At 65.8% G+C, this 57,671-nt stretch carries 42 protein-coding genes, 1 other RNA gene and 1 pseudogene (1 of these 44 running past the window's edge); 14 read left to right on the top strand and 30 right to left on the bottom strand.

Annotated elements, in window-relative coordinates:
- The 3 genes in view from ftsL to mraZ are tightly spaced (at most 12 nt apart) and all read right to left on the bottom strand, a layout consistent with a single transcriptional unit that may run on beyond the window.
- A protein-coding gene (ftsL, locus tag CEJ42_RS22040) for a cell division protein FtsL (RefSeq protein ID WP_079217120.1) crosses the window boundary here: on the bottom strand, positions 1 to 79 show its start. Its footprint begins 194 nt before the window's first position; the window shows 79 of its 273 coding nt (coding positions 1-79); the start codon lies at positions 77 to 79; its stop codon lies off the left edge, out of view.
- Positions 76 to 1,041: a 16S rRNA (cytosine(1402)-N(4))-methyltransferase RsmH gene (gene rsmH / locus CEJ42_RS22035; RefSeq protein ID WP_079217121.1), complete on the bottom strand. Its 966-nt coding sequence runs from the start codon at positions 1,039 to 1,041 to the stop codon at positions 76 to 78. Before rsmH ends, ftsL begins: the two co-directional genes overlap by 4 nt.
- A gap of 12 nt (positions 1,042 to 1,053) precedes the next feature.
- Positions 1,054 to 1,482, bottom strand: a complete 429-nt coding sequence (gene mraZ / locus CEJ42_RS22030) for a division/cell wall cluster transcriptional repressor MraZ (protein ID WP_079217122.1) — start codon at positions 1,480 to 1,482, stop codon at positions 1,054 to 1,056.
- A gap of 702 nt (positions 1,483 to 2,184) precedes the next feature.
- On the opposite strand from mraZ, the gene CEJ42_RS22025 reads away from it, so the two are divergent.
- A complete protein-coding gene (locus tag CEJ42_RS22025; RefSeq protein WP_006465510.1) occupies positions 2,185 to 2,469 on the top strand; it encodes an HU family DNA-binding protein in 285 nt (94 codons plus the stop codon).
- A gap of 147 nt (positions 2,470 to 2,616) precedes the next feature.
- On the opposite strand, the gene CEJ42_RS22020 is transcribed toward CEJ42_RS22025, so the two are convergent.
- Entirely contained in the window at positions 2,617 to 3,387 is a 771-nt protein-coding gene (locus CEJ42_RS22020; protein WP_129587820.1) for a DUF1120 domain-containing protein, read from the bottom strand.
- A gap of 8 nt (positions 3,388 to 3,395) precedes the next feature.
- Positions 3,396 to 4,067, bottom strand: a complete 672-nt coding sequence (locus tag CEJ42_RS22015; RefSeq protein ID WP_129587819.1) for a DUF1120 domain-containing protein — start codon at positions 4,065 to 4,067, stop codon at positions 3,396 to 3,398.
- A 450-nt stretch (positions 4,068 to 4,517) separates the two neighbouring features.
- On the opposite strand from CEJ42_RS22015, the gene CEJ42_RS22010 reads away from it, so the two are divergent.
- Together CEJ42_RS22010 and CEJ42_RS22005 are read left to right on the top strand one after the other, a co-directional pair.
- Entirely contained in the window at positions 4,518 to 4,997 is a 480-nt protein-coding gene (locus CEJ42_RS22010) for a nuclear transport factor 2 family protein (protein WP_079217125.1), read from the top strand.
- Positions 4,997 to 5,584 carry a TetR/AcrR family transcriptional regulator gene (locus CEJ42_RS22005; RefSeq protein ID WP_088752562.1) on the top strand — a complete coding sequence of 196 codons (588 nt, stop codon included), beginning with the start codon at positions 4,997 to 4,999 and terminating at the stop codon, positions 5,582 to 5,584. Before CEJ42_RS22010 ends, CEJ42_RS22005 begins: the two co-directional genes overlap by 1 nt.
- A gap of 81 nt (positions 5,585 to 5,665) precedes the next feature.
- On the opposite strand, the gene CEJ42_RS22000 is transcribed toward CEJ42_RS22005, so the two are convergent.
- A complete protein-coding gene (locus CEJ42_RS22000; protein WP_088752561.1) occupies positions 5,666 to 6,817 on the bottom strand; it encodes an enoyl-CoA hydratase/isomerase family protein in 1,152 nt (383 codons plus the stop codon).
- A gap of 113 nt (positions 6,818 to 6,930) precedes the next feature.
- An RNA gene (gene rnpB / locus CEJ42_RS21995) (RNase P RNA component class A) lies at positions 6,931 to 7,264 on the bottom strand.
- A 234-nt stretch (positions 7,265 to 7,498) separates the two neighbouring features.
- Here rnpB and CEJ42_RS21990 point away from each other — a divergent pair.
- From CEJ42_RS21990 to CEJ42_RS21970, 5 genes are all read left to right on the top strand, one after another.
- Entirely contained in the window at positions 7,499 to 8,653 is a 1,155-nt protein-coding gene (locus CEJ42_RS21990; RefSeq protein ID WP_243397926.1) for a branched-chain amino acid ABC transporter substrate-binding protein, read from the top strand.
- Positions 8,654 to 8,739: 86 nt separating this feature from the next.
- On the top strand, positions 8,740 to 9,903 hold the full coding sequence (locus CEJ42_RS21985; protein WP_088752560.1) for a branched-chain amino acid ABC transporter substrate-binding protein: 1,164 nt from the start codon (positions 8,740 to 8,742) through the stop codon (positions 9,901 to 9,903).
- Between the two features lie 140 nt (positions 9,904 to 10,043).
- Complete coding sequence (locus CEJ42_RS21980; protein WP_088752559.1) at positions 10,044 to 11,309, top strand: D-amino acid dehydrogenase; 1,266 nt, start codon at positions 10,044 to 10,046, stop codon at positions 11,307 to 11,309.
- Positions 11,310 to 11,481: 172 nt separating this feature from the next.
- Entirely contained in the window at positions 11,482 to 12,234 is a 753-nt protein-coding gene (locus CEJ42_RS21975; RefSeq protein ID WP_079217129.1) for an HpcH/HpaI aldolase family protein, read from the top strand.
- A 229-nt stretch (positions 12,235 to 12,463) separates the two neighbouring features.
- On the top strand, positions 12,464 to 13,138 hold the full coding sequence (locus CEJ42_RS21970; RefSeq protein ID WP_088752558.1) for a hypothetical protein: 675 nt from the start codon (positions 12,464 to 12,466) through the stop codon (positions 13,136 to 13,138).
- A 72-nt stretch (positions 13,139 to 13,210) separates the two neighbouring features.
- Here CEJ42_RS21970 and CEJ42_RS21965 read toward each other — a convergent pair whose 3' ends face one another.
- From CEJ42_RS21965 to CEJ42_RS21955, 3 genes are all read right to left on the bottom strand, one after another.
- Complete coding sequence (locus tag CEJ42_RS21965; RefSeq protein WP_088752557.1) at positions 13,211 to 14,218, bottom strand: aldo/keto reductase; 1,008 nt, start codon at positions 14,216 to 14,218, stop codon at positions 13,211 to 13,213.
- 82 nt (positions 14,219 to 14,300) lie between these two features.
- The gene (locus CEJ42_RS21960; protein ID WP_079217132.1) at positions 14,301 to 15,311 is read right to left on the bottom strand and encodes an AraC family transcriptional regulator; all 1,011 of its coding nucleotides are present in this window, start codon (positions 15,309 to 15,311) and stop codon (positions 14,301 to 14,303) included.
- 624 nt (positions 15,312 to 15,935) lie between these two features.
- Complete coding sequence (locus tag CEJ42_RS21955; protein WP_079217133.1) at positions 15,936 to 16,955, bottom strand: LysR family transcriptional regulator; 1,020 nt, start codon at positions 16,953 to 16,955, stop codon at positions 15,936 to 15,938.
- Positions 16,956 to 17,360: 405 nt separating this feature from the next.
- Between CEJ42_RS21955 and CEJ42_RS21950 the strand changes: the two genes are divergently transcribed.
- The 5 genes from CEJ42_RS21950 to CEJ42_RS21930 all read left to right on the top strand — a co-directional run bounded on the left by CEJ42_RS21950 (position 17,361) and on the right by CEJ42_RS21930 (position 24,969).
- The gene (locus CEJ42_RS21950; protein ID WP_243397925.1) at positions 17,361 to 18,230 is read left to right on the top strand and encodes an alpha/beta hydrolase; all 870 of its coding nucleotides are present in this window, start codon (positions 17,361 to 17,363) and stop codon (positions 18,228 to 18,230) included.
- A gap of 10 nt (positions 18,231 to 18,240) precedes the next feature.
- Positions 18,241 to 19,452 carry an efflux RND transporter periplasmic adaptor subunit gene (locus CEJ42_RS21945; protein ID WP_088752555.1) on the top strand — a complete coding sequence of 404 codons (1,212 nt, stop codon included), beginning with the start codon at positions 18,241 to 18,243 and terminating at the stop codon, positions 19,450 to 19,452.
- 93 nt (positions 19,453 to 19,545) lie between these two features.
- The gene (locus CEJ42_RS21940) at positions 19,546 to 22,761 is read left to right on the top strand and encodes an efflux RND transporter permease subunit (protein WP_088752554.1); all 3,216 of its coding nucleotides are present in this window, start codon (positions 19,546 to 19,548) and stop codon (positions 22,759 to 22,761) included.
- Positions 22,762 to 22,792: 31 nt separating this feature from the next.
- Positions 22,793 to 24,310, top strand: a complete 1,518-nt coding sequence (locus CEJ42_RS21935; protein ID WP_088752553.1) for an efflux transporter outer membrane subunit — start codon at positions 22,793 to 22,795, stop codon at positions 24,308 to 24,310.
- A gap of 155 nt (positions 24,311 to 24,465) precedes the next feature.
- Complete coding sequence (locus tag CEJ42_RS21930) at positions 24,466 to 24,969, top strand: DUF1993 domain-containing protein (RefSeq protein WP_088752552.1); 504 nt, start codon at positions 24,466 to 24,468, stop codon at positions 24,967 to 24,969.
- 119 nt (positions 24,970 to 25,088) lie between these two features.
- Here CEJ42_RS21930 and CEJ42_RS21925 read toward each other — a convergent pair whose 3' ends face one another.
- The 8 genes from CEJ42_RS21925 to tssJ all read right to left on the bottom strand — a co-directional run bounded on the left by CEJ42_RS21925 (position 25,089) and on the right by tssJ (position 38,912).
- Positions 25,089 to 26,594, bottom strand: a complete 1,506-nt coding sequence (locus CEJ42_RS21925; RefSeq protein ID WP_088752551.1) for a SulP family inorganic anion transporter — start codon at positions 26,592 to 26,594, stop codon at positions 25,089 to 25,091.
- 1,027 nt (positions 26,595 to 27,621) lie between these two features.
- The gene (gene tssA / locus CEJ42_RS21920) at positions 27,622 to 29,220 is read right to left on the bottom strand and encodes a type VI secretion system protein TssA (protein ID WP_243397924.1); all 1,599 of its coding nucleotides are present in this window, start codon (positions 29,218 to 29,220) and stop codon (positions 27,622 to 27,624) included.
- Between the two features lie 37 nt (positions 29,221 to 29,257).
- Positions 29,258 to 29,992, bottom strand: a complete 735-nt coding sequence (locus tag CEJ42_RS21915; RefSeq protein WP_088752550.1) for a response regulator transcription factor — start codon at positions 29,990 to 29,992, stop codon at positions 29,258 to 29,260.
- Positions 29,992 to 32,118 (bottom strand): ATP-binding protein, encoded by a 2,127-nt coding sequence (locus CEJ42_RS21910; RefSeq protein WP_088752549.1) that lies wholly within the window; start codon positions 32,116 to 32,118, stop codon positions 29,992 to 29,994. The genes CEJ42_RS21915 and CEJ42_RS21910 overlap by 1 nt, the downstream gene beginning before the upstream one ends.
- A 15-nt stretch (positions 32,119 to 32,133) precedes the next feature.
- The gene (locus CEJ42_RS21905; RefSeq protein ID WP_088752548.1) at positions 32,134 to 36,063 is read right to left on the bottom strand and encodes a type VI secretion protein IcmF/TssM N-terminal domain-containing protein; all 3,930 of its coding nucleotides are present in this window, start codon (positions 36,061 to 36,063) and stop codon (positions 32,134 to 32,136) included.
- A complete protein-coding gene (locus CEJ42_RS21900; RefSeq protein ID WP_088752547.1) occupies positions 36,060 to 36,749 on the bottom strand; it encodes a DotU family type IV/VI secretion system protein in 690 nt (229 codons plus the stop codon). The genes CEJ42_RS21905 and CEJ42_RS21900 overlap by 4 nt, the downstream gene beginning before the upstream one ends.
- Positions 36,749 to 38,137, bottom strand: coding sequence for a type VI secretion system baseplate subunit TssK (gene tssK, locus CEJ42_RS21895; RefSeq protein WP_079217144.1), 1,389 nt, complete (start codon positions 38,135 to 38,137; stop codon positions 36,749 to 36,751). The genes CEJ42_RS21900 and tssK overlap by 1 nt, the downstream gene beginning before the upstream one ends.
- A 7-nt stretch (positions 38,138 to 38,144) precedes the next feature.
- Complete coding sequence (gene tssJ / locus CEJ42_RS21890; protein ID WP_129587818.1) at positions 38,145 to 38,912, bottom strand: type VI secretion system lipoprotein TssJ; 768 nt, start codon at positions 38,910 to 38,912, stop codon at positions 38,145 to 38,147.
- A 251-nt stretch (positions 38,913 to 39,163) separates the two neighbouring features.
- On the opposite strand from tssJ, the gene CEJ42_RS21885 reads away from it, so the two are divergent.
- A complete protein-coding gene (locus tag CEJ42_RS21885) occupies positions 39,164 to 39,991 on the top strand; it encodes a hypothetical protein (protein ID WP_129587817.1) in 828 nt (275 codons plus the stop codon).
- A gap of 18 nt (positions 39,992 to 40,009) precedes the next feature.
- On the opposite strand, the gene CEJ42_RS21880 is transcribed toward CEJ42_RS21885, so the two are convergent.
- From CEJ42_RS21880 to CEJ42_RS25325, 12 genes and pseudogenes are all read right to left on the bottom strand, one after another.
- Positions 40,010 to 40,789 (bottom strand): hypothetical protein, encoded by a 780-nt coding sequence (locus CEJ42_RS21880; protein ID WP_088752544.1) that lies wholly within the window; start codon positions 40,787 to 40,789, stop codon positions 40,010 to 40,012.
- A gap of 22 nt (positions 40,790 to 40,811) precedes the next feature.
- Positions 40,812 to 43,652, bottom strand: a complete 2,841-nt coding sequence (locus CEJ42_RS21875) for a type VI secretion system Vgr family protein (RefSeq protein ID WP_129587816.1) — start codon at positions 43,650 to 43,652, stop codon at positions 40,812 to 40,814.
- Between the two features lie 7 nt (positions 43,653 to 43,659).
- A complete protein-coding gene (locus tag CEJ42_RS21870) occupies positions 43,660 to 44,055 on the bottom strand; it encodes a DUF4150 domain-containing protein (protein ID WP_088752542.1) in 396 nt (131 codons plus the stop codon).
- Positions 44,056 to 44,097: 42 nt separating this feature from the next.
- Complete coding sequence (locus tag CEJ42_RS21865; protein WP_088752600.1) at positions 44,098 to 44,757, bottom strand: DUF3540 domain-containing protein; 660 nt, start codon at positions 44,755 to 44,757, stop codon at positions 44,098 to 44,100.
- A gap of 28 nt (positions 44,758 to 44,785) precedes the next feature.
- Positions 44,786 to 45,847 (bottom strand): pentapeptide repeat-containing protein, encoded by a 1,062-nt coding sequence (locus CEJ42_RS21860; protein ID WP_088752541.1) that lies wholly within the window; start codon positions 45,845 to 45,847, stop codon positions 44,786 to 44,788.
- A gap of 13 nt (positions 45,848 to 45,860) precedes the next feature.
- A complete protein-coding gene (locus CEJ42_RS21855) occupies positions 45,861 to 48,551 on the bottom strand; it encodes a DUF2169 family type VI secretion system accessory protein (protein ID WP_088752540.1) in 2,691 nt (896 codons plus the stop codon).
- 16 nt (positions 48,552 to 48,567) lie between these two features.
- Positions 48,568 to 51,474 carry a type VI secretion system Vgr family protein gene (locus CEJ42_RS21850; RefSeq protein WP_088752539.1) on the bottom strand — a complete coding sequence of 969 codons (2,907 nt, stop codon included), beginning with the start codon at positions 51,472 to 51,474 and terminating at the stop codon, positions 48,568 to 48,570.
- 135 nt (positions 51,475 to 51,609) lie between these two features.
- Positions 51,610 to 54,249 (bottom strand): type VI secretion system ATPase TssH, encoded by a 2,640-nt coding sequence (gene tssH / locus CEJ42_RS21845; RefSeq protein WP_088752538.1) that lies wholly within the window; start codon positions 54,247 to 54,249, stop codon positions 51,610 to 51,612.
- Positions 54,250 to 54,325: 76 nt separating this feature from the next.
- Positions 54,326 to 55,312 carry a type VI secretion system baseplate subunit TssG gene (gene tssG / locus CEJ42_RS21840; RefSeq protein ID WP_088752537.1) on the bottom strand — a complete coding sequence of 329 codons (987 nt, stop codon included), beginning with the start codon at positions 55,310 to 55,312 and terminating at the stop codon, positions 54,326 to 54,328.
- Positions 55,276 to 57,000, bottom strand: a complete 1,725-nt coding sequence (gene tssF, locus CEJ42_RS21835) for a type VI secretion system baseplate subunit TssF (RefSeq protein WP_088752536.1) — start codon at positions 56,998 to 57,000, stop codon at positions 55,276 to 55,278. The genes tssG and tssF overlap by 37 nt, the downstream gene beginning before the upstream one ends.
- Before the next feature lie 115 nt (positions 57,001 to 57,115).
- A complete protein-coding gene (gene tssE / locus CEJ42_RS21830; protein ID WP_079217156.1) occupies positions 57,116 to 57,532 on the bottom strand; it encodes a type VI secretion system baseplate subunit TssE in 417 nt (138 codons plus the stop codon).
- Between the two features lie 20 nt (positions 57,533 to 57,552).
- Positions 57,553 to 57,671: pseudogene (locus CEJ42_RS25325) on the bottom strand (type VI secretion system tube protein Hcp); the annotation flags it as partial.

The following is a 57,671-nucleotide window of genomic DNA, read 5'->3' as shown; positions in this document are numbered from 1 at the left end:
CCCGGTACTGGGCGCTCACCACCGACAGGGCACAGCCCACCAGCACGGCGGTCAGGAAGATGCACAGGCGGCCGGTCACGAAGAGGCTCCCATGGCGGCCGTACGCTCGAGGCCGCGCATCACCGCCGAGCGCGCGCGCGGGTTGGCGCTGACTTCTTCGTCGCTGGGCATGACCCGCGAGAGCAGGCGAGCGGGAGCGCGCGGCAGGTCGGCCGCACGAATCGGCAGGCGGCGGTCAGGCTGCGGCGCATGGGCTTTGGATGCCATGAACTGCTTGACGATGCGGTCTTCCAGCGAGTGAAAGCTGATCACCACCAATCTCCCGTGCTGCGCCATCTGCCGAAACGCTTTCTCCAGTCCTACTTCGAGTTCTTCAAGCTCTTGATTGACGAAAATCCGTACAGCCTGAAATGTACGAGTGGCCGGGTCTTTGCCTTTCTCGCGGGTTTTGACGGCTTGTGCCACGAGCGCGGCAAGCTGTCGTGTGCTTGAAATTGGCTCGATTGCCCGGCCAGCAACAATCTTCTTTGCAATCTGAAGAGCAAACCGTTCTTCCCCATAATCACGTATCACCTTTGCAATCGTCTGTTCGTCCGCCGTTGCCAGCCAATCCGCTGCCGACACGCCGCGCGTGGTATCCATGCGCATGTCCAGCGGGCCATCCAAGCGAAAACTGAAGCCGCGCGCGGCGTCATCCACCTGCGGCGACGAAATGCCCAAATCCATCAATACCCCGTCGACCTGGTCGATGCCGCGAGCGGCAAGCGCCTCGTCCAGCGTGGCGAAGCTGTCGTGCACGATCTCGAACCGTGCATCGTCGATCTTCTCCGCCGTGGCGATGGCCAACGGGTCCTTGTCAAATGCGATCAGCCTGCCGCGCGGTCCCAGCTTGGCCAGGATGGCGCGGCTGTGGCCGCCGCGTCCGAACGTACCGTCCAGATACACACCGTCGGCACGCAGGCCTTCGATGGCCAGCATGTCCACGGCTTCTTCCAACAGCACGGTGCGGTGCTGCAGCTCGGGCACCGGTTGCAGATTCATCTCGTCGCGCCGTCAGAAGGAAAAATTGCTCAACACATCGGGCATGCCGCCCGCCACAGCCTCGGCCTCGCTTTCGGCCAGCTTGGCGGCATCCCAGATTTCGAAATGGCTGCCCATGCCCAGCAGCATCACGTCGCGCTGCAGGCCGACGGCCGCGCGCAGCTCGGGCGCGACCAGGATGCGGCCGGCGCTGTCGAGCTCGACGTCCTGGGCGTTGCCCAGGAAGATGCGCTGCCAGGCGCGGGCCGACATCGGCCATGCGGCGATCTGCTCGCGATGCGTCTCCCAGGTCGGGCGGGGAAAGAACAGCAGGCAGCCATGCGGGTGGCGCGTCAGCGTGGCGCGCCCTTCGCACTGCACAATCAGGGCGTCACGATGCTTGGCCGGAATGGTCATCCGTCCTTTGGCATCGAGATTGAGTGCTGACGCGCCCTGAAACACTGTGTTTTTCCTTCGCTCGCGGCGAGTGAGATTGCTGTTCATCGGTTTTCTGCGGCGGCGGAATGCAAATGAATTTGCAAAATGCCCCACAAAAAAACACTTTTTGACACTGCCGCCCACTTTAGAGGATGCACTAATACAGGTCAAGCGGTATACGTGAGGAAAAACCGGGATTTTGCCAATAAAGTCAAAGACTTAGCGCACATCCTTAAAACGCCGTCAGAGACAGTTTTTCGAGGAAAATGAAGGACTTAGGATTTACATTGAAGGTGCAACCTGAGATATACACATGTGTTTATCGACGAGATTGCTTAACGGCGCGGCTTTGCGCGCGATGCCGGGGCCGCTTCGGCTTCGATCGGGACGACTTTGGCGCACCATGTCGGGATGCGTATGTCCGGATGGATTTTGCGAGTGCGAAGAGAAATCGGAATTGATTTTGCGCCGCAACTTTGGTTCGAAGAATTCTGTAACCAACGCGTTTTTATTTTGACTTAATCGCCGACCTACTTTTACTATCCGATGTTTTGGAAATATCGAGAAAAAATGGGGCGCTTAAAAAAGCCGCTCAATCGCATCGATATTTTTCAATCGAGGCAGGATCCGATCATGCCAATCGGCTGAAAACGCAGATAGGGCTTGCGGATCCGCCGCATTCCAGTGCTAAAATCTCGGCACCTTAACAGTGAAAGGAATTTAAAAGTGAACAAATCTGAATTGGTTGACGTTATCGCCGCCGACACCGAGATCTCCAAGGCTGCAGCCCAGCGCGCGCTGGACTCCGTCATCGAGAACATCATCAAGGCCGTGACCAAGGGCGATACCGTGCAATTGGTTGGCTTCGGTTCCTTCTCGACCGGCAAGCGCGCTGCCCGCACCGGCCGTAACCCGCAAACCGGCGAAGAAATCAAGATCGCCGCTGCTACCACCGTGAAGTTCTCGGCTGGCAAGGCTTTCAAGGAAGCCGTGAACAAGAAGAAGAAATAATTCCCGAATTTGAATGCCATGAACCAGGTTCATGGCATTCAAATGGCAGCGGTTCCCTGCCGCCCCGTTCTTCCTGCTCCTTCCTGTTTTTGCCTGCACTACCCCCTCCGCATTACCCATCCCGCGCCCACGCGCAGTCCGTTTCACTCAGAGATAAGCCAGTTCCAGCGTCAGCGATCCATCGAGATTGGCGTCCTGCTTGAGCTCGCCCATGGCGTTGACCACCGGGCTGATGCGCAGCATGCCGCTGATGTCGGCAAACTCGCCCGGCGCCTGGCTGCCCCGGGCGGCCCAGCTGTTGGTCACGCCGTGGCGGATCTGGCCGCCGTGGCGCCTGATCCATCCGCTGCGCTCGCTGGACGCGGCGATGGTGTCCACCTCCTTGCCGTCGGCCGTGAAGCTTCCGGGCACGAAGCGCGCCTCATAACCGCCCAGGTCGCGCCCGAGGTCGCTGCCCAGACCGAAGATATCCTCGCGGCTGGCGGAACCGCCATCCGTCAATTCATCGCTGACGCCGCGGTCGGCGCTGTGCGCCTGGTTGTCGTGCGGCGTGACGCCGACCCGCATGCGCACATCGCAGGTGATGCTGAAGCGGAATTGCTGCGCCGGCAGGCTGAGGCGACGCCTGTTCTTGAAGGCGGCCGAGGAGATGCTCCCGAAATGGACGTGCGCGGCATGACCGAAGGATGGCAGGCAGGCCCCGGGCCGGATAGTGCCCGCCACCTTGAGCTCGGTCGGCGGAGAAGCGAGCGCTGCGGTACTGACAAGTGCAAAAAGAAAGACGACGACGGGCTGCCAGGAATGCATGTGAGACTCCGGAATGTTGATCGATGATGGATTGCTCGCCGGATCCTGCCGGCGAGCCGTGGAGATGTCCGGGCCGGCCGCAACGATCGGCCGGCGCTGCGGCGTGCGCAAGACCGTACTCAGAGGTATTGCACCTCCAGGGTCAGGGAGCCGTCCAGCGCCATGTCCTCGACGACCGCCAGCTGGTCCCGGTGCGCCAGCACCGCGCGCACGCGCAAGATGCCGGTAATGGAGGAATAGGCGCCCGGCACCAGGCTGCCCTGCGGCGCCCAGGCGCTGACCACGCCGTTGCGGATCTGGCCCGCGCCGCGCTTGCTCCAATTGTTGAGGGCGCCGCCGGCGGAAATGGTATCGACCTGCTGGCCGTCGGCCACGAAACTGCCCGGCACGAAGCTGGCCTCGTAGCCGCCCAGGCGTTTCTTGCCGACCGCGCCCAGGCCGAACAGGTCGGCTTCCGAGGTCCCTGCGCCCAAGCGCCTGGCAGCGTGCTGCAGCAAGCCGGGCGCGACCGAGCTGGCGCTGTTGTCCACCGGCTTCAGGCCGACCCGCACCGGCGCCTCGCAGCGGATGGAGATGGTGATGTCCTTGTCTTCCAGGCTGCCATGCTCGTCCAGTTGAGAAGATTTCACCGTTCCGAAATCCAGCTTGCCGCCGCCGGTGAGCTGCGGGTTGCAGGCGACCGGCTTGATGACGCCCGCGACCTTGAGCTCGGCGCTGGGTCCGGCGTGGGCAAGCTGGGCAATCGGGACACAGGCCGGAACGGCCAGGACGAGCAATGACGACTTTCTCATGAAAATGCCTCGCAGAAGGGAGTTGAGGATGCCGGCGCGCCGTTCGGGATCGCCGCCCGGCGTGCTGTGCTGCAACTCGGATTCTGGAGAATCAGGCCACGAACTTATATAAGAAAATTCTCAAAATCCCACCATCCCAGAGAAGGAAAATATCGAGATCAGCCAGACAAACTTGTCCATCTATCATCTTTCCCCGTCATTGCCGCCGCCATTTCAGCCGACGTCGCACGCCGTACCAACGTCGACCGCGGCAAAACCAGCACAGTTGTCTCACGCGCCCGCGGATACAGCCGCAAAGCGGCATTGCCGGCGCATTGAAGGTTTGCGTCCGGCCGCACGGCTCACTAGAATCGTTTTTGTACCAATTGGTACAAGTTAAAAAGAAGCGATCGAACCCGGCATCCGCCACCCATCCAACCGCCGGCCAGCCCGGCATGCACAGGAGCCACCATGAGCACTCCCGCACAACGCCCGCCGCTGCCCCCGTTCACCCGTGAAACCGCGATCCAGAAGGCGCGCGCCGCCGAAGACGCCTGGAATTCCTGCGACCCGCAGCGCGTCTCGCTGGCCTATACCGAAGACAGCCGCTGGCGCAATCGCGCCGACTTCGTCACCGGCCGCGCCGAGATCGTCGAATTCCTGACCCGCAAATGGAAGCGCGAGCAGGACTATCGCCTGATCAAGGAGATCTGGGCGTTCGAAGGCAACCGCATCGCGGTGCGCTTCGCTTACGAATGGCACGACGATTCCGGCAACTGGTTCCGCTCCTACGGCAACGAAAACTGGGAGTTCGACGAGAACGGCCTGATGCGCCTGCGGCATGCTTCGATCAACGACCTGCCCATCGCCGAATCCGAGCGCAAGTTCCATTGGGACCGCAAGGCCCCGCGTCCGGCCGACCATCCCGGCCTGTCCGACCTGGGACTCTGATGGCGGCGGCGGCATCGCCCAGGCCGGCGGGCAAGACCGCGGCCGAGCGCGCCGCGCTGGTGCCGGTGCTGGCCGAGGTGTTTCGCGCGCACGGCTACGAAGGCGCCAGCCTGGCGCGCATCACCGAGGGCACCGGCCTGGGCAAGGGCAGCCTTTACCACTACTTCCCAGCCGGCAAGGAAGAAATGGCGCAAGCGGTGCTGGCGCACATCGACCGCTGGTTCGAGCACAACGTGTTCGCGCCGCTGCGTGACGAGCACGATGCGGCCGCGGGCGTGGCGCGCATGTTCGACGAGTGCGCCAACTACTTCCTCTCGGGCCGCAAGGTCTGCATCGTCGGCGTGTTCGCCCTGTCGTCCACGCGCGACCGCTTTGCGCTGGCGGTGAAGAATTACTTCACCGCCTGGGCCGGCGCGCTGCACGGTGCGCTGCTGCGCGCCGGCCATGCCGAGCTGCCGGCGGCGGAACTGGCTGAAGACATCGTCGGCGCCATCCAGGGCGCGCTGGTGTTGGCGCGCGCGGTGGACGACCCGCAGGTCTTCACGCGCACGCTGGACCGGCTGCGCGCGCGGGCCTTGCGCAGCTGAGCCGGCCGCAATGCAAAACGCCGCCGCGCCGGATATCCGGCGCGGCGGCGTTTCATCTTGGGTCCGCTGCGTTACCCGGGTTCAGGCGCCCAGGTCGGCCAGCGGATGCTCTTCCCTCTTCCATGGATCGTCGAAGAAACCCTCCACCCACTCGGGCGCGGCCTCGGCCAGCGTGGCGTGCTGCCATTTCGGCTTCTGGTCCTTCTCGATGATCAGGGCGCGCACACCCTCCACGAAGTCCGCGCGCGCGGCGCAATGCAGCGACACCACGAACTCCAGCCGGAACACCTCGGCCAGCGACATGTGGCGCACGCGCTTTTGCAGCGCGTAACCCAGCCAGGCCGAGCCGGGCGAACCGGCGCGCAGGGTGCCGGCGGCCTTGAGCAGCCAGGCGTCTTCGGTCTGCAGCGAGAGGATGCCGTCGACGATCTCGGGCAGCGTCGGCTTGCGGCACAGCGCCTCGATCTGGTCGTAGTGGGAAATCAGGTTGGACGGCGCAAACGCGGTCACGCCGTCGTTGAGCGATGCGCTCTGGGCATCGGCCAGCACACGCTCGAGCAGCTCGGCGTCGTTGCCGCGCCCCCAGTCCTGCGCCAGCAGCGCATCGAACACCGATTGCTTGGACGCATGCGCCACGCGATAGTCGGCCAGCCCGGCGAACACCGCATCGGCCGAATTGAGCAAGGCGCCGGTCAGCGCCAGGAACACGCCGGTCTTGCCCGGCATGCGCGAGAGGAACCAGCTGCCGCCCACGTCCGGATACAGCCCGATGGTGATTTCCGGCATCGCCAGGCGCGACTTCTCGGTCACCACGCGATGGCTGCAGCCGGCCATGAGGCCGATGCCGCCGCCCATCACGATACCGTGGCCCCAGCACAGGATGGGCTTGCCGAAGGTGTGGATAAGATAATCCAGCCGGTATTCATGCTCGAAGAATTCGGCCGCGTAGCGGTTGCCGCGGATGTCGCCGCGTTCGGGCGAGGCGTGGTGCTCGCGCATGGTGCGGTACAGCTGCTGCAGGTCGCCGCCGGCGCAGAAGGCCTTCTCGCCCTGTGCCTGCAGGATCACCAGCGCCACCTCGGGATCGGCCTGCCACTTGCGCAGCTGCGGCGTGAGCAGGTCGACCATCTCCAGGGAGATGGCGTTGAGGGTCTTTTCGGAAGCGAGGGTGGCGACGCCGATGCGCAGGCCGTTTCTGGCGGCCAGCTCTTCAAACAAAACCGGTTGGTTCATGGTGCTCCTGACGTGTCTCTTGCGAAACCCGCAGTCGCCCGCGGGCCGCAGTATTGTTATGGAAGTGTGATGACCGCATGCCTCCGGCGTGGCGCCGGAAGCACGGGGAAATTCAATGAAGCAGGCCGGTAGGCCGGATTCTGTTACGGCGGTTGCCCGCTATGACAGCCATTCCTCTAGGCGCCGGATTGCCCCGGCGCTCAAGCTTTCTACCCGCACGCTCCGCGAGCAACATCATCGCGTGCCTATTTGAAATTGCTCCGGGTGGAGGTTACCGCGTTTCACCGTAACTAAATACGCTCGTCTCTGTGGCCCTATTCCTCGCCTTATGCCGGCTTGCACCGGTTTTCGGCGGACGGCCGTTAACCGTCACCCTGCTCTGTGGAGTCCGGACCTTCCTCCCGCCGCATCCTTGCGGATACGGCCAGCGGCTGTCTGGCCTGCATCAGCCGCTATTTTAACGCAGCACGGGCGTGCGCCTCCGAATTGCCTTCGCAAAACGGTTTTGCACAGGCGCACAAACGCTGCCCGAGGGCAATTCCGGGGCGCGAAAAAACGCATCGCCCGCTCAAGTCGTCCATGCGCGCGGCCGTTAAACCTCTTTACGAAAAGACATCGCCGGTGGGATCATCGACCGACGCCCGGCGCATCGACCGGGCCATGCATGGCGGCGAAAGGGGCATGATGCGCAAACGCCGGACACTACAGGGACTCGCCGCGCTGGGCCTGGCCGCGCTGGCCTCGCCGCGCGTACTTGCGCAGCAGGATGACGCGGTCGCCATCGGCTACGCAGGGCCGATCTCGGGCAGTTCCGGCAAGGTCGGCAAGAGCCAGCAGCATGCGGTCGAGCTGGCGCTGCAGGAGATCAACGCGCGCGGCCTGAAGATCGGCGGGCGCAAGATCGCCTTCAAGCTCGTCACCGGCGACGATCGCGGCGACGCCCGCACCGCCACGCTGATCGCCGACTACCTGGTGCGCTCGCGCGTGGCGGCCGTGATCGGCCACTGGAACACCGCCGCCAGCATGGCCGCCGCGCCCATCTACGCCGCCGCCGGCATCCCGCAGATTTCGCCCGGCTCCTCGGCCCGCCAGTTCACCGCCGAAGGGCGCCCCGGCGTGTTCCGCATCATCGGCCACGACGACGACGGCGGCGCCCACGCCGGCTCCTATGCGGCGCGCACGCTGGAGTCCAAGCGCATCGCGGTGATCGACGACGACTCCTCGTTCGGTCGCAACCTGGCGGCCACCTTCATCCGCAGCCTGCACGACAACGGCATGGACGCGGTCGCGCAGGAAAGCGTCAACGCCAAGACCTCGGATTTCAACCAGCAGCTCGGCCGCATCCGCACCAAAAATCCCGACCTGGTGTTCTTCGCCGGGCTCGGCGCGCAGGCCGCGATCCTGGCGCGCAACATGCGCCGCATGCACATCGACGCCACGCTGATGGCCGCCGACGGCACCGCCGGGCCACTGTTCATCGAACTGGCCGGCTCCGACGGCGTGGGCACGCTGGCGCTCGCACCCGGTCCCGCGGAAGAAAAAATGCCCGGCTGGAAAGCCTTCGAAAAGAAGTACAAGGCCCAGTTCGATGAAGACATCGAGCGCTTCGCGCCCTTCGCCTACGACGCCGCCCATGTGCTGGCCGCCGCCGCGCAGGAGGCCAACTCGACCGACGGCGCCCGGCTGACCGCGGCGCTGCACGCGATCCGCTACAACGGCCTGACTGGCAGCATCGCCTTCGACCGCGAAGGCAACCTGCGCAATGCCGGCTACACGATGTATGTGCTGCTGCAGGGCAAGTGGATGCCGGTGCGCGGCTTCGGCGGCGCGCGCTAGCGCCTGGCACGCTTTCTGCACCGGTACGGGAGCGCCGCCTGCGACAACGCGGGCACGCAGTGGGGAACATAAAGGGGGGGAAACGCATGAAACCGACACTCAGACGCGCCCTGTGCGCACTTTGCGCCTGCGCGGCGGCCCTGTGCGCGATGCCGCAAACCCATGCGGCGGGCGCCGGGGAAAAGGTGCCGATCGGACTTGCCGCGCCGCTGTCGGGGATTTCGGCGCTGTTCGGCCAGAGCTTTTCCATCGCCGCCCAGGTGGCCGTCGACCAGGCCAACCAGGCCGGCCTGACGATAGGCGGGCGCCGCGTCACGCTGGAGCTGGTGACGGCCGACGACCGCGGCGACGCGCGCTCGTCGGCGCTGGCGGCGCAGTACCTGATCAGGAGGAACGTGATCGGCGTGGTCGGCCACGGCATCACCGCCGCCAGCATGGCCGCCGCGCCGCTCTACAGCGAGGCCGGCGTGCCCATGATCACCGGCTCCTCCAGCAGCAAGGAGCTGACCGAACAAGGCTATCGCACGGTGTTTCGCACCATCGGCCACGACGATGCCGCCGCCGCGCAGGCGGCCCATTACATGTGGACCACGCTCAAGGCGCGGCGGGTAATCACGGTGGACGACGGCAGCGCCTTCGGCGTGCGGCTGGCGCGCCAGTTCGCGCAGGCCTTCGGCGCCGCCGGCGGCGTGGTGACCGCGCGGCGCACCGTCAACGACAAGACCTCCGACTTCAACGACCTGCTGTACGTGCTCAAGGCCCAGCAGGCCGACGCCGTCTTCTTCGGCGGCAGCGTGCGCCAGGCCGCCGAGCTGATGCGGGGAATGCGCCGCACCGGCGTCAACTCGCGCCTGATGACAGGATCCAACGGCGCCGCCGACCGGCAGTTCCTCGACATCACCGGCCCGGCCGGCGAAGGCGCGCTGAGCATCGAACCCGGCGTGCCGGCCGAGCGCATGCCCGGCTGGAAACAGTTCGCCGAAGCCTACGCCAGGCGCGGCGACACGCCGATGTCGACCTTCTCGCCCTTCGTCTACGACGCCACCCAGGCGCTGATCGCGGCCATGAAGCTGGCCGACTCGACCGATCCGGCCAGGGTCACGCAGGCGCTGCACAAGTTGCGCCTGCCGGGCCTGACCGGGCGCATCGCCTTCGACGAGCACGGCGACCTGTTAGATCCGTCCTATACGATCTATGAAGTCAGGCAGATGCGCTGGACGGCGCAGCGGCCGGCCGAACCGGCGAAGTGACATCATGCCGATTCAGCATGAGACACCCTGAGGCATTCTTCGTATAGTGGCCCGACGGGAAAGAAGCCTGCGCCGCGCGTTGCCGGCGATGCCGCACAGGCAGGGCTTCGCAGTGATCCACATCGAATCAACAAGACACCATGCATATCTGTGTATTGGGCGCCGGCGTGATCGGCGTCACCACCGCCTGGCGGCTGCTGCAGGATGGCCATCAGGTCACCCTGATCGACGGCCGCGACCAGGCCGGCGCCGGCACCAGCCTGGGCAACGGCGCGCAGCTGAGCTATTCCTACGTCGCACCGCTGGCCGATCCCTCGGTGTGGTCCAAGTGGGCCTATTACATGTTCGACAGCGAATCGCCGCTGACCATGAAGCCCACGCTCGACCCCGCCCAATACCGCTGGCTGTTCGAGTTCCTGCGCTGCTGCAATGCCGAGCGCGTGCGCCGCACCACCATCGACCTGTTGCAGCTGGCCTTCCTGAGCCGCGGCGAACTCACGCAATGGAGCGCCCAGCTGGGCCTGCAATACGACCACCAGACCTCGGGCAAGCTGGTGATGTACACCGACCCCGCCGCACTGGAAGGCGCGCGCAAGCAGGTGCAGTTCCAGTCGCAATACGGCTGCCAGCAGCAGGTGCTGGACGCCGCCGCCTGCATCGCCATCGAACCGGCGCTGGGCAAGTCGCAGCGCAACTGGGCCGGCGGCGTCCACACCCCGAGCGAAGAAGCCGGCGACTGTCCGCAGTTCTGCCGCGGCCTGGTCGACGCCATGCAGGGCCAACCGGGATTTCGTTTCATCACCGGCGCCCGGGTCGCCAATGTGCGCATGCAGACCGGTGCGCTGCGCGCGGTGCAGGCCGGCAACGAATGGCTGGAGGCCGAACGCTTCGTCCTGTCGTTCGGCCCCGAGAGCCCGGAGTTCGCGCGCCGCGTCGGCCTGAAGCTGCCGCTCTATCCGCTCAAGGGCTACAGCATCACCGTGCCGCTGGACGACGCCGCCACCCGCGCCGCCGCCCCCACGGTCTCGATCACCGACATCTCGCGCAAGATCGTCTATGCCCGCCTGGGCGAACGCCTGCGCGTGGCCGGCCGCATCGAGCTGGTGGGAATGGATCGCGGCATCCCGCAGCGCGCCGTCGACGAACTCAAGAACGGCGTACGCGAACTCTTCCCCGGCTGCGCGCTGGGCGAAGACGCCTCGCTGTCGCCGTGGACGGGTTTCCGTCCCGCCACGCCCAGCGGCGTGCCCATCGTCGGCGCCTCGCCGGTGAAGAACCTGTTGCTCAACCTGGGCCAGGGCGCGCTGGGCTGGACGCTGGCCTGCGGCAGCGCGACGCTGCTGGCCGACCATGTCGCAGGCCGCCGCCCGGCCATCGACGACAGTCCCTTCCGCTACGCCGCCTGAAGAAGTTTCATGCCCGGCTGAGAAGCTTTCACCGTGGCCCGCAATGGCGCACCGCTGCTGGCGGCGCGCCATTTTTTCATGCGTCGCCGCCCTGCACGCGCGCCGCGTTGCGTCTACCATAGGGTGATGCCGCCACTGCGGCCGACCGAACAACAACCGACGGAGACTGAACATGCGGGAAAACCGGCTGCGCACCCTGTTCGCGCAAAAGAAGCTGGCCTTGAGCGGCTGGGTGTCGATGGGCAATTCGCTGCTGGCCGAGGTGGTGGCCAACGGCGGCTACGACGCCGTGACGGTGGACCTGCAACACGGCCTGTTCTCGGTCGAGTCGGCCATCCCGATGCTGCAGGCGATTTCCACCACCGACGCGGTGCCGCTGGTGCGCTGCTCGGAAAACAGCCTGGGCGAGATCAACAAGCTGCTCGACGCCGGCGCCTACGGCGTGATCTGCCCGCTGATCAACACCGCCGACGACGCCGAACGCTTCGTGCGCGCCTGCCATTATTCCCCGCGCGGCGGACGCAGCTACGGCCCGGCGCGCGGCTTCATGTACGGCGGCCCGGACTACTTCACCCACGCCAACCGCACCATCCTGACGCTGGCCATGATCGAGACCAACGAGGGCTACGCCAACGCCGAGGCCATCCTGCAGGTGCCGGACCTGGACGGCATCTTCATCGGCCCCAGCGACCTGGCCATCGAAATGGGCCTGGCGCCGGACGCCTACGAGACCCGCGAACTCAACGACGCCATCCGCACGCTGGTGGCGCTGGCGCAAAAGCACGGCAAGTACGTCGGCATCTTCGCCGGCACCATGGACATGGCGCAGCGCATGAAGGAGTTCGGCATGGACCTGGTGGTGCCCGGCACCGACATCCAGCAGATCAAGGCCGAAGGCGCGCGCCGCATCGCCGCGCTGCGCTGAGCGGCGGGGCCCGGTGCTCGGGGCCGGTGCCGCCGAATATCTTCGACTCAAGACTTCGCGATTGCCGAAAGGCAATTCGCGCAAGTATCGCAATGCGCCCCGACGCGGCAACGAAAGCGGCGCGAAGTTAATTTGAGAATAGTCTTATATGACGCCCCCACCCCGCTCCGGATAATCCATCGGCAACGGGGATCAGCCGGTATGGAGCTGCTCCCGCCCAGGAGCCGCCATGCCGACCAACACCGCCACACCGACAGCCGCCCGCCGCAAGGGCACCCTCATCGCGCGCGCCATGCGCAGCGACATCACCTGGCTTGCCGGCTGCGTGCTGGCCATCGCGGGCGCGCTGCAGCTGGCCGGCGTAGCCGCCTCGCGCTACGTCGAGTCGAGCCGGCCGGTCGTCGCGCCATCGGCCGGGGCCGGCATCGAGCAGGCCGGCAATGAACTGCTGTACCGCGCCTGCGTGCGCGAAGCGCGCCTGAAGTCGCTGCCGGTCAAACCCTATCCGCAGGAAAGCCAAAGCGTGAGCTTCATCCATGAAGGCAAGCGCCTGCTGCGCGAGACCGAAACGCTGGAAGCCGACGTCAGCGACATGAGCGTGGACAACGGCTGCCAGGTAAAGCTGCAGCGGCACGTCCGCACGGAGCCTGCGCCGTCGGCCGCATTCACCGACAGCGTGCGCAAGATGGCGATGCGCGACAAGGCCCGCGAACGCCTGGCCATCCGCATGGACGACGCCCGCCCTGGCGCCGATGAGGCAGCCTGCAAACCGCAGCGCGACATGGCGCTGCAAAGCCACTACATGCTGCTCAGCCTGTGCATGGTCGAACGCCGACAGAGCGGCAACGCGGCCAAGGACGCGCCCCGGGCCAACAAGCGCGCCCGACGGCTGCCGTCGACCTGAGGCGCCCACGCAAACAAAAAAAGCCGCGACCTGATGTCGCGGCTTTTTTCATGCAGGTTGCTTGGGCCAGTCTCAGCCCTTCGCCAACCGTCCGAACAAGGGATAGTTGGGATCGTTGTAGCCGTGCGTGGAAGCGTGGCCGGGCGTGACCAGCTCATCGACCAGCGCTTCTTCCTCGGCGCTGATCTTCAGGTCCACGGCGTCGTAATAGTCTTCCATCTGCGCCAGCGTGCGCGGCCCGGCGATGACGCTGCTCACGGCCGAGTTGGCCAGCACCCAGGCGGTGGCGAACTGGCCCAGCTTGACGCCGCGCGCCTCGCAGTGCTTCTGCAGCGTCTGCGCGATCACCAGCGACTCTTCACGGAACTCGGTTTCCATCATGCGCTTGTCGCCGCGGCCGGCGCGCGTGCCTTCGGCCGGCTTCTGGCCGGGCTGGTACTTGCCGGTCAGCACGCCGCGCGCGATCGGGCTGTAGGGCACCACGCCCAGGCCGTAGCTGGCGCAGGCCGGCAGGATCTCCACTTCCGGCTGGCGGTTCAGCAGGTTGTAGTAGGGCTGGCACACCAGCGGCAGCGGCACGCCGTTCTTCTCGCACAGGCGCACGATCTCGGCGATGCGCCAGCCGCGGAAATTGGACACGCCGAAGCCGCGGATCTTGCCCGCGCGGATCAGGTCGCCCAGCGATTGCACCGCCTCTTCCAGGTTCTCGCCCTGGAAGTCGCGGTGCATGTAGAGGATGTCGAGATAGTCGGTATCCAGGCGGCGCAGGATGTTGTCGGTCTCGCGGTAGATCCAGCTGCGCGAATAGTGCGACTCGTTGGGCGCGTCGCCCATCGAGTTGCCCAGCTTGCTGGCCAGCACCCACTGGTGGCGCTGCCCGCGCAGCAGCTTGCCGACGATCTCCTCGGATTTGCCCTTGGTGTAGACGTCGGCGGTGTCGATGAAGTTGATGCCGTGTTCGCGCGCCGAGGCGACGATGCGGCCGGACTCTTCGAAGTCGGTCTGGTCGCCGAACATCATGGAACCCAGACACAGTGCCGAAACCTTGAGGTTGCTCTTGCCGAGGCGGCGATATTGCATGATCGATCTCCGTAGCGATGATGGTGTTGGTGGATGCGAGCGACGATTCTAGCGCCTTGCGCGCAAGGCTGCCGGCGGCGCCTCACAGCACCGGCGCTTCCTCTTCCAGCCAGCGGCGCTTGTCGCGCAGCGGCGGCGCGCCGAACAGGCGGCTGTATTCGCGGCTGAACTGCGAGGAACTCTCGTAGCCGACCGTGTGCGCGGCCATGGCCACGCTCATGTCGGCCGTCAGGATCAGCTTGCGCGCTTCCTGCAGGCGCAGGTTCTTCTGGTATTGCAGCGGACTCATCGCCGTCACCAGCTTGAAGTGATGGTGCAGCGAGGACACGCTCATGTGCACGTCGCGCGCGATGTCTTCCACCCGCAGCGGCTGGTCGTAGCCGTCCTTCATCAGGCGGATGGCCTTGGCGATGCGGTTCATCTGGCTGTCCTGCAGCACGGTCTGGCGCAGCAGCGCACCCTGGCCGTTCATCAGCAGGCGATAAAGAATCTCGCGCCGGATCATCGGCGCCAGGATGGGGATGTCGCGCGGCGACTCGTGCAGGCGCAACAGGCGCAGCACCGCGTCCAGCAACTCGGCGTCGAGCCGGTTGACGTACATGCCGCGCGCGGCGGTGTCGGCCGCGATCGCCTGCGGCAGGTGCTCGTCGCCGATCAGCGCGCCGATCTCGCGGGTGTCCAGCTCCAGGCGCAAGCCCAGATAGGGCTCTTCCGGGCTGGAGACGGTCACCTTGCCCACCACCGGCAGGTCGACCGAGGCCACCAGATAGTGCATGGGATCGTATTCGTAGACTTCGTCGCCGATGAAGAGGCGCTTGGAGCCCTGGGCGATGACCGCGAAGACCGGTTTTTGCACCGCGTGCTTGGGGCCTGTGGGGCAGGTGATGCGGTAGATGTCCAGGCCCTCGATGGCGGTGGCGAGCGTGCCTTCGATGCCTTCGGTATAGCGGCCGATCAGGTGCAGCAGCTCGCGCTGCATGGCGACGAAGCGCGCATCGTCACCGTCGTCGCCGGCGATGACCGGCAGGGCGTGGGCGGCAGGCTCGACTGAACCGGCGGCGGGTTCGAAGACGGCGTGTTCGTTCAGGTCCATGACGCTTCCTTTCAATGAGGTGCCAGCTTAGCGCAACCAGGCGATTTGCCCGATTCTACGCCCACACACTCGCAGGAATAGGCAAAAATCTAGCAGGATTAGGTATGCTCGCGATCCGTAGCGGGGATGATCATGCCTGCCACAGCCTGCTTTTCATCAAAAGACCGCGGAAGAGCTCAATAATAAGGCGGAGCCTCAAAACTGCCCAATTGTCGCCCATTTGCAGGATCAGGCAGGAAATCCGCAGCTTTCGGCACGAAACATTTGCTGCGTTCCAGCATAATCTCGTCACGCCAAGAGCGATAAATTCACGATGGAATCCGTGCCGGCCGCCTGCAGGGCGAGCACCGCAGCCACGCCATCGACCCCGGCCATGACGGCCGCCGCGCAGTACCCGTTGCACCCGCAGCACCTGCTACATCCATACCCGGCACAGACCAGCGCGCCGCTTCTTCAAACCCGATTTCCAGGATCTTCACCGACATCGCGCCGGCGGGGATGACGCTTTTCCGATTCACGCGGACCGCCTCGCGCGGCCTGCGGGGAGCAGTGCCGGCGCGAGCAAACTGAAGCAAGCAAAGGAGGCCAGCGATGCATCACACCAGCCCGATTGGAAAACAGCCCTCAGAACACGCTCTCGGCGATGTTGTGCTGTTCGACCACGTTGCGCACGGTGGTCGGCTCGTCCTTGGTAACGAAGCGGCACTCGCCCTCGACCATTTCCATGCCCATGGTGCAGGCCTTGTGCAGCGGACAGGTGGAGAACAGTTCGGCGACCCAGTCGACGAAGGCGCGCACCTTGGGCGAGAGATGGCGGTTGTGCAGGTAGACCACGGAAATCGGCAGCGCCGAGGGCTTCCACTGCGACAGCACCTCGACCAGGCGGCCCTCTTCGATATGGCGCATGACCATGTACAAGGGCGCCTGCACCATGCCGAAGCCCTGCAGCGCGCACTCGACGTAGGCGTCGCCGTCGTTGACGGAGAGCTTGCCGTCCATCTTGACCTCGCGCGTGACGCCCTCGACCACGAAGTCCCAGTCGATGGTGCGGCCGGTGCGGCTGGAGAAGTAGTGCACCGACTTGTGGCTTTGCAGGTCTTCGATGGTGTGCGGCACGCCGTGGCGCTCGAGATAGGACGGCGCGGCGCAGGTGACGGTCTGGAAGGTACCGATGCGGCGCGCGACCATGGACGAATCCTGCAGCTCGCCGATGCGGATCACGCAGTCGACCGCCTCCTGGACCATGTCCACGGGACGGTCGCCCATGCCCATGACCAGTTCGATGTCCGGGTACTTGGTATAGAAGTCGCACAGGTTGGGCAACAGCATCAGCCGGCCGATGGAGGCCGGCACGTCGATGCGCAGCCGGCCCTGCGGGCCGCGCGTGACGTTGCTGAACGACTGCTCGGTCTCGGCCACGTCGGCCAGGATGCGCACGCAGCGCTCGTAGTAGGCGGCGCCGTCGGGCGTCAGGCTGATGCGGCGCGTGGTGCGGTTCAGCAGGCGCACGCGCAGCATGCCTTCAAGACCCTGGATGATGGTGGTGACGGTGGTGCGCGGCAGGTTCAGATTGTCCGCCGCTCGCGTGAAACTGTTGGCATCCACCACAGCGGTAAACACCTGCATGGCCTGAAAACGGTCCATCGCTCTCTCCTTTGGGCCGCCCGTTCGGCTGGCGCCGGGGCGGCAAGCGGGGGCGCATGCAATGCCGGTATGCACAGCGCGCCGCCCCCGGCGCGCCGGCTTGCCTTGACTGGATGGCTGAACGCTTATTGCAGCGAACACCATGGCAATTCCCTACAAATTACGCCAACGGAGAATAAATTCAAGTTTCTCCCGCAGGGCTGGGACCGGCTGTCGAAGGCCCTGACCGGCGGCGTCGACCTCGTCTTCAGCGTCCTCTTGGGCCGTATTCTGACGAATATTGATGCCGCGATTGTTCGGAGTTGGCGAACAGTGTTGTTGGATTATATGTGTTTATTTGAGACCGTGCTGTGGCGCACAATCCGCTTCAACTTAGGACAGGTGGCTTCGGCCCAGGCGCTCATCATGCAAGGCTCGCATTCGATCAACATCCGCAACTTCTTCGTTCCCGGCCCGCTGGGACGCATCCCCGTGCGTCTCTACGACCCGGCGCCGCAAGAGGCCGCCGACGGCGAGAAACGCCCGCTGGTGATGTATTTCCACGGCGGCGGCTTCGTCGGCGGCTCGCTGGACGACGCCGACGCGCCGGCCAGTTTCATCGCCCGTTACAGCAACAGCGTGGTGCTGTCGGTCGGCTATTCGCTGGCCCCGGCCAAGCCGTTCCCGGCCGCCCCGGAAGACGCCTACGCCGCCGCCGTCTGGGCCTGCAAGAACGCCGATGAACTCAACGTCGACGTCGACCGCATGGTCGCCGCCGGCGACGATGCCGGCGGCGGACTGGCGGTGAGCCTGACGCTGATGACGCGCGACCGCTGCCAGAAACCGCTGGCCGCGCAGGTGCTGATCAGCCCCATGCTCGACCCCAGCATGCGCATGGTGGGCGACGCCGCCCGCCTGAAGTCGGACCTGACCGCCGAAAAGTGCGCCGCCTTCTACCGCCAGTACCTGCCGCAGACCATGCAGCGCCTGCACCCATATGCCGCGCCGCTGGAAGTGAGCCGCCTGGCGGGCCTGCCGGCCGCCTTCATCGCCACCGCCGAGCGCGACGTGCTGTGCCCGGAGGCCGAGAAATATGCGTCCAGCCTGATCCTGGCCGGCGTGCACACGCAAGTGTCGCGCTTTGCCGGCATCACGCACGGCGCGCTGCGTACGCATATCCCGCTGCTGAAAGAAATCGTGAATTTCCTGCGCTGCCGCTTCGCCCGCGGGCATCGCGACGATGACAACAACACCGACTACACCCCGTTCAACCTGCAACCATCTCCCACTCTCTGAGGACAAGAACATGAACAGCCCTACTACACTGCGCAAACGCTTCGCCCTGACAGCAACCGTGCTGGCCGTCATCGCCCTGACGGTCGGCGGCACCATTTCCGCCATCGGCATCTCGGCCAGCTCCGACGCCCACGCCGCCCCCGCCCCGCAAGCGGCGCCGGTCGACGTGGCCGAAGTGGTCAGCCGCCAGATCGTCGACTGGCAGGCCTACTCCGGCCGCATCGAAGCGGTCGACCGCGTCGAAGTGCGTCCGCTGGTGGGCGGCACCCTGACCCAGGTGCACTTCAAGGACGGTGCGCTGGTCAAGAAGGGCGACGTGCTCTTCACCATCGACCCGCGCCCCTACGCCGCTGAAGTCGCGCGCGCCGAAGCGCAGCTGGCCGGCGCCGAAGCCCGCGCCGGCTACACCGCCTCCGACCTGGCCCGCGGCCAGCGCCTGTTGGGCGACAACGCGATTGCCAAGCGCGATTTCGAAGAGAAGCAGAACGCCTCGCGCGAAGCCGCCGCCAACGTGGCCGCCGCCAAGGCCGCGCTGCGCGCGGCCCGCCTGAACCTGGAATACACCCAGATCACGGCGCCCGTCGCCGGTCGCATCTCGCGCGCCGAAGTCACGGTGGGCAACGTGGTCAACCCCGGTTCGGCCGGCGCCCCGCTGACCACGCTGGTGTCGGTGGCCAAGGTCTACGCCTCCTTCGACGTCGACGAACAGAGCTTCCTGAAGTACGTGAACCCGGCGCGCGCCGCCGGTACCAGCGTGCCGGTCGACCTGGGACTTGCCAATGAAGACGGCTACTCGCGCAAGGGCCGCGTCGGTTCGATCGACAACCGCCTGGATACCGCCTCCGGCACCATCCGCGTGCGCGCCGTGTTCGACAACGCCGACGGCCAGCTGCTGCCGGGCCTGTACGCCCGCGTGCGCCTGGGCGGCGGCGCGCCGCACGACGCCGTGCTGATCGATGAAAAGGCGGTCGGCACCGACCAGGACAAGCGCTTCGTCATGGTGGCCGACAAGGACAACCACGCCAACTACCGTCAGGTGCACACCGGCGCTACCCAGGATGGCCTGGTGATCGTCGAAAGCGGCCTGAAGGCGGGCGAGCGCATCGTGGTCAACGGCCTGCAGCGCATCCGTCCGGGCGACGCCATCGCCCCGACCGTGGTGCCGATGCAGACCGAGGCCAAGAGCGCCGACGCCGGCAAGCCGGCCGACGGCAAAGCCTGATCGACCGCAAACGACTTAGCCATCACGGATAAAACAAGCTGCGGGATGCCGCGGCCAGGATAGCTGCATCTCCGAAAAGCTGAAGGAACCTTCATGAACATCTCTAAATTCTTTATCGACCGCCCGATCTTCGCGGGCGTGCTGTCGATACTGCTGCTGCTGGGCGGCGTGCTGGCCATGTTCCAGCTGCCCATCTCGGAATACCCCGAAGTGGTGCCGCCCTCGGTGGTGGTGCGCGCGCAGTTCCCCGGCGCCAACCCCAAGGTGATCGCCGAAACCGTGGCCTCGCCGCTGGAAGAGCAGATCAACGGCGTGGAAAACATGCTGTACATGCAGTCGCAGGCCAACAGCGACGGCAACCTGACCATCACCGTCAACTTCCGCCTGGGCGTGGACCCCGACAAGGCCCAGCAGCTGGTGCAGAACCGCGTGCAGCAAGCGCTGCCGCGCCTGCCTGAAGACGTGCAGCGCCTGGGCGTGACGACCTTGAAGTCGTCGCCGACGCTGACCATGGTGGTCCACCTGATCTCGCCCGACAACCGCTACGACACCACCTACCTGCGCAACTATGCGGTGCTCAACGTCAAGGACCGCCTGGCGCGTATCCAGGGCGTGGGTGAAGTGGGCCTGTTCGGTTCCGGCAACTACGCCATGCGCGTGTGGCTGGATCCGAACAAGGTTTCGCAGCGCGGCCTGACCGCCTCCGACGTGGTCAAGGCCATCCGCGAACAAAACGTGCAGGTCGCCGCCGGCGTGATCGGCCAGTCGCCCAGCTCGCCCGACGTGCCGCTGCAACTGTCGGTGAACGCGCAAGGTCGCCTGAAGACCGAAGCCGAGTTCCGCGACATCATCCTGAAGGCTTCGCCGGACGGCGCCACCACCAAGCTGGGCGACGTCGCCCGCGTGGAACTGGCCGCATCCGAATACGGCCTGCGCTCGCTGCTGGACAACAAGCCGGCGGTGGCCATCCCCATCTTCCAGGCGCCCGGCGCCAACGCGCTGGACGTCTCCAAGCAGGTGCGCGAGGCGATGAAGGAGCTCTCCGCCGACTTCCCCAAGTCGGTCGAGTACAGCATCGTCTATGACCCGACCCAGTTCGTGCGTTCGTCCATCGAAGCGGTGGTGCACACCCTGCTCGAAGCCATCGCGCTGGTGGTGATCGTGGTGATCATCTTCCTGCAGACCTGGCGCGCTTCGGTGATCCCGCTCCTGGCCGTGCCGGTCTCCATCATCGGCACCTTCTCGCTGATGCTGGGCTTCGGCTACACCATCAACGCGCTGTCGCTGTTCGGCATGGTGCTGGCCATCGGCATCGTGGTCGATGACGCCATCGTGGTGGTGGAAAACGTCGAGCGCAATATCTCGGCGGGGTTGACGCCGCGCGAAGCGACCTACCGCGCCATGCAGGAAGTGTCGGGCCCGATCATCGCCATCGCGCTGACCCTGGTGGCCGTGTTCGTGCCGCTGGCCTTCATGACCGGCCTGACCGGCCAGTTCTACAAGCAGTTCGCCATGACCATCGCCATCTCGACGGTGATCTCGGCCTTCAACTCGCTGACCCTGTCGCCGGCGCTGGCCGCCATGCTGTTGAAGGGCCACGGCGAGAAGCCGGACTGGCTGACCCGCATCATGGATCGCTTCCTGGGCGGCTTCTTCATCCGCTTCAACCGCTTCTTCAACCGCGCCTCCGACAACTACGGCACCGGCGTGACCGGCGTGATCAAGCGCAAGGGCGCCACCATGGGCGTGTACGCGGTGCTGCTGGCCGCGACCGTGGGCATCTCCTACATCGTGCCGGGCGGTTTCGTGCCGGGCCAGGACAAGCAATACCTGGTGGCCTTCGCCCAGTTGCCCAACGGCGCTTCGATCGACCGCAGCGAAGAAGTGATGCGCAAGATGAGCGACATCATGTTGAAGGAACCCGGCGTGCAGAGCGCGATCGCCTTCCCCGGCCTGTCGATCAACGGCTTCACCAACAGCTCCTCGGCCGGCATCGTGTTCGTGGGCCTGAAGCCCTTCGAGGAACGCAAGTCCAAGGAACTGTCGGGTAACGCCATCGCCGCTTCGCTGAACAAGAAGTTCGGCGGCATCAAGGAAGCCTTCACCGCCGTCTTCCCGCCGCCGCCGGTGATGGGCCTGGGCACGCTGGGCGGCTTCAAGATGCAGATCGAAGACCGCGACGCCGTCGGCTATGCCGAGCTGGACAAGGCAGCCAAGGCCTTCATGGCCGCCGCCGCCAAGGAACCGGCGCTGGGCCCGATGTTCTCGAGCTACCAGATCAACGTGCCGCAGCTGGACGTCGACCTCGACCGCGTGAAGGCCAAGCAGTTGGGCATCCCGGTGACCGACGTGTTCAACACCATGCAGATCTACCTGGGCTCGCTGTACGTGAACGACTTCAACCGCTTCGGCCGCGTCTACCAGGTGCGGGCCCAGGCTGACGCGCCCTTCCGCGCCAAGGCCGAGGACATCCTGCAGCTGAAGACCCGCAACGACGCCGGCGAAATGGTGCCGCTGTCCTCGGTGGTGAAGGTCAAGCAGACCTTCGGCCCGGAAATGGTGGTGCGCTACAACGGCTACACCGCCGCCGACATCAACGGCGGCCCGGCGCCCGGCTACTCGTCCGACCAGGCGCAGGCCGCGGCCGAACGCGTGGCTGCCGCCACCCTGCCGCGCGGCGTGAAGTTCGAATGGACCGACCTGACCTACCAGAAGATCCTCGCAGGCAATGCCGGCGTGTGGGTGTTCCCGATCAGCGTGCTGCTGGTGTTCCTGGTGCTGGCAGCGCTGTATGAAAGCCTGACCCTGCCGCTGGCGGTGATCCTGATCGTGCCGATGAGCATCCTGGCCGCCCTGACCGGCGTCTGGCTGACCAACGGCGACAACAACATCTTCACCCAGATCGGCCTGATGGTGCTGGTGGGCCTGTCGGCCAAGAACGCGATCCTGATCGTGGAGTTCGCCCGCGAACTGGAAATGCAGGGCCGCAGCGCCGTGCAGGCCGCGATCGAAGCCAGCCGCCTGCGCCTGCGTCCGATCCTGATGACCTCGATCGCTTTCATCATGGGCGTGGTGCCGCTGGTGACCTCGACCGGCGCCGGTTCGGAGATGCGCTATGCGATGGGTATCGCGGTGTTCTTCGGCATGCTGGGCGTGACGCTGTTCGGCCTGTTCCTGACCCCGGTGTTCTACGTGCTGCTGCGTACCATCGACCGCCGCGCGCTGCACTCGGCCTCGCACCACGAAGCGCCGATGACCGCAGGCTCGCACGTGGCCCACGCCGTACCGGGTTCGCAGGACGACCGCTGATCTCCGGCCAGACGATTATTGGAGCAAGAAAATGAAAGCAATCAACATGAATTCCCTGCTGCGTCCTACTCGTTACTTAGGTATCGGCTCGGCCCTGCTGGCATCGCTGCTGATCCTGGCCGGTTGCTCGGTGGCGCCGACCTATGAGCGCCCCGCCGTCGACACGCCCGCCGCCTTCAAGGAAGCCGGCCCGCAGGTCGGCGAAAACGGCAGCCAATGGAAAGCCGCGCAACCGTCGGAAGACATCGCCCGCGGCGAATGGTGGAAGATCTTCGGCGACGACAGCCTCAACGCCCTGGAAGACCGCGCACAGCAGGCCAACCAGGACCTGAAGGCCGCCGCCGCCCGCCTGGGCCAGGCGCGCGCGCTGACCAAGGACGCGCGTTCGGGCTACTTCCCGCAGGTGGACGCCGGCATCGGCGCCACCCGCCAGCGCCCGTCGCCGGCCTCGCAAGGCCTGCCGGCCGACGCCAATACCCAGCCGTTCACGCTGTACCGCGCGCAGGCCAACATCTCCTATGAGGTGGACCTGTTCGGCCGCGTCGCCTCCAACGTGGATGCCGCCACCGCCGACGCGCAGCGCAGCGAAGCGCTGTTCCATTCGGTGCTGCTGGCGCTGCAGGCCGACGTCGCCCAGCAGTACTTCCTGGTGCGTGAACTGGACGCGGCGCTGGATCTCTACACCGGCACCGTGAAGCTGCGCCAGGAGTCGCTGCGCCTGGTGCAGCGCCGCTTCGACGAAGGCGACATCAGCGAAGTCGACGTGGCGCGCGCCAGGTCCGAGCTGGCCTCGGCGCAATCGGAAGCGCTGGGCATCACCCGCCAGCGCGCCACCGCCGAACACGCGCTGGCCATCCTCCTGGGCAGCACGCCGGCCGAGTTTGCGCTGCCGGCCCGGCCACTCACCCGCATCAGCCTGGCCGTGCCGTCCGGCCTGCCGTCGACGCTCCTGGAACGTCGTCCCGACATCGCCGCCGCCGAACGTTCGATGGCTGCCGCCAACGCCCGCGTGGGTGTAGCCAAGTCGGCCTTCTTCCCGGCGCTGAACCTGACCGGCGGCCTGGGCTACGAGTCGGCGCAACTGGGCGACCTGTTCAACTGGTCCAGCCGCACCTTCCTGCTGGGCCCGCTGGTGGGCACGGCGCTGTCGATGCCGATCTTCGACGGCGGCCGCCGCCAGGCCGGCGTGGACCGCGCCCGCGCCAGCTATGAAGAACAGGTGGCGACCTACCGCGGCACGGTGTTGAACGCCTTCCGCGAAGTGGAAGACAACCTGGCCAACCTGCGCATCCTGGGCGACCAGAGCCGCGCCCAGGACGAAGCCGTGGCCGCCTCGGCGCGCGCCGCCAAGCTGTCGCACACGCAATACCAGGAAGGCGCGGTCAGCTACTTCAGCGTGATCGACGCCGACCGCACCGTGCTGCAGCAGCAACGCGCCTCGGTCACGCTGGACGGCGAACGCGCCCGCTCCACCGTGAACCTGATCCGCGCGCTGGGCGGCGGCTGGGGTACGGCGCCTGCGGCGGCGACGCAGTTGTCGTCGAAGTAAGCCTGTATCGTCCCGGCGCAAGCCGGGACGACACGCCGTTTGTCATGCCGTCGCCGTCTTTGAACACTTTGAGCGCTTTGAACAAACAGAGAAATCGCGTGCACACACGATGCACGACGCCTACGCCAACCCATTGAAGAGATAGAGAGAACCCCATGTCCATCACCCTGCACCAAGTCAGCGTCCCGGTCATGATCCGCGGCCTGCAAACCCTGTCCACCCTGCTCGACAAGGCCGAACAGCACGTCGACGAACACAAGCTGGAAGCCACCGACCTGATCGGCGCACGCCTGTTCGACGACATGTTCCCGCTGTCGGCCCAGATCCAGCGCGCCAGCGACACCGCCAAGGCCACCGCCAGCCGCCTCTCGGGCCTGGCCGCGCCCAACTTCCCGGACGACGAAGTCACGTTCGACGAGCTGCAGGCGCGCATCAACAAGACCATCCACTTCCTCGAAGGCATCCCCGCCGACGCCATCGACGGCCAGGAGGAGCGCGAGGTGAAGATGATGCTGCGCGGCGAAGAACAGAAGATGAGCGGCCAGACCTACCTGACCCACTTCGGCCTGCCCAACTTCATGTTCCACGTGACGACCGCCTACGGCATCCTGCGTCACAAGGGCGTCAAGCTCGGCAAGCTGGACTACCTCGGCCTGTAAGCCTCTCCCGAATGCAAAACCGGCCGGCGTCCTGTGCGACGCCGGCCGGTTGCGAACCGTGTTTCCCGTGGTACTTGCCCGCCTTTGGCGGGCTTTTTTTTATGGGCACCCAGGAAGCGTCAAGCCTGCCTTGTCGCCGGCTCGATGCCGGCGCGCTGTAACAAGCTGCGACAACGGGTAGACAGGCCGGTCACCTGCAATACGCTGCCGAGGCGGGCATAACGTTCATCCAGCGTCTGCACCGCTGCAATCGCCGAGTGATCGGCCAGCCGCAGGTGCCGGCAATCCAGCACCACCTGGCGCGGATCGCGCTTGGGATCGAACAACTCCAGGAAATGCGCGGCGGAAGCAAAGAACAGCGTGCCATGCGGCACATAGGTGCGCACCTTGTTCTCCCCATCGCCCGCATCGCTTACTTCGGCACGGATCTCGCGCGCATGCTGCCACGCGAAGTTGAGCGCGGCGATCACGATGCCGCACAGCACCGCCACGGCCAGATCGGTGAACACGGTGATGACGGTCACGGCGACGATCACGATGGCGTCGTTCTTCGGCACGCGGCCCAGCACGCGCAGCGAGCCCCAGGCGAAGGTTTCCTGCGCCACCACGAACATGACGCCGGCCAGCGCCGCCAGCGGAATGCGCTCGATCGCCGGCGACAGGAACAGGATGAACAGCAGGATCATCACGCCCGCCACCACGCCGGAGACGCGCGAGCGGCCGCCGGAACCCAGGTTGATCATGGTCTGGCCGATCATGGCGCAGCCGCCCATGCCGCCGAACAGGCCCGAGACCACGTTGGCCGCGCCCAGCGCGAGGCATTCGCGGTTGGCCTGGCCGCGGCTGGCGGTGATCTCGTCGGTGAGGTTGAAGGTGAGCAGCGTCTCCAGCAGGCCGACGATGGCCATCAGCACCGCGTAGGGGGCGATGATCTTCAGCGTCTCCAGGTTCAGCGGTACCTCGGGGAAATGGAACAGCGGCAGGCCGCCGGCGATCTTCGCCATGTCGCCCAGCGTGGGCGTGGGCACGTTCAATACCTGGGTCAGTACGCCCACGCCGAGGATGGCCGCCAGCGCCGGCGGCACCGCGCGGGTCACGCGCGGCAGCAGCCAGGTGACCAGCATGGTCAGCAGCGTGAGCCCCAGCATGATGGCCAGTTGCGAGCCCTGCAGCCATTGCGGGCCGGACGGCGTGTCATGGCGGAAGTGTTCCAGCTGGGCCATGGCGATCACGATGGCCAAGCCGTTGACGAAGCCCAGCATCACCGGATGCGGCACCATGCGCACCAGCTTGCCCAGCCGCAGCGCGCCGAACAGCAGCATCACCAGGCCTGACAGCACCACGGTCGCGAGGAAATACTGGGCGCCGTGCTGCACCACCAGCGCCACGATCACCACCGCCATCGAACCGGCCGCGCCCGAGATCATGCCGGGCCGGCCGCCGAAAATGGCGGTGATGGTGCAGATGAAGAAGGCGCCATACAGGCCCATCAGCGGATTGAGCTGCGCCACCAGCGCGAAGGCGATGCATTCGGGCACCAGGGCGAAGGAAGTGGTCAGCCCGGCGAGGAAGTTCTGGCGCAGGTCGCGCAGGCGCGACGCAGGTGCGGAGTTGGTCATAGTCATGATCGTGCATACGCCGGCGCGATCGGCGCGGCGTGAAGAAAATCGGAATGAAGCAGCGGCATGGAACGGGTCCGTTGCGCATCGCATGCGCATGCGGGCGGGGTTTCCCCTGGGAAGGCGCGGGATGCGGACGACGGACGGGTATCTGGCGGCTGGCTACATCGGTCAGGCTAGGGAAGTTCGGGAACTTGCATGACCGGCAACTCCCGGCGGGATGGCCATGCGGTGAAGGCGGTATTTTATCGCAATGCAGCAAATGTGGCTGGAAGTGCGTATGGGGTAGTGAGGCGCTTGAACCCTCGGGTGCTCGGAGGAGTGAGGCGCTTGAGCCCTCGGCTGTTCGAGGCTATCCCTCTACCTGTCATCCCGGCGAAGGCCGGGATCCAGCGGCTTTTGTCATGCCTCGACGGCCGTTGAACGACGCTGGATCCTGACTTTCGTCAGGATGACGGGGCAGTGAGGGGCTTGAGCCCCCCGGTTGTTCGGAGGAGTGAGGAACTTGAGCCCTCGGCTGTTCGAGCTTATCCCTCTACCTGTCATCCCGGCGAAGGCCGGGATCCAGTGGCTTTTGTCATGCCTCGACGGCCGTTGAACGACGCTGAATCCTGACTTTCGTCAGGATGACGGGGACAGTGAGGAGCTTGAGCCCCCGGTTGTTCGGAGGAGTGAGGAGCTTGAACCCTCGGTTGTTCGCAGGAGTGAGGCGCTTGAGCCCTCGGCTGTTCGAGGTTATCCCTCTACTTGTCATTCCGGCGCAGGCCGGGATCCAGTGGCTTTCGTCATGCCGCGACGGCCGTTGAACGACGCTGGATCCTGACTTTCGTCAGGATGACGGGGACAGTGAGGAGCTTGAGCCCTCGGTGTTCGGAGGAGTGAGGAGCTTGAGCCCTCGATTGTTCGAAGTTATCCCTCTACCCGTCATCCCGGCGAAGGCCGGGATCCAGCGGCTTTGGTCATGCCTCGATGACAGTTGGAACAACGCTGGATCCTGACTTTCATCAGGATGAAGGCGCAGTGAAAAAAAACCTCAAGTCACCAGCCTGACCGCCGCCCCGGCATCGATCGCCACCAGCCTCGCCAGCAGCCCATCGGTCTCGGTCTTCAGTTCGTCATTGCGCGACAGCACGTTCCAGGCCGCCTGCAAGGCGGATGCGGCCAATGGCGGGTCCCATTCGGTCAGGCAGTAGCGGTCGACCTCGGTCACCAGCGCGCGCGCAAAGGCGTCGAGGCTGGCGCCGGGACGTTCGGCCAGCAGCAGTTCGCACAGGGCCACGCGCAATTGCAGGCGCGCGGCGGGCGCGGCGCTCTGGCCGATGGCCTTTTGCAGCAGCTCGGCGGCGCCGGCCAGGTTGCCGTCGGCGGCCAATGCGCGGGCGTTGCCGCCGGCGGTCTGCACCGCATCCATGCGCGCCGCGCCGTCCGCGCCCGCACCGGCGCCGCCTGTGCCCAGCGATTGCAGCCATTGCCGGGTGTCGGCGCTGGCAAACGGCGTGCCGTTGGAAAAGGCCAGGTCTTCGATGCCCGGCAGGCGCGTGACCAGCCAGGCGCTGGCGCCGCACACTTCGCGACGCGCGGCGTCATAAGCGCCGCCCATGCGCTCCAGCGCCTGCGCGGCCACGCAGTTCATATCCAGCCAGAACGGGAAAACCGCCAGTTGCGCCTCGGCGAATCGCACCAGGTCGTCAAAGGCCTGGCGGTTCTGCATGGTCTTCAAGGCATCGAGCACCTGCGGCACGGGGCCGGGGAGGTTGGTCTTGCCGCCGGTGGCCGGCGGCAGCTGCTCGATGCCGCCCCAGGCGGCGATGCGGTTGAGACGGAAGGCCGGCGGCTGGTTGAGTTCGCCCTCACCCAGCCACTGGGCGATGTCCGCCAGGCGCTGGAGGGCCTCGGCGCCGGCCGCCTCGGCCGCCGCCGGCGAATCGACCGGGCCGCCCGCAAGCGCCGCCATCGCAGGCGCGGCTTGCGCCGGCGCGGACGACGCCATGGGGGAGGACGATGCCGCCGACGCAGATGTCGGTGGCGCGGCGACCGGCGCAGCGGTGACCGGCTCTGCCGCCGGCGGCGGCGCACTTTCCTTGACCAGCAGGTTGCCCACCTGCGAGATCGCCGGCCGCAACGACGGCGCCTCGGCATCCTTGTCGGCGACGAATGCGTCGATCGACTTCAAGCGCTCGCGCAGCGCCGTGACCAGTTCCTCATCCTGGGGCGGGAAAGACGACCAGTCGTGCTCGTCGCCATGCGCCCTGATCCGGTCCATCAGCCACTGCAGCGCGTTGCGCCGCGCGCGCAGGCGCGCCAGCGGCGGATACAGCGTGTCCCAATAGGCCTGCAGCATCTCGTCGAGCACCTGCAATCCGGCCGCCAGGCCCGGCAGGCCTTCAGTCTGCAGCAGGCCGCCGGCCAGGTAGCAGGCCACCATGATGTCCTTGCCCTTGGCGCCGGTCAGCGTCGCGGCCTGCGCGACCACCTGCGTCCAGTCCACCGAACTGCTGGCGGCGGGATTGGACATCTTGGCGATCTCGTTTTGCAGCAGGTCGAACTCGCCTTCCTCCCGCACGTCGCGGCCGGCAGGCTGGGCATCGCTGATCGGCTGCTTGCCGAGGCTGGAGAGTTGGGTCAGGTCCACGTTGGCGTCGTCGTCGGGGGATCAGTGAGTGCGGGGCTCAGCCCCACAAGGTCTCGATCTCGGTATCGAGAAAATAGCCCGCGCCGCGCTCGGTGCGCAGCAGCGTCGGGTTCTTGGGATCGGCTTCCAGCTTCCTGCGCAGGCGCAGGATCTGCACGTCGATGGCGCGGTCGTAGATGTCGTCGAAGGCCCGCGTGCTCTCCAGCAGCTTCTCGCGCGAGATGATGCGGCCCGGCGAACTCAAGAACACCACCAGCAGGTTGAATTCGGCATTGGTCAGGCTGACGTTGCGGCCGTCCGGCGCGGCCAGGCGGCGCGTGTTCAGGTTCAGGTTCCAGCCGCCGAACTGGTAGGCGCGCGGATGCTTGCCGCGCGTGACCGGAGTTTGCGCGTTCTGGCCGGCGCGACGCAGCACGGCGCGCATGCGGGCCAGCACCTCGCGCAGCGAGAACGGCTTGGTGATGTAGTCGTCGGCGCCCAGCTCCAGGCCCATGACCATGTCGGCCTCTTCGTTGCGGCCGGTGATGCAGATGATGGACATGGCGGTCTCGGCGCGCCAGCGGCGCGCCAGGTCGGCGCCGTCGATGTCGGGCAGGCCGAGGTCCAGCAGCACCAGGTCGTAGGTCTTGTCCTTGACCGCAGCCACCGCCTCGGCGCCGTCGCCGGCGCTGTCGGCATTGATGCCGTGCCCGGCCAGGTATTCCACCAGCAGCTGGCGCATCGAATGGTCGTCGTCCACGACCAGGATCTTCGGCGATTGTGTGGTACTCATCAGCTTTCCTCTTCCCTGTCTTTGCTTTTTTGCTTGCCCCGCAGCGCCGCTATGATAGCGCGCCGCAAGCCGGCCTGATCGAAAGGCTTGGGCAGCGCCGGCACCGCCAGCGCCGCCGCCAGGCCGTCCAGGCGACTGTTGCCGGAGCACAGCAGCGCGGGCATGTCGGCGCGCAGCGCGCGCACCTTCGCGATCAGGACGTCGCCCTGCATCTGCGGCATGTCCAGGTCGGTCACCAGCAGGTCCACCGCCAGCGGTTCGACGGCGAACTCAGCCAGCGCCTCCTGCGGATCGTCGAACCCGACCGGCTCGAAACCCAGCGACGCCAGCTGGTCTTCGCACAGCTCGCGCAGCGCACGGTCGTCATCGACCACGAACACGCATTCGCCGTTGCCCAGCGGCGCGTCCGGTTGTTCTGCTTCTCCGGCCTCTAGCGCGTCTTGCACTACAGGTTGTTCCTGAGCGATCACCGGCGAGGCTGCCGGCACGAACTCCGCCGCCGCCTGCGCATCGGCCGGCAGCAACAGGCAAAAGCGCGTGCCTTCGGGGCTGCTGGACACGGCCACGCCGCCGTCGTGTTCGGTGGCGATGCCGGCCACGATCGCCAGCCCCAGCCCGGTACCCTTGCCGCCGGGTCCGCCGCGCGTGGTGAAGAAGGGATCGAACAGGCGCGGCATGTGCTCCGGCGCGATGCCGGTGCCGTCGTCGGCCACTTCCAGCCAGATCGCCTGCTCGGGCGGCGCATCGCCCACCAGCAGCGGGCCGGACGGCGCCAGGCCGGCATGCAGGCTGACCGTCACCTTGCCGCGCGCGGCCTGACTGGCGTTGCGCACCAGGTTCAGCGCCACCCGCGTCATCTGGCCGGGGTGGGCGCGCACCGGCAGCGGCTGCGCCGGCGGCGTGAATTCGATGGTCACGCCCGCGCGGCACAAGGGGATCGCCAGCCGCACCGCCTCGGCCACCGGCGCGCGCAGATCGAGCACGGCGCGCTGGCGGTCGCCGCGGCGCGCGGCCAAGAGGATCTGCTCGGTCAGCTCGCGCCCGCGCGAGACGGCCGACAGCACTTCCTGCAGCGGCGCCTCGGCCGCCGAACCGGGGCCGAGGCGCTCGTGCGCCAGCTCGGCATAACCGCCGGCGGCGCCTAAAACGTTGTTGAAGTCATGCGCGATGCCGCCGGCCATCAGGCCCAGCGACTCGAAGCGGCGCATCTGCTCCATGCGCGCCGACAGCGCCTGGCGCTCGCGCACCGCCACCGCGATGAAGAAGGTCAGCACCGCCAGGCCGGCCAGGTCGATCTGCAGGCGCCAGGTGCTGTCCAGACCGTCCTGCCGATAAGGGCCGAGGTCGTACAGCGTGAGCAGCACCGCCAGCACGGCCGACACGCTCATGGTCAGCGCCGCGCTGCGCATGCCGCCGTACAGCGCCGCGCCGGCCAGCGCCAGCGACAGCAGCACGCGCAGCACTTCTTCCGAAAAATCGAAGGTCACGCTGGCCAGCAGCGCGCATACCACCGTCAACACGCCCAGCAGCGACGGCAGGTCGACCCGGTCGCCGCCGGCTTGCACCCGCGCCGGCCGCGCCCATGCCAGGAAGGCCGGCACCAGCACCAGGATCGCCAGGCCGTTGCCCACCATCAGCGTGCGCCACTCGGCCCACCAGTCGCCGTGCATGGCCGAGGCCGCCAGCGTGGCGCCGATGGCCGCGACCACCAGGATCACCGCCAGCGGCAGCAACAGCAGAAAACGCGAGAGCCGGCGCAACGTGTCGATCTGGCCGTCGCGCGCCACGAAGCGGCGGCCCACCAGCACGCACGCGACGATCTCGGCCACGTTGAGCAGCGCAAACCCGGCGTCGGTGGCGACCGGCAGCCAGTCCTCGTCGCCCACGAACATCATCGCCACGAACACTGCCAGCAGCGACGGCGCCCACTCGCGCGCAGGCTTGTGCCACAGCAGCGCGATCATGAAGGTCGGCGCCGGCCAGGCGATGGCCGCCAGCGTGGTGCTCTGGGCGATGTTGGCGGCCGGGCTGGCCACCAGGTAATAGAGGATGCCGCACACCACGGCCGCGGCCAGGGTGCGCGGCCAGTCGGTGCCCGCGGCCGCTGGCGCGGAGATCTCAGCCATGGCGCGACATCCGCATCATGGCTTGCGGCCCGGCGCCGCAGCCGCGCCCGCCGGGGCGGCCGCCGCCGGTTTGCTCGCGGCCGCACCGGCGCTCACGGCATCGAAGGAGACCTGGTTGTTGACCAGCTCGTTGATGATGGACTGCATGTTCTGCGAACGGTCCTTCACCGCGTTGCGGTCCCAGCAGGCGCCGATCTGCGGCGGCAAGAACACCTCGTTGGACGGCTCGATCCGCAGGCCGCCCACGCGCGGCGTCTGCGCCGCCAGCTTGGCCTGGATGTTTTCCTGCGAGCGCTTGAACTGTTCGTCCTGCAGCTTCTGCTTCTCCTGCACGGCTTCCTTGTCCAGCTTGTCGTAGGCCTCCAGCTGCTGCGCGGTCCTGACGATGGCGTCCTGGCCCTCGAAGTTGTAGCGCACCGTGATCTGCTTGACGTTCAGGGCATCCAGCCCCTCCTTCGCCGCCGGGAACTCGTCGACGGCGAACTGGCGCACGCCGCCGCGGAAGTCGCGCAGGAAGTTCGGCACGCCCATGGCGCCCGGATACTTCTTGGTCAGCACCAGGGTGTCGATCTTGATCTGCAGGCTGACCTCGCCGCACTGGCCGAAGGCCCACGGGAAGGCGACGCTGACCGGGAAGTTGTAGTTGTCCAGCAGTTGCGCGCCGGCCGCGCACTGCACCGAGAGGATGGTCTCGAACGGCTTGGACAGCGCGCCGCCATTGACGCCGGTGGGCTGGGCCGTGATCGACAGCTGCATGGCCTGGGCCTTGAGCGCGTCGGTCTTCTGCTTGATCTCGGCCTGGGTGCGCTCGATCTGGGCCTGGTCCTGCTGCGCCTGCAGCTGGTCTTGCTGGGTCTGCAGCTGCTCGGCGGCCTTGTCGGCTTCCTGGCGCTGCTGGGTGACCAGCTGCGCCACGCGCTTGTCGACCGCCGCGTTCAGGGTCGGCAGGAAGGCGTCGGTGAACGGCACGCTGTAGCCCAGCGTCTCGACGATGCGGAAGCGGCGCGCGTCGCGTTCCAGGAAGGGCTTGGCGATGCCATCCACGAAGGCCCATACCGAGCCCTTGGCGCCGTACAGCTGGTCCAGCATGGCGGCCTTGTCGGGCGCGGTCTGCAGCGGCCAGTGCACCTTGGACTGCCAGTCCTTCTGCAGCTCGCACGAGGCCTGCTGTTCGATGTAGGTCAGCGTGAAGTTGAGCGGGCCCTCGATCAGCTTCCACACCCCGTCGTCGGCCGCCTCGCGGTGGCCCATCAGCTGCCGCAGCTGCACCAGCGCGCCGGTGGCCACGTGGGCGCCGGACGACTTCACCGCCGGGTCCACGCCGAACTGGTGGAAGTCCGCCGCCAGCTGGTAAGCCTTGCCGGAACCGACCACGGCGTCGGCGGCCAGCTTGCCGATCTCGTCCTGGTACTTGGCCAGGGTATCGACCGCCGACATGTTGTTGCGCAGGATCTGCCCGCCCGAGCCGGGTGCGCCGCCCAGCGTTTCGCGCACCGCCTGGCCGCCCACGGCGTTGATGGAGTCCACCATCTGCACGGCGCGGCCCACGGTCTGGCTGGCCAGCCCCGCGCGCACCACCTGCCCGCGCAGCTGTTTGAACTCGCGCGCCAGCAGCAGCCAGCCGGGCAGGTCCTTGGCGTCGTAATCCTGGAACTCGTCGTTGAGGCGATCGATCACGCGGTAGTAATGGCTTTGCGATCCGGTGATGCCGCCCAGCGCGGCGCGCCACTCGCTCTCGCCCTTCAATGCGCGCTCGGCGCCGCCGAAATTGGCGACGAAGCGCTGCCAGGTGAGGATGCGCTGGTCGCGATACCAGTTCTCGAAGGCGGCGCGATGGATCAGGAACTTGGGACCGTCCTCGACCGCCTTTTCCATCTCGGTCAGGAATTCGTCGATCTCCTTCTTGCCGGCGCGGGTGAACGCGGCCGGCACCATGTTGGCGCCTTGCTGGGCCGCGGCGTCGCCGCCCAGGCTGCCGCTCCAGAAGTCGGCCGCGGTCACCGGCGCGGCGCCCGGGCCGTTGTCGCGCACCAGGCCGGCCAGCCAGCTCATCTGCGCATCGGCATAGGCCACGCGGTCGATGGTGGCCTGGTCCTGGCGCAGGCGGTCGGTGAGGTAGGGATCGGTCAGCGGCGTCCAGGCCAGGTGCGACAGGCGCAGCTCATTCAACTGCTGGTACTGCTGCGGGGTGTAGCGCACGATGTGCGCCAGCTGCGGCAGCTGCTTCAGGCCTTCGCGGTCGGCGCCGCGCACGCGCGCCTGCACCAGGTTGGTGTAGCGCACCAGGTTGCGGATCAGGCGCGGCAATTCCTTGTCCGGATCGCTGGTCTGCACGCGCTCAAAATCGTCGCGGTAGTTCTGCGTGGTGATGGGCAGGATGTACTTGCGGAAGTTGCTGACGTAGTTGCGCTTGAGCTTGTCTTCCAGGTCGTCGATGTTGGTGGCGATCACCATCCACTCGGTCTTCCAGTTTTCGTTGCGCCGCTCCACCAGCTGCACCGCGTCGCTCACCTTCTGCAATTCCGGGATGTCCTGTTCGATGTTGCCGGTGAAATGCGCGTCGAACGGCCGTTTCTCGCGCACCAGCGATACCGTCTCCATGTTGGAGACGAAGGACACCGTGATCATGATGCCGATGGCCACCGCGATCAGGATCCAGGCCATCACGCCGATGTTCTGCGTGACCTGGCGCCAGCGGTTGACCAGCTCGGCCGGCCGCGACACGAACCGGTCCTGCGGCAGGATGCGGCCGAAGAAGTCGTGCAGGAACAGGCCGGCGTTGGCATTGGGATGCGGCGGCACCGGCGGCAGGATGCTGCCCAGCACCGACGACACCGCGCCGCCCTCCTGCAGCCCGCTGGAGAAGAACAGGCCACGCAGGAAGGGACGCTCGAGGTAGGGATTGTCGGCCAGGCAGGCGTGCAGGAACATCTCCAGCTTGGGCCGCAGGTTCTGCAGTTCGTTGGGGAACAACAGCAGCTCGGGCTGCACCGCATCGCCGGCGGCGGCCGCCGAGCGCGCCACCAGCGCCACGCGCAGCTGCTGCAGGCGCGCGCCGATGCTGGCGAAGGCGCCGTCCAGGAACTGCGCCTCGCTGCGCTCGCCATGGATCTCTTCGGAGAGATAGCCCATGGCCTGTTCCAGCGCGTTCTCGGGCAACTTGCCGGCCCACTCTTCCATGCCGTAGAGCTGGTCGCACTTGGTCACCAGCACGTAGATCGGGAAGCGCTTGCCGAACATCTGGATCAGCTGCTCGATGCGCGCACGCACCACCCGCCCTTCTTCGATCAATTCGTCCTTGGAGACCTGCGCCAGGCGCTCGGCGCCGATGGCCAGCACCAGGCCGTCGATGCCGTCCTTGGGACGATAGCGCGCCAGCAGGTCCAGGCCCAGCTCCCACTCGCTGCGGTCGGCGTCGATGTCCTGGGCGTCGACGTAGCGGCCGGCGCTGTCGATCACCACCGCCTGGTCGAAGTACCACCAGTCGTAGTTCTGGGTCTGCTCCACCGGGCGGCTCTGGCTCACCTTCTGGATCGGCGAGGACAGGCGCGCGCGCGTCAGCGCCGTGGTCTTGCCGGTGCCGGACTTGCCCACCACCATGTACCAGGGCAGCACGTACAGCGGATTGCCGCGCCGGCGCAGGCTGGAATTCTTCAGCGTGGCGATGGCGTCCTTCCACTTGCGGCGCAGCAGCGCCTCGGGCGTGGCGGCCTGCGCCACCGAGCTGCGCGCGGCCACGTCCTGCTGGGCCAGCTTGCTGCGCGAGCGCATGACGATGAACACGCGGCGCAGGAACTTCACTAGGAAATAACAGCCGATGACGCCGCAGAAGATCGCCAGCGCCACCCACAACGGCCATTCCATGTACAGCGCCGCGCCCCAGCACGCCAGCCCGAGGAGGGCCAGCAGCACCAGCCACAACAAGATCTTGCCTAATGTCTTCATATGCTTATCTGCGGCAGGATGGCGTCGACCAGCTGCCAGATGATGACGTGGTAGATGCCATACAGCACCAGCAACACGACCAGCGGGATGATCATGGCGTTGAAGGAGAAGGAGGACAGCTTCCAGCGACGCCGGCTGCGCACCGGCTTCTTCTCGGCCGCCTCAGGCTGCAGCGCGGCGCCGTAGCCGTCCGGGAACAGCAGCTTGCCGGCCTCGCCGGGCAGGCCGTCTTTGCCCTGCAGCAGCAGCTCCATGTTGGCGCGCTTGATGTCGGTGAGCGCCTTCTGGTTGCGGTCGTAACCGTAGCGCCCGGCAAACCCCAGGCCCAGGCACAGGAAATACACTTCGCGCACCGCCAGTTGCGCCGCGCCCAGCGCCTCCAGTCGCGTGTAGAACGCCACGCCGGCGTTGGTCACGCCAAAGTAGCGGCGCTGCAGCAGGCGGCGCTGCCACTCGCCGCGCCCCAGCCAGTCAGCCGCGATGATGCTCTCGTCGGCCAGCGCCACCACCGAGAACAGGGCTTCCTCGATGTCGGCATCGGCGTAACCGGCGTCGTGGCCGGCGCGGCGCGCGACGCCGATGGCGGCGTCCAGCTGCGCCGACAACGCCACCGGGTCGCCGCCCGGCTGGCGCTGGAACTGGCGGATCTGCGCCAGCAGGGGGATGAAGCAGTCGACCAGTCTCATCATCGCCTCAGCACCACGATTTCAGCCTTCATGTCTTCCGGCGCGTCCAGCCATTGCAGCGCGATGCCGCCCTGGCGCTCGACCGAATCCCACAACTGGCTGACCTGCTCGATGCGGAAATAGTAGGAATAGGCGCGCCGCGGCAGCCCCTGCGGCGCCACCGGCATGTGGATCAGCTCCAGCCCCGGCAGCGCGTGCGCCACCAGCCCGGAGATATCCTCGGGCGTGGCCAGGCGCGCGTCGTGCTGCAGCGAGTCGGTCACCCATTTGGCATCCTGCTCGGTGCGCACCACCAGGTAGAAGCGGTTGCGGCGGTCGAAGAAGGTATGCGGCAGCTCGCCGGCGTAGAGGCCGTCGCGGTATTCGAGGATGGCCAGGAACTCCGGGCCGACCGTGATTTCGTTCAACAGGCTGCTGATGAGCGCGTGCGCGCGCGAGAAGCATTTGTTGAGTTCGGTATGGTCGTAGGGCGGCAGGCCCGGGGTGCCGTCGGCGGCCTCGCCCAGCATGTTGAAGCGCTCCGAGAACGAGCTCAGCTCGCCGATCAGCTGGCGCAGCGCGCCATAAGCCATCCACGGGTGCACCTGGCGCGTTTCGGTCAGGTGGAACAGGTAAGGGCTGGCGCGGTTCAACGAGCGCAGCGCCAGCAGGAACACCATGTAGCTGGCGTCGAACTCGGCCTTTTGCATCTCGCGCGGGCTCTTGTACTCCTGCAGCTGGCGCGTGCGGCCGGAGAGCTCGTCGCGGATGTCGCGGATGGTGCGCATCAGCACGTCCGAGCCGCCCAGGGTGTAGCACGGCGGGATGAAGTTGTCGGCCAGCTTGATGGCGTCGCCGTCGCGCACCAGGCGCGCGATCGGGATCAGGTCGTAGTCGCCCAGGTTCTCCAGCTCGGTCTCGAAGAACACCTTGACCACATGCAGCAGCGTGCGCACCTGGGACGGCGGTCCGTCCGAGTACAGGTCAGGCACCTCCGGCGGATTGCCCAGCGAGGCGAAGCGGGTCGGCGCCGCGGCGGCATCGGCCAGCGAGTCGGCCAGGGTGGCGTTCTTCTCCTGGGCGCTCAGCTTGCGGATGCCGAGATAGACGGTGAAGGGCTTGTCGCCCTCGACCCAGGCGCTGTCGAAGGAGCGCGGGGCGATGGCGGCATTGCCGGGATATTCGATGTAGCTGCGGTCGGGAAAGAGCAGCTGGGCGCGCTCGATCTCGATGCTGCGGTTGGCCGCGGCCGAGGCCGACAGCTCCAGTTCGCCCACGCCCCAGAAATGCGGCAGGCCGGACTCCATCAGCGGCTTGTTCCTGAACTGGCCGTGCAGGTCCGCCATCTGGAAATGCTGGGGCTGCATGAACATGCCCTGGTGCCAGTAGATCGCTTTCTTGTCTTCCATCGCGGCGTCAATCCCCAATCTTTTTCAGGCCCTGGTACGCCTGCACGGCGCCCTGGATGTTGTCGGCGGTCAGCTTGATTTCCTTGCCGCCGCCGTCCAGCGGGACGGCTTGCTGCATCTTCTTCTCGCTCGGGTCGTAGTTCAGGCGTTCGGCGTTGACGATGGCGTCGGCGCCGAAATTCAGGCGCGCCGCCAGTTGCGCCGGCGCCGCCTTCCAGGTCTTGGACACCATGCCCTCGCTGGACACCGTCAGCGGGATCTCGAACAGCCGCGCCGAGGTCGGCCCGCTCATCTGGTAGTAGCCGGCCACCACGCCGATGAATTTGGCCTTCTGCGCGCGGTCCAGCACCAGGATGGAATGCTGGCCCGGCTCGACCACATAGCGCGTGAACTGCACGAAACCTTCATTGCCCTTGTTGACGGCCAGGCTCCGGGAGAGCGCGGCCGGATCGGCGATCATCTTGTAGAAGGCCGCCGAATCCTCCATCTGGTACACCCCCACCAGCAGAGTGTGCGGCTCGTTGCCGTAGCGGTTCAGGTTGGGCTCGGCCGCCACCTCCAGCATCACGCCGTCCTTGGCGAACTCCCAGGCCACCTCGGCCAGCGCGTCCTTGCGGCTGTTGCCGCCCATGGCCGAATTGGCCGCGGCGCAGCCGGCGCCCATGGCCACGGCCAGCGCCACGGCGGCCCAGGCCATCCAGCCGGGCAGGCGGTCGCGGCGCCCGGCGCCCCCTGTGCGGTCTCCCTGTCGTGTACGTTCGGATTGCAATGCCAAACCTTTTTTTCATGGCGCCCGGCGCCGCTGCTGTGGGACCCCGCCGGCCGCGCCAGGCACGGGACGGAATCCGCCTATGCTGCAATTTTCTTACAAGAATCACCAATTAAACCAGCAATTACACGCAGATTTACGGCTCTATGTCAGATGTAATTCGGTCAACACATCAAATATCTTCAAATCCGTACGGGATGGCGTTAGCATCCCGGTAGAGGTTTCCCGCGTTCCCGCCGCGCCCGAAGGCGCCAACCATGCCTGCGTCCACCATGACCGCCTGCCGCCGCCAACCTGCCGCCGAGCTGCGCCGACCGGGCCAGACCCGTGCCGCGCTGGGCGCCGTGCTGCTATTGGCCGCGGCGCTGGCCCAGGCCGGGCCGCTGAAACTGCCCGACTTCGACCAGATCCAGCCGCCGGCCGAAAAGACCACGGTGGCGCCGGTGCTCTACGTCTACGCCTCCCAGAACCGCGACCGCAGCGTCGGCGAGCAGTGCTGGGACACCCTGATCTCGCAGCGCGACCTCGCCATCCGCGAGGACAACGCCAAACCCTTCTTCACCCGCAACCTGATGCCGCTGGTGGGCGCCGCCATGGGCGGCGTGGCCGGCGGCTGGCTGTTGAAGCGCCTGGCCTCGGACGCCGTCGCCCGCAAATGGATGCTGCCGGTGGTGGCCGGCAGCGGCCTGGGCGGCTATTTCGTCGGCCCCGGCGGCGTAGCCGGCGCCATGATCGGCGGCGGCATCGCCGACAAGCTGGGCAAGCACGACCGCTACAAGAAGACCCTGCCCGGCGCCATGGCCGGCGCGCTGGTCGGCAAGGCCCTGTGGGACGCGGTCTTCCCGCCGGCCGTACCGCCCGCCCCGCCGTCCGATCCGGACGGCGACATCGCCGCCGAAGTCTTCGTGCGCGACAACACCTGCGGCCCGCAACTGCTGACCTCCCACGAGGACTCGCTGTACCGCATCGGCTACCGCTTCAACGGCGAGGACTACAGCGTCGACGTGCCGTTCGACCCCGGCGAGGCGGTGCTGCTGGACGCCACCGGCAAGGCCGTGGGGCCGGCGCGGGTGCGGGTCGAATAAGCGCGGCCCAGGCCCGGTTCAGGACAGCCGCAGCACCGTCGCCTCGGCGTCGCCGCCTTCCGCATACGGCATGAACAGCACCGACGCCGGACAACCCTTCACGCGCGCGTAGTACGATTGCCCCGGACCGACCTGGTTGCGCACCGCCCAGGCGGTGTATTCGGTCTCGCCCAGCTGCAGTTTCATGCCCTGCTGCGCATACTCCAGCACGGTCTTTTCCGGCAGGCCGCCGGCCTCGCCCACGGCCTGGAAATCGATCTCGGCGCCCTCGCCGGCCACGCCGAACATCACGCCGTCCCAGTTGCCCGCGCGCGGGCCGATCTCGAACCACTGGCCCAGCTTTTCATCGCCGGCCACGTTCAGCCGATACTCCGGCGCCTGCGCCTTGCCGGGCATGTTGGCCTTGGCCACGATCTTGGCCGGCCATGCGGCATTGGCTTCCTCCAGGTGCAGGGCGTCGCGCAACAGGGGCGGCAACGCGTCTGCCGCCGGCGCCTTGCCCGGCCACATCGCGACGATGGGGAACCCGTGCCCGCTGCCCTCGCGCAGCGAGGCGGCCAGCAGCGACAGGCCGTAGCGCACGCCGGGCTTGGCCATTTCCTCGTCGTCGGCCAGCACCAGCCAGACATCGGCCTTGGCCTCCACCAGCGAATCCAGCGCCACGCGCCAGGCCATCTTGGCCGGCTCGTCGGTCCAGAAGTGGCCCTTGGCCTCCAGGCCGTAACGCTTCAGGACGGCGGTGAAGGCCTGCACCCGCGCGGGGTTCTTGGCCAGGGAAGTGATCCAGATGGTTTTCATGTGTTCTCCTGCCGATAAGGCATCATCCAAGTTTGAGCAGACTTCCATCGAGGGTCACACTGACCGGCTTCAGGCTCAGCGCGGCGCCGCCCATGCTCAGCTTCACGCCGCTGGCCGCAACAGCTACGGCTGCATTGCCCATCTTCATGCCGGCGCCCTGATTATTGATGGCGAGGATGCCTCCTCCCGTTATCTCGGCTTTCAGCTTCTGGCTGCTCATCTTTACGCTGGCCGTACCAATGGTGGTCGTGAATGCGGCATCTGCGACCTCTACCTTGGCCTGTCCGGTCGTACTTGCGAATTTCAGGCTATTGGCTTTCAGGTTGATTGCGGCAGTCGTCACATCCACCTTGGTGCCGGTAAACAACGTGGCCGCTCCGGCATTGCTCAGTTTGAACGACGACGTATTGCTCTCTGCGACCGGGCTGGCCAGCGGCGGATAAGTCGGTGGCGCATCGACCACCGGATTGAGCACCATCCATTGCGCAACCGGCATCGCCAGAAAGCTCAGGCCTTCGTTGCTTCCTTTCACCTCGGTAAAGGAGCGGGTACCTTCATAGGTTTCGCGGATGCCCGATCCATCCACCTTGATATTGCTCGCGTAACTGAGCGTCTTGTATTGCTCGGCCACCTTCTGGAACAGCTTGTGCATCACCGCGATGCCCACGCCGGTGGTCACGGCGGTCCCTGTCATCTGTCCGATCATCGTGCCGTAGTTGACCGGCGTATCCTTGGCGTAGGTATTTTTCTTGCTGCGTTGTTCGCCGAGCGCGCCGAGAACGCCGGCCATCGTCCCGCCCAACACAAAGTTGACCGCCGCGACCGTGGCGATGCCCCGGCCGAGTGTGCTCTTGGCCGCCTCGATGGCCAGTGTGCGCGCCTGCATATCCACGCTTTGGCCGGCCGATATGACGTAGCTGTTGGTCGACTTGACCTTGCCGTCATCCTTGAACGAAACACTGTCGCCGTCATCGATGGACAGGCTCTTGCTGTACTTGGAGTTCCATTTGATGTCCTGGCTGAGCGAATAGCTCAGGCTCATGCCCAGCGAAATCTTGGTCGCCAGCGAGGCGCTGATGGAAGTATCGGTGCTGGCCGAAATCGAAGTGCTGGGGCCGACGGAGATCTTGTTGGTGGCGCCCACCGATACCGCATTGCTGCTGCTCGCGGAGAAGAACCCGGTGCCGCCTCCCACAGTGATGGCATCGTCGGTAGGCGAACTCAGTTTGATCACTTCCTTGCCACGGGTGTCGTCGAGGGTGATCGAATTGTTGGCGGGTGTAACGATGCGATTGAGCTGCTTGTTTGCCAAATTGACGAGGTTCGTGTTCTCGGAATTGGCGACTGCATTGACAATATAGGGGCGGTCCAGGTCGCCATCCACGAACGACAGCAGCACCTCTGCACCCGCCAGCAATGGAAAATGCATGCCCATGGCGGCGCCGGTGGCATACGGAACCGACAGGCGAACCGGCGCCGATGCCTTGCCTGCATTGCGTTTGGCGCGCCCGAAATGCAGGCGGATACGATACTGGCCGCTGGCGTCAATCTGCGCGTATTGGCTATCAGCGCTCTCCCCTTCAACGGTGGCGCTGAAACTGCCGGCGACTGCGGGGCGAGGCGTGATGCGCTGAGGACGGAACTGAATGCTCTTCTTCGGATCACTGCGCTCCTTGCGGCGGATAGCGCTGAATGTATTGCGGTAGAACGTACTGATCACGGTATTGTAAGGACTGTTCTGCACACCGGCCAGGAGCGTCGCCGCCTGTGATCCTTCGTGCACTACCCTGGTGATCAGGAACTCTGCATTGAAAGACGCTTTGGGATGTCCGGACAGCTGCATGAAGTGGCCGCAGCGCAAGGCCACCGACGCCCCGCTCCCCTCAAAAACTTCTCCCTGCCAACGCAGTTCCTCGGCCCGACGACCCGCATAGAACGCTCCCTCTTTTGCGTCGGCGAAGTGTTCGCCATACAGCATGATGTCTCCGATGCCGTTCGCGTCGATCTCGGCCTCGCTCGACAAGGTGCCCAACTTGGCGTCCAGCGGATTGTAGTCTTGCAACAATACGCGATGAGACAGCGGACGGTTGTGACAAATGAAGCTCAGCACCACATCGCCGGCAGTCTGGTCCGAGCCGCCGTCCTGCACATAGCGTACGCTGCTCACGGCCGCTGGCAACTTGACGACATCATCGACGATCATCCATTTGTCTCGCCCGTTGCCGTCGTAGGTGACGAAGTGATAGATCCCTTCGCGCTCCATGCGGCGCGAAAGGAAATCGAGATGAGACTCCTGATACTGGCAGACAAAAGGCAGCTCCCGGTCGCAATCCTCGGTCAGAGCGATCTGATAGTCGGTAGCCGTCAGGCGATTTTCCTCCTTGATCACCGCGTCGAAGATCGCGCTCAGCTTCATCCCGACATACACCTCGCTGACGCGATAGCGCGACAGGACGGATATGCGCGGCGCCAGCACGGCCCGATAGAAATGCAGATTATTGACGCTGTTGAGCTGCTCAAATAGCTCGACGCGGCCAACATAGGGCTTGCCCTTGGTACGATCAGACGGGGTATAGATATTGAGCCGGGCGATATTGTCCAGCATGGCTTTGGCATCGACATCGCCATCGTCGGAGACGAGCGTGATTTCAAAGCTGAAGCCGCGAGAAATTTCCTCACGTCCGGTCAGCTCGATCACATCGAATTTGGCTGCCGTGCCGCCGCCGGGAAAAGCCTCCGACTGAAAATCAAAACGTTTGTTGGCGTCAAGCCTGGAAGATAAGCTGCTCATATTCTTCGTGCGGTCGACGAGACGTCGACGTACATCCTGTGTCAATAGTTGTGGTTTGCTGATGTGCGCCAAGGCGCGTTCAGCTCATGATCATGACCTTGGACTGGCTGGGTGCAGTTACCGCGCCGACCGTGTTGCCGTCGTTCTGCTTGGTCGTGTCGCCCAGACGCACGGCCGGGTTTCCTTCCAGTTTGACCTTCATGCTGCTCATGACGAATTCCACCGGCCCCATGATTTTGCTGGAGGCCAATCCGCCGGCTACGCCGGCCTGGTCGCCGTTGCTCATCGGGATCTTCGAGGCCTTGTTCAGGGCCGGCATGCCGCTGATCATGACCTTGGTGGTGGCGGGATTGCCCATCATCGGCATGGCGATGTTGGGATAGGGAACCGGGATCGGCGGCGCCGGCGGGGCCGGGGTCTTGCATACATCCGCCGGCGACATGCACTGGCCGTTCTGCTTGGTGACTGCGAACATGATGTGTCCTTGGTGGTGTTCAGGTTGCGGTGATGCGCGGGATCAACCCAGGTCGATCTTCGTACCATCGATCTTGACCTGGCCCTCGGCGATGAGGGTGGCATGGCCGGCGCGCACTTCATGGCGCCCTTCCACCTGCGCTCGCACTCGACCGGCGCGTGTCTCGTCCAGCCCTTCGATCCATCGCAGGCTGTTTTTCGCTCTCTGCACCAGCCGACCGACAGTGGAGTTCAAGGCCCTGGCCATCAGGCTTACCGCGCCGAAGCGCGCCTGCACTTGCTGCGCCGAGGTCTCCAATGATCCGAACTTCAGCTCGCCGAGCAATGCCGCTACACCCAGCTTCGGTGCATGCAACGTCAGGCTTTCGGTCGCCGCCATCTCCAGCTGGCGGCCGCTGACCGTCAGCTTGCCATGGTCGGTGTTCAGCGCCACACCGCCGGGCAAGGCCAGCACCGCGCTATCGCGCTCGGCGCGGGCCAGCACCGCCAGGATGTAGGCCGGGGCGTTGCCGCCGCCGGCGCACACCAGCACGGTGTCGCCGCAATCGGGCTCGACCAGGCAACTGTCGGCGCGCTGTGCCCGCCCGATGTCGGCGGCGCCCAGAAAATACCACTTGTCGCTGCGGCCGGTCACGGTCGCGTAGTGCAAGCCGACGGCAGCCTCGGCGCCGGGGCGGGTCATGGAAACCAGTGCGTTGTTCATCGTCATTCCTTTCCCTTTCTGTCTGTGTTCAGGCCGGTTGGCGCGGTTGCCACTGCTCGGCCTTTTCCTGTATCGGGTCGGTGGGCCGCACACCGTCGAAATTGGCGCCATCCCATCGCGTATCCTTTTGCTGCAGGCCGTGGATGTCGGCGCCGGACAGGTCGACGCCGCTGCAATCGGCAGTCGAAAAGTCGGCGTGCGACAAGTCGCAATAGATCAATTGAGCGCCGGAAAAAACGGCGCCGGCTGCCTTGGCGCGTTTGAACACCGACATGTGCCAGCGCGACTGGCCGGCGCGCACCTGGCCGAAGTCGGCATCGGTAGCGTCGCACATCTCGAACATGCCGCGCGACAGATCGGCCTTGTGCAACAGCGTCTCCACCAGGCCGACATACGTGCCGCGCACGCCGGACAAATTGGCCTCGCTAAGATCGGCGGCAATGAAGCTGCTGCGGTCCAGTACGGCGTTGGAAAAATCAGCCTTCTGCAGTTGCGAGCCGTGGAAGTTGGCCATGGTCAGGTCGCAACCGGGAAAGCGCTGGCCGCCAAGCGCACAGTTGCGCAGATACGCCTGCTCCATGCGACATTGGCTGAACGTCACCTTGGAAAGGTCGCTGTCGAGTACGGTCCAGCGCGTCAGGTCGGCCTGCGCCAGGTCCAGCGACTCGAAGCTGCAGGCGTGGCAATCCGCCTTGAACAGGCGCACACCCTGCATCCGCGTTCCGGCGAAGCGACAAGAGGAGAAAAACGCGCTGCTGAAATCCGCTGCACCGGCGTCAACCGCGTCAAAATCGACGCCGTCAAATGAGACCGACTCCGCGCGTGCGCCGCGCAGGACAGCGCCCTTCAACCCGATCTGCACGAATTGCGCCTGCGTCAACACCGCCTGCTCCAGCACAGCGCCGGACAGATCGCATTGCTGCAGGGTGCTGCCTTCCAGATTGGCGCCGCGCAAGATCGCGCCCACCAGCTTCACCCGTTCCAGATGGCATTGAGAAAAATCGCCGCCGGACAGGTCCAGGCCGGACAGATCCGCATCGGCCAGATACTTCTGCGCCTGCAATTGCTCAATCAGTTGTTGCGCGTCCATCGCTTGCCTCCGCTCATGTCTTCATGCCGCGCAGCGCCAGCACCGTGCGATTGATATCAGAACCTTCCAGCGCGGCGCGCGCCGGAACCGTTTCATGGAAATCCACACCGTACAGATTGGCCATCTGCATCCGCGCATCGCCGACCTTGGCCGAACGCATCGATCCCTTGAACAGATTGATGGTGCTCAGGTCAGCGCCGGAAAGATCCGCCTTGTCGAAGCGCGCCGCCTTGGCCGAGGCGCGCAGGAACCGTGCGCCGGCAGCCTGGGCGCGACTGAAGTCGGCGTCGTCCAGCAGTGCCTGCTCCAGGTTGGCCTGCCGGATGGACACACCGTCCCATGCCGCGCGCTGCAGGACCGCTCCTGCAAACGAGGCGCCGTCGAAGAGGCTGGTGCCGTCTGCACGCGATGCGGCCAGGTCGGCGCCGGCGAAATTGGCTTGCGCGGCCTGTACGCCGTAGAACTCGGCCTGCGAGCAACGCGCGCCGTCGAAACGGGCCTGCGCCAGCGCGCTGCCGTTGAAACGCGCGCGCTGCAGCGCCGCGCCGGAAAAATCGGCCCCATCCAACCTTGCGTCCTCGAAGCTGGCCTGTGCGGCATCGCAGCCGGCGGCCAGCAGACCCGGCATCTTGCTTTGGTCGAAGGTCGCGCCCAGCAATATCGAGCGTTGCAACTGCGCGCCCTCGAAATCGCTGCCGGTGAAATCGGCGCCGCTCAGATCAGCTTCATGCAGACGCGCCTTGACGAAATTGGCGGAAGACGCACTGGCCTTGACCAGTCGCGCGCCGGCGAGATCGGTCTCGCTGAAATCGGCGCCCGCCATCAGGGCCTGCTCAAAGACGCCGCCGCCCAGCTGGCTACCCTTGAACTGCGTGCCTTCCAGCAAGGCGCCGGAGAAATCCGCGCCGCGCAGGTTCAGGCCGGACAGATCCAGGCCCGTCAGGTCGAGCCCGGCCAGGCTGCGGCCGGCGGCGTGACGCTCCACCACCTGCTCGCGGGTGAGCTTGGCCTCGGGAGCCGGTTCCACGGCCGGCGCCGGCGGCGCGAGCACGGGAACCGCCGTGGCCGCTGCGACAGCAGGGAGCGCAGCCGCATCCAGCGCCTCGAGTTGAGTAAATATCTGCTCCACGCTGGACAGAGGCGCATCCAGTTCGGCGGCGAGATGGGCGGTATCGGCATTGGCCGCCATCAGTTCGCGCACCTTGTCCCTGGTCAGCCCGGCATCGGCCAGCATCTGGTCGCTCTGGCGTTCCATGTCGAGCATCATCCGCTTCATCTCGGCCAGGCTGGCCGGCGCCTCCTCCTGAGGCTGCGCGATGTATTTCTCGACATCCTTGTCGGTCAGGCCGTGCTGCTCCATGAGCTTGCGGGTTTCCGCCTCGGCCTTGGCGATTTCCTGCTCCAGGCTGCCCTCGGCGACAGGCGCCTCATCGGCCGGCTCGGGCTGGAGATATTTCTCGACGTCCTTGTCGGTCAGGCCATGCTTGTCCATCATTGCGCGCGTCTGTTGCTCCAGCTCGGCGACCATCGCCTGCAACTCCGCCATCTCCGGCGAGACCGCCGCAACGGCAGCCACAGCCGCCGGCGCCGCGACGGCGGGCATGGCCGGCGCGCTTGCCGGCACAGATGCCTCCGGGGCGAACACCTCTGCCCCAGCGGCCTCCACCGCGGCGGCGGCGCCCGGCAACTGGCTATTGAACAGTTGGTGGTAATGATCGAAGGACAACGGCGCCGACGCCAGCTCCTCCCATTCGGCCATCACATGCAGCACGTCGTCGGCATCGTCGTCGGCCACGCGCGCGGTGGCGCGATACAGCACAATGCCGCATTCCAGTTCGGGGAACAGCCACACCGTCTCGGCGCGCGTCTCCAGCTCGGTGAACTTATCAATGGCGCCCTGGCGCTGGTTGACGAAACAGCGTGCGCGCAGCGCCGGCAGGCGGCCGGTGATACGTTGCTGCTGCGGATGCAGGTTGACCAGCTCGAATGCGTCGTCGCCACGGAAGAAGCCCTTGATGCGCTGGTCGACCGGCGCCTCGTGGAAATACTCTGCATGCGTGTCTTCCGGCAAATAGGGCCAAGTCTTCTGCAGCCAGCGATCGTCGAACTTGCCCAGCAGGCGCGTACGTTGCTCGGCATCTACCGGCAGCGCCCAGTAGCCGGCCGGCGCCGGCTTGTCGCCACGGCTGACCATCAGCTGGCCGGGAGATTCGACGTTGGGCAGCGGGCGCACGGCCTGGCCGTCGACGCCTTTGACGTCGGCGAAGCCCTTGCCCATCGGGTTGGCGTTGAAACCTTCGCCGCCGAAGGCCCGCTCGCGCGTCAACGGCATCAGCGAGAACGCTTGCGGCGCGGAGGCATTCATCATCCCGAACTGGCGGTCGCCAAACACATACAGCGACTTGCGCAGGCCCGCCACGCCGGCGATCACCTCGATCTGCTGGACTTGTTTTCCCTCGCCAGCATGCGCCGCACCGTAGACGAAGAATTCGCCGGCCGGTTTGGGCATCCCGCCATCGAGCATGGCATCGGCGCCCAGCGCCTTGGCCACGTTCTGCCACAGCTGCGCTTCGCCCAGCAGCTCGGGGATGCCGCTGCGGCCCAGCGGGAACAGCGCCATCATGCCCAGCGAGAGCAGCTTGTCCTGGCCCAGGCGGAAGTTGCGGTACAGCAGGGCGAGATTGTCCGGTTTGAAGATCTTCATAACTGTTGTCTCCGCTTCATCCCAACTTAACCAGTGAGCCGTCGATCTTGAAACCTACGGCGCTGGCCTCCATGAGGCCAGCCTCATTCGGCGCAGCTAGCAAGACCTTTGCTCGTTCAATCTTGATCGATGCCGTACCCGGCCCGCAGAGAAATAGCGATTCTTTCTCCGCTACCACGCCACTACCACCGCAGGCCATTTCGAGACTATCTCCCATCATGGTGATCGAACTACTGTCAACCGCAAAAGCCAGTTTTTCCTTGGCCGTTACTGCGACCTTCTTTTCGACTGTTGCAACCAATTCGTCCCCGTTAATTTTCAGACTGGTATCGACAACGCCGATATTGACCGAATCGGCGGCACGCATCTTGAGCTCACCACCGGCAGACCACATCGCGACGGTTCTCGCCTTACTATCGGCTGAGTTTCGCAAAACGTCATCCGTCGTAGCTACATCATCTTTACTGTCGAGATGCCGTCCCTTTTCACGGAATCCGAGGAAAAATCCATTCGTGGTCAGAGAAAGTGCGCTGCGTTTCCGGGGCGAACCGAAATCGGCGGCAGCAAGCAATCCCGTTTTGTCCATCTTCATGATGCCCACCGGCTTAAGGAACTCGTACTGCTTTCCAAATTTCTCGGTGAGTTTCTTTATCTGGGCGAACATGACCCCGGTGGTAAGCGAGGCCGCCAAGGTATTGGCGGCGGAGAGTCCGATCGCCGTATAGCGCTTGTCACCTTTCATGAAGGGCTGGCTGCCGGTCGACGGTTGATAGGATTCCGCGCTCACGGCGCGTTCAGCGAGGGCTTGCGCGTCCTCATCGCTCAAGCTCGAATTCTTCGCTTTGAATTCAGCTTTTTTCTCCGCGACCTTGGTGGCATCGTCTTTTTTCTGCTTCAGATAGTCCGCGTCGCTTTGTTCCTGGTCGCTGCCTCTCGTGCCCAAACTGACGCCAGCCGCGACCGCCACAGCCAGATTGACGCCCAGATTCCAGCCGGCCATCTTCTTGAGATCGCTGTTGAGCTTCTGGAGCCCCGCGGCCCTGGCCACATCCTGATGACCGGCGGTAAATATCATGTCGTTGCCGGCCTTGAATTCGCCCTTGTCCTGAAAGGTCGTGCCGCCATCCTCGATGAGCCCGTAAGCCTTTCCATACGGCTTCCACGAAAAACTGCTGCCCAACGAGATATCGAAGGCATAGCCGGCGCTGACCGAGGTGCTCAGCGCCGCGCTCAGGCTGGTGCTCGTGCCGACCGAAAGGGATGAGCTGGAGGCCAGAGAGGCATCGAATTTGTTGCCGACCGTAATCGACTCGCTGGAGCCCGTGGTCAGGAACGCCAGACTACCGCCGCCGCGCGGGTCGGTCGAGCCGATGCCGATACTGCTGTTATGGAACGGCGAATGCAGCCACATCGCCTCCTTGCCCTTCGCGTCGCTCATGTACATCTGGTTGCCACCTTTGGTGCTGATGCCATTGCGGTCCGCATTGCGGTTGCTTACGATGCTGAGATTCTCGGAATTAGGCACCGTACCGACGATGACAGGCTGATCCGGATCGCCGTCGGTAAATGTCAGCAGCACTTCAGCGCCCTTGTACAAAGGGAAATGCATGCCGTGGTCGGAACCCGAATACGGCGAGGCCATGCGCACGCGCGCCGAGCCCTTGTTGGCGTTCTTGCCCGGACGGTCGAACGGCAGCTGCACCTTGTACTGACCGAACTCATCCATCTCCGCCATCTCGCCCAGGCCTTCGGAATCCACCTTGGCGTTCATCGTACCGGCCACGCGCGGCCACGGCGTGACCCGTTCGGCGCGGAACTGCACGTTGGCGGGGATGGCTTGGAAGCTGTTGCTGTAATGGGTAGTCTTGCCTTCATCGCTGTAGGGACTGCGAATGCCGGCCAGCAACGCGCCCGCCTGCGATCCCTGGTGGCGCATCTCGGTGACGAGATACCTGGCGTTGAAGCTGGAGCGGTAGTGGCCGGCCAGTTCCATGAAATGCCCGGTGCGCAACCCGACCGCAGTCGACTCGCCGGAATAGACACGGGCGCCGCAGATGATTTCTTCGGCGCGCAGCGAGGCATAGCGTTTTCCCTCTTCCTCGTCACGGAAGTTCTCGCCATAGATCATGACGTCGCCCACGCCTTGCTCGTCCACGACCGCCTCGGCCGCAAGATCCAGGTGAGCCTTCCGATAGTTGTACTCCTGCAGCAACACGCGATGCGGCAGCGGCTTCTGCCGGTAGACGAACGCCTGTACCGAATCCGCTGCGGCGCCGGTATCGAGCTCATCCACCGGGCGGTAATTGACTGCGAGTGCCTTCGCCGGCAGCGACTCCTTGCGATCCACCACGGCCAGCTTTTCAGCGGCCCCGTCATGGTCGAAGTAATAATGCATGCCCTCCTTCTCCATCCAGCGCGAGATGAAGGCCAGGTTGCTCTCCTCGTACTGGCACACGAAGCTGCGCTTGCGGTAGCTGCCGTTGGTGGACATCTGATAATCGTCGCTGCTGAAGCGGCTGCCCTTGAGCACGCCTTCGATGATGCCCGTGATATCCCGTTCGTCGAGATAGACGTCCGACACGCGAAACAGCGACAGTCGCCATAAACGCGGCACCAGGACAGCGCGATAGAACACGTAGCCGTCGGCCCGATGCAGCTGCTCGAATGCGGCCAATATGCCGTGATAGGGAACGTGGGAAGCGCCGTCCGGCGCGTAGATACGCATGCTGGCCGGCTGGCGCAGCATGGCGTCGAAGTCGATCTCGGCGTTGTCGCTGACCAATATCAGCTCGAAACGAAACGGTTGGGAGATCGCCTCGTACCCTTCCATGCTGACCAGGTCGAACGGGTTGTCACCACCGTAGGCAGAGGACGAGAACTCGAAACGCCTGTTGGCGGCAATCTTGTGGGTAAGCGAGGCCATGACCGACTCCGATTTTTCCTGTTGCTGTGGATAACGAGGAACATTCTGACCGGCGCGGCTTTCCGCGCCGTTACAGCCGGGTTACGGCTGTAACATGCGCGGCGACCCGCCGCCGGCGTCCGGCAACGGGTCGGCTTACGCCGGAAACTCCACCTTGAACCCGCCCCCCTCGGCCACCTCCAGCGTCACCGCCGTCGGCTGCACCTCGCCGCTCATGCGCGAGAGGATCTCCTGCGACATCAGCGGCATGACGGTGCCGCGCAGGATGAAGTCGATGTTGCGCGCGCCGGTCTCGACCTCGGTGCAGCGGGCGGCGATCTGGTCGACCACGGCGTCACTGTAGGTGAACTTCATCTTGTTGTTGCGCGCCAGGCGGCTGACGATCTTGTTCATCTTCAGGCGCACGATGCCGGCCAGCGCGTCGCGCGCCAGCGTGAAGTAAGGGATCACCGTCATGCGCGCCAGCAGCGCCGGCTTGAAGTGCGCCGACAGGATCGGGCGCACTGCGGCCAGCAGGGTCTCGTGGTCGGGCTTCTCGTCGCCGGCGGTCATCTCGGTGATGACGTCGGTGGCCAGGTTGGAGGTCAGGAAGATCACCGTGTTGGAGAAATCGATCTCCTTGCCCTCGCCGTCGGACAGCATGCCCTTGTCGAACACCTGGTAGAACAGGTTCAGCACGTCCAGGTGGGCCTTCTCCACTTCGTCCAGCAGCACCACCGAATAGGGGCGCTGGCGCACCGCCTCGGTCAGCACGCCGCCTTCGCCATACCCGACGTAGCCCGGCGGCGAGCCGATCAGGCGGCTGACGTTGTGCTTCTCCTGGAACTCGCTCATGTTGATGATGACGGTGGACTTCTCGTCGCCGAACAGGATGTCGGCCACCGACAGCGCGGTCTCGGTCTTGCCCACACCGGACGGGCCGGCCAGCAGGAACACGCCGAGCGGCTGCTCGGGGTCGCGCAGGCCGGACTGCGCGGTCTTGAGGATCTCGCCGATCTGGTGCATGGCGTGGTCCTGGCCGCGCACGCGCGCCGCCAGGGTCTTTTCCATGTTCATCACGGTCTCGGCCTGGTCGCGCAGCATCTTGCCCACCGGGATGCCGGTCCAGTCGGAAATCACCTTGGCCACCACGTCGGGGTCGACGTCCACCCGCACCAGCGGCTCCTTGCCTTGCGCTGCCTTGAAGGCGTCGCTGGCGGTTTCGATATCGGCCACCAGCTTCGCAAGTTCTTCTTCCGCAGCGCCGTCTTCGCGCGCTTTCTTGCGGGCGGCGCGCGCGGCCAGCAGCGCGTCGGCGGCGGACTTCTGTCCTTGCCAGACCTCGCGCAGCGCGGCCGCTTCTTCCTCGGCCTTGACCAGCAGGCCGTCGATCTCGCCCAGGCGCGCCAGGTCGACCGGCTGCAGGTTGTCGTGGTCGCGCTCGAGGCCGCCCTTCTCGCGCTGCAGCGCCTGGATCAGGCGCTCCTTGTCTTCCAGCACATCGGGCTTGGCGCTTTGCAGCACCTTCACGCGCGCGCAGGCGGTGTCGAGCAGATCGACCGCCTTGTCCGGCAGCTGGCGGCCGGTGATGTAGCGCGAAGACAGTTCGGCGGCGGCGACGATGGCGTCGTCGCGCATGACCACGCGATGCACGTCCTCGTATTTTTCCTTCAGGCCGCGCAGGATCAGCACCGCGGTGGCCAGGTCCGGCTCATCCAGCTTGACCAGCTGGAAGCGACGCGCCAGCGCGGCGTCCTTCTCGAAGTACTTTTTGTATTCGGCCCAGGTGGTGGCGGCGATGGTGCGCAGCTCGCCGCGCGCCAGCGCCGGTTTCAGCAGGTTGGCCGCGTCCGAGGTGCCGGCCTGGCCGCCGGCGCCGATCAGGGTATGGGCTTCGTCGATGAACAGGATGATGGGCTTGGGCGAGGACTTGATCTCGGTGATCACGCCCTTCAGGCGATTCTCGAACTCGCCCTTGACGCTGGCGCCGGCCTGCAGCATGCCCATGTCCAGGCCCAGGATGGTGACGTCCTTGAGCGACTCGGGCACGTCGCCGGTGACGATGCGCAGCGCCAGGCCTTCCACCACGGCGGTCTTGCCTACGCCGGGGTCGCCCACGCAGATCGGGTTGTTCTTGCGGCGGCGCGCCAGGATGTCGACCATCTGGCGGATCTCCATGTCGCGGCCAAAGACCGGGTCGATCTTGCCGGCGCGGGCCTTGGCGGTGAAGTCTTCGCAGAAGCGGGCGATGGCGCTGCCGTCGCCGGAAGGCGCGGCGCCTTCGCCGGCCGAACCGGCCTCGCCGGAGCCGGCGGCGGACTCTTCGATCGAGGCGCCGCACACTTGGCCGAACGCGCCCAGCATGGTCTCGCGGTTGAGCGCGCGCAGCGGCGTGGCGTAGTCGCCGGTGGCGTAATAGGTGGCGCGCGCCAGGAAGGCCAGCAGGATGGCGCCGGAGCGGATGCGGCCTTCGAACAGGTTGACCGAGGCGATCAGCCAGGCGTCCTGCAACAGCTCCAGCAGCAGCGGCGAGAAGGCCGGGCGGCCGGCGTTGCCGGTGCGCATGTCTTCGATGGACTTGTCCAGCGCGCGCTTGACCAGCGCCGCGTCCACGCCGTATTGGCGCAGCAGCAGCGGGATGTCGGACTGGATGTCGTCGAACAGCTTGACCAGCAGGTGCTCGACGGTGATCTCGTAATGCCCGCGCGAAACGCACAGGCCGACGCCATCTTCCAGCGCCTGTTTGCTGTAGCCGTTCAGGCGGCCTACCAGGGGTTTCAGTTCGACCAGCAGCATTTCACTCTCCCTTGAATGCGACTTTCATTGATGGTTGGCGTCGTTCCGGCGGCATCGATGGCGCCCAGCCCCGGCATCACAGCATGAATTTCACTACCGTCGGCTCGGCCGCCTGCTCCGGCGCCAGCCAGGTGTCCAGCCCCAGGCGCGACCACTGGGCGCCGTTGGCGCGCATCGGCCTTGCCTCCTCGTGCAGCAGGTCCAGCTCCACTTCCACGTCCAGCGGATCGATCAGGTAAAACCGGGTCAGGAAGCGCAGCCGCTGGTGTCCGGCCGCGCCCGGCAGCAGCTGGTGGAACAACGGCTGCGGCAGGTCGGCCAGGCGGATGCGCAAGGTGCTGCCGTAGTCGTCGATCAGGCTGCCCAGGTAGGCCTCCTCGCCCAGTTGCGTGCCCTGCCGGCCCAGGCTCCATTGCTGGTCGGCCGGAATGCCCACGGTGCGCGGCACGCAGCTGTCGATCTCGACGCGCGCGCCGGGAAAGGCGTCGGCCAGCATGGTGCGCAGCCCCAGCACCGAGCGCGGGCGCTGGTTGAGCAGGCCGGCGTAGCGCAGCAGGCCGGCGCTGCCGGGCAGCAGGCCGACGCGCAGCTCCTCGTCGTCCAGGCCGACGAAGGCGAACATGTGGCCCAGCGCGGCGGCGTCGCCGTCCTCCACCACGCGCTGCTCGAGGCGGTACTTGGACCAGGCGTCGAACAGCAGCGGATACAGCGCGTAATGGACGATGTCGATGAACTCGCGCTGGGCATGCCCACCCTCGCGCTCTTCTTCGAACAGGTCCTCGGTGTAATAGGTCGGCAGCGGCGAGGACACGCCGTACAGGCCGAAGAAGTTGGCCGTGATGCGGTAGCCGCCCTGCGGGCGCGCCTCGATGGCGTCGACGTCGTTGTCGGGGAAGGTCAGCGACAGTTTGGGCCGGATGCGCAGGTTCTCCGCGCGCGCGGCCCCCGTGTTCTTCTCGAACAGGCGCAGCAGGCGGATCGCCTGGAAATAGGAATAGCGCTCGCCGCGGGCAAGCAGGTCTTCCTTTACAGAAGCGGCTGTTGTCCGAGTCGGGCCGGCCATTTGAAGACTGCTCCGGAAAATGCGTCTTCCATCTCGACGCGGGTATAGGAATTGATGCCGGCGTAATCGGCGATGAAACGCTCGATCACGCAGCCGAACAGGTACATGTCGCCGATGCCGGCGAAGAAATCCTGGCGACACTTGATGCGCACCAGCTGGCCGCGCAGCACGCTGCCCCGGCCCACCAGTCGCGTCTCGGGCGTGGCGGTGACGTCCTGGATGCCTTCGATGCGGCGCCGGTTGGCGGCCTCCTGGCCCTGCTCCTGGCGCTCCGGGAACACGTACAGGTTCAGCAGCGCCTGCAGGTTGGCGGCGTTGGCCACCGACAGGAAATTGAGCGACACGTGCGAAATCAGCCGCCACAGCAGCGCCTCGCCGGTGGGCGGATTCAGCGCCGGCGACACCGTGCGGATGTTGCGAAAGCTCATACGGTCCGGCGAGCTGCTGGTGGGCTGGCTGATGTCGCCCAGCTTGAGGCTTTCGGGCAGCGTGCCGTTGGTGCAAGTCAGGCGCAGCGACAGCGTTTCCGGCAGCGGCGTGTCGCCGGCCGGGTAGTTCACCGACAGGTAGAGTTCATTGCCTTGGCCCACCGTGGCGCTGCGCACCGTGGTGCGATAAGACAGGCGGTCGCCGCGGCGGTCGTGGCGGTACAGGCCGAAGGGCACGTAGGTGCGCTCGCGCGACATGCCCTGCTGGTAACCCACCACCTGGTCCACCGAATAGATCTGGAAATGCTGGCGTACGCGGCCTTCGGGCATGACGCGGTACTCGGTGACGCGATGCTCGTGGTTGATCGGGTCGGCCGCGTGCGGGAACAGGTTGACCGCCGGCACGATGTTGAGCATGAAGCTGTCGGGGCGGATCTCCGGCGCCCACGCCGGCAGCTGGTCCAGCGTGATGTAGACCGAGAAGCGGCCGCCGCGGCGGGTGGTCCATTGCTGCAGGCCGACCAGGTCGACGAACAGGAATTTCTCCGGCTGCACGAAGAACTCCTGGATGTTACGGTAGCCGGCGAAGGCGTTGCCCGGATAGGGCAGCATCGGCTGCCCGAAGCCGGCCGCCGTGATGGCCTTGGGCCCCAGCTCGAAACGGGCGCCGTCGTCGCCCGACAATCGCACCTGGGTCACGTGGTTGGTCAGCAGCAGCAGCAGCTTGGCGGCCTCGCTGTAGCCGCTGCCCAGGAACAGGCGCAGGCGGTCGGCGCGCCACTGCGCCAGGTCCACGCCGGCCATCTCGAACTCCAGCACCAGCATCGGGGCCGCGCCGGCGTGACTCAACAGGTTGGCGTCGGCCAGGTGGACCGGCTCGATGTCCAGGTCGACGCTGGTGACGAAGCGGCAGGCGGTGCCGTCCACCGGCAGCGAGGCCAGCTCGGTGCCGGCGGCCACGCGCGCGGTCTCGCCCAGCGCCGCCTTGGGCGTGAAGCTGACCATGGTGGTGGCGGGCACCGGGCGCAGGTAATGCGGGAACAGCAGGTTGGCCAGCTCCTGGACGAACTCGGGAAACTCGTCGTCCAGCTTCTGGCGCGTGAGCCCGGTGAGGAACGCCACGCCTTCGAGCAGGCGCTCGACGTCGGGATCGGCCGACGAGCCGGAGAGCATGGGCGCCAGCGCCGGATTGTTCTGTGCGAACTCGACCGCCAGTCCCTTGAGCTTGTTCAACTCATCTTCGTAGTATCGATTGAACATGTCGGGTGGCTTGTTGTGATGCCTTGTGCAGCAATGTGGATGAAAGCGAAACGCCTTGCATCAGGTGCCGCGCGATGCGCGCGTGGCCTGGTGCAAAGGGTCTCCCCGGGCGGCGTCAGCCGACCCTGACCTTGCCGTTGGCGCCGACGGTGGTCGAGATGTGCAGCGGGATCTCGCGGTTGTCGACTTCCAGCGTGCCTTGCAGCGAAAAGCGGATCGACAGCACGTCGGTGGTTTCGGCGTTGAGCACCACGCGCGGCGACTTCACGCGCGGCTCATACTTGAGCACCATGCGGCGGATCTCGTCTTCCATCTCGGTCACCGAACCGCGGCCGGTGCCGCCGGCCAGGTTGGTGAAGTCCGGCACGCCGAAGGAAGGATCGATGGGCACGCTGCCCTGGCGCGTGTTGAGCAGGCGGGCGAGATGGTCGTTCACCGAGCGCACGAGGATGTCCACCTGGGTCTGGCTGGTGCGCTCGGCATCGGCCTCGTTCCAGTTGGCGATCCTTTCCAGCAATCGGCGCTCCCGCATCCCGCCCTCCGCTCAGCGGCTTACGACTTCGGCGCCAGCCAGGAGTCTTCGGCCTCGATGCCGTCCGGGTCGAAGGTCCAGGTGATCTTCTCGTACGTGAACGCGATGTCTTCCATGTGACCCATCTGCTGGTTCGACG

The organism is Herbaspirillum robiniae, assembly GCF_002213415.1.
Lineage (GTDB): Bacteria > Pseudomonadota > Gammaproteobacteria > Burkholderiales > Burkholderiaceae_D > Herbaspirillum > Herbaspirillum robiniae.
This window is presented reverse-complemented; position numbering and strand designations above follow the sequence as displayed.

Bases quoted from the DNA above. Each gene is read 5' to 3' on its own strand.
- CEJ42_RS21885 (WP_129587817.1), top strand. From the start codon at position 39,164: ATGCCTGCGTCCACCATGACCGCCTGCCGCCGCCAACCTGCCGCCGAG.
- CEJ42_RS21950 (WP_243397925.1), top strand. From the start codon at position 17,361: ATGCAAGGCTCGCATTCGATCAACATCCGCAACTTCTTCGTTCCCGGC.
- CEJ42_RS21900 (WP_088752547.1), bottom strand. From the start codon at position 36,749: ATGAGACTGGTCGACTGCTTCATCCCCCTGCTGGCGCAGATCCGCCAG.
- tssK (WP_079217144.1), bottom strand. From the start codon at position 38,137: ATGGAAGACAAGAAAGCGATCTACTGGCACCAGGGCATGTTCATGCAG.
- CEJ42_RS21880 (WP_088752544.1), bottom strand. From the start codon at position 40,789: ATGAAAACCATCTGGATCACTTCCCTGGCCAAGAACCCCGCGCGGGTG.
- CEJ42_RS21855 (WP_088752540.1), bottom strand. From the start codon at position 48,551: ATGAAGATCTTCAAACCGGACAATCTCGCCCTGCTGTACCGCAACTTC.
- CEJ42_RS21910 (WP_088752549.1), bottom strand. From the start codon at position 32,118: ATGGCTGAGATCTCCGCGCCAGCGGCCGCGGGCACCGACTGGCCGCGC.
- CEJ42_RS22010 (WP_079217125.1), top strand. From the start codon at position 4,518: ATGAGCACTCCCGCACAACGCCCGCCGCTGCCCCCGTTCACCCGTGAA.
- CEJ42_RS22005 (WP_088752562.1), top strand. From the start codon at position 4,997: ATGGCGGCGGCGGCATCGCCCAGGCCGGCGGGCAAGACCGCGGCCGAG.
- CEJ42_RS21975 (WP_079217129.1), top strand. From the start codon at position 11,482: ATGCGGGAAAACCGGCTGCGCACCCTGTTCGCGCAAAAGAAGCTGGCC.
- tssH (WP_088752538.1), bottom strand. From the start codon at position 54,249: ATGCTGCTGGTCGAACTGAAACCCCTGGTAGGCCGCCTGAACGGCTAC.
- CEJ42_RS21955 (WP_079217133.1), bottom strand. From the start codon at position 16,955: ATGGACCGTTTTCAGGCCATGCAGGTGTTTACCGCTGTGGTGGATGCC.
- CEJ42_RS21925 (WP_088752551.1), bottom strand. From the start codon at position 26,594: ATGACTATGACCAACTCCGCACCTGCGTCGCGCCTGCGCGACCTGCGC.
- CEJ42_RS21980 (WP_088752559.1), top strand. From the start codon at position 10,044: ATGCATATCTGTGTATTGGGCGCCGGCGTGATCGGCGTCACCACCGCC.
- CEJ42_RS21850 (WP_088752539.1), bottom strand. From the start codon at position 51,474: ATGGCCTCGCTTACCCACAAGATTGCCGCCAACAGGCGTTTCGAGTTC.
- tssG (WP_088752537.1), bottom strand. From the start codon at position 55,312: ATGGCCGGCCCGACTCGGACAACAGCCGCTTCTGTAAAGGAAGACCTG.
- CEJ42_RS21870 (WP_088752542.1), bottom strand. From the start codon at position 44,055: ATGTTCGCAGTCACCAAGCAGAACGGCCAGTGCATGTCGCCGGCGGAT.
- CEJ42_RS22000 (WP_088752561.1), bottom strand. From the start codon at position 6,817: ATGAACCAACCGGTTTTGTTTGAAGAGCTGGCCGCCAGAAACGGCCTG.
- CEJ42_RS21935 (WP_088752553.1), top strand. From the start codon at position 22,793: ATGAAAGCAATCAACATGAATTCCCTGCTGCGTCCTACTCGTTACTTA.
- CEJ42_RS21930 (WP_088752552.1), top strand. From the start codon at position 24,466: ATGTCCATCACCCTGCACCAAGTCAGCGTCCCGGTCATGATCCGCGGC.
- CEJ42_RS21970 (WP_088752558.1), top strand. From the start codon at position 12,464: ATGCCGACCAACACCGCCACACCGACAGCCGCCCGCCGCAAGGGCACC.
- CEJ42_RS21860 (WP_088752541.1), bottom strand. From the start codon at position 45,847: ATGGACGCGCAACAACTGATTGAGCAATTGCAGGCGCAGAAGTATCTG.
- CEJ42_RS21945 (WP_088752555.1), top strand. From the start codon at position 18,241: ATGAACAGCCCTACTACACTGCGCAAACGCTTCGCCCTGACAGCAACC.
- CEJ42_RS21990 (WP_243397926.1), top strand. From the start codon at position 7,499: ATGATGCGCAAACGCCGGACACTACAGGGACTCGCCGCGCTGGGCCTG.
- rsmH (WP_079217121.1), bottom strand. From the start codon at position 1,041: ATGAATCTGCAACCGGTGCCCGAGCTGCAGCACCGCACCGTGCTGTTG.
- CEJ42_RS22015 (WP_129587819.1), bottom strand. From the start codon at position 4,067: ATGAGAAAGTCGTCATTGCTCGTCCTGGCCGTTCCGGCCTGTGTCCCG.
- tssF (WP_088752536.1), bottom strand. From the start codon at position 57,000: ATGTTCAATCGATACTACGAAGATGAGTTGAACAAGCTCAAGGGACTG.
- CEJ42_RS21940 (WP_088752554.1), top strand. From the start codon at position 19,546: ATGAACATCTCTAAATTCTTTATCGACCGCCCGATCTTCGCGGGCGTG.
- CEJ42_RS21915 (WP_088752550.1), bottom strand. From the start codon at position 29,992: ATGAGTACCACACAATCGCCGAAGATCCTGGTCGTGGACGACGACCAT.
- CEJ42_RS21985 (WP_088752560.1), top strand. From the start codon at position 8,740: ATGAAACCGACACTCAGACGCGCCCTGTGCGCACTTTGCGCCTGCGCG.
- CEJ42_RS21905 (WP_088752548.1), bottom strand. From the start codon at position 36,063: ATGAAGACATTAGGCAAGATCTTGTTGTGGCTGGTGCTGCTGGCCCTC.
- CEJ42_RS21865 (WP_088752600.1), bottom strand. From the start codon at position 44,757: ATGAACAACGCACTGGTTTCCATGACCCGCCCCGGCGCCGAGGCTGCC.
- CEJ42_RS21965 (WP_088752557.1), bottom strand. From the start codon at position 14,218: ATGCAATATCGCCGCCTCGGCAAGAGCAACCTCAAGGTTTCGGCACTG.
- tssE (WP_079217156.1), bottom strand. From the start codon at position 57,532: ATGCGGGAGCGCCGATTGCTGGAAAGGATCGCCAACTGGAACGAGGCC.
- CEJ42_RS21960 (WP_079217132.1), bottom strand. From the start codon at position 15,311: ATGGACCTGAACGAACACGCCGTCTTCGAACCCGCCGCCGGTTCAGTC.